This window comes from Nocardioides salsibiostraticola (assembly GCF_054783655.1).
The window spans coordinates 344,272-387,108 of sequence record NZ_BAAGQD010000027.1 but is presented as its reverse complement, the minus strand read 5'-3'; the positions used below and the strand labels follow the sequence as shown (position 1 = coordinate 387,108).

General features: G+C 68.4%; 40 protein-coding genes (1 of these 40 only partly in view). 14 read left to right on the top strand and 26 right to left on the bottom strand.

The window, feature by feature from the left end:
- Window positions 1-238: 238 nt before the first annotated feature.
- Both groL and groES read right to left on the bottom strand, forming a co-directional pair.
- Window positions 239-1,861, bottom strand: coding sequence for a chaperonin GroEL (groL, locus tag ACYVLV_RS19500; protein WP_460813080.1), 1,623 nt, complete (start codon window positions 1,859-1,861; stop codon window positions 239-241).
- A gap of 113 nt (window positions 1,862-1,974) precedes the next feature.
- Complete coding sequence (groES, locus tag ACYVLV_RS19495; protein ID WP_460813098.1) at window positions 1,975-2,271, bottom strand: co-chaperone GroES; 297 nt, start codon at window positions 2,269-2,271, stop codon at window positions 1,975-1,977.
- A gap of 213 nt (window positions 2,272-2,484) precedes the next feature.
- On the opposite strand from groES, the gene ACYVLV_RS19490 reads away from it, so the two are divergent.
- Window positions 2,485-3,648, top strand: coding sequence for a class I SAM-dependent methyltransferase (locus ACYVLV_RS19490; RefSeq protein ID WP_460813079.1), 1,164 nt, complete (start codon window positions 2,485-2,487; stop codon window positions 3,646-3,648).
- A 147-nt stretch (window positions 3,649-3,795) separates the two neighbouring features.
- Here ACYVLV_RS19490 and ACYVLV_RS19485 read toward each other — a convergent pair whose 3' ends face one another.
- On the bottom strand, window positions 3,796-4,410 hold the full coding sequence (locus ACYVLV_RS19485) for an MBL fold metallo-hydrolase (RefSeq protein ID WP_460813077.1): 615 nt from the start codon (window positions 4,408-4,410) through the stop codon (window positions 3,796-3,798).
- An 88-nt stretch (window positions 4,411-4,498) separates the two neighbouring features.
- Window positions 4,499-5,611, bottom strand: a complete 1,113-nt coding sequence (locus ACYVLV_RS19480) for an S-(hydroxymethyl)mycothiol dehydrogenase (protein ID WP_460813075.1) — start codon at window positions 5,609-5,611, stop codon at window positions 4,499-4,501.
- Window positions 5,612-5,801: 190 nt separating this feature from the next.
- Between ACYVLV_RS19480 and ACYVLV_RS19475 the strand changes: the two genes are divergently transcribed.
- Together ACYVLV_RS19475 and ACYVLV_RS19470 are read left to right on the top strand one after the other, a co-directional pair.
- A complete protein-coding gene (locus ACYVLV_RS19475) occupies window positions 5,802-6,854 on the top strand; it encodes a TolB-like translocation protein (RefSeq protein ID WP_460813073.1) in 1,053 nt (350 codons plus the stop codon).
- 39 nt (window positions 6,855-6,893) lie between these two features.
- Complete coding sequence (locus ACYVLV_RS19470; protein WP_460813071.1) at window positions 6,894-7,877, top strand: hypothetical protein; 984 nt, start codon at window positions 6,894-6,896, stop codon at window positions 7,875-7,877.
- Between the two features lie 71 nt (window positions 7,878-7,948).
- Here the strand turns inward: ACYVLV_RS19470 and ACYVLV_RS19465 are convergent, their stop codons facing one another.
- Window positions 7,949-9,499 carry an MXAN_6640 family putative metalloprotease gene (locus ACYVLV_RS19465; RefSeq protein WP_460813069.1) on the bottom strand — a complete coding sequence of 517 codons (1,551 nt, stop codon included), beginning with the start codon at window positions 9,497-9,499 and terminating at the stop codon, window positions 7,949-7,951.
- A gap of 230 nt (window positions 9,500-9,729) precedes the next feature.
- On the opposite strand from ACYVLV_RS19465, the gene ACYVLV_RS19460 reads away from it, so the two are divergent.
- On the top strand, window positions 9,730-10,314 hold the full coding sequence (locus tag ACYVLV_RS19460) for a SigE family RNA polymerase sigma factor (RefSeq protein WP_460813066.1): 585 nt from the start codon (window positions 9,730-9,732) through the stop codon (window positions 10,312-10,314).
- Window positions 10,311-11,525 (top strand): hypothetical protein, encoded by a 1,215-nt coding sequence (locus ACYVLV_RS19455; RefSeq protein WP_460813064.1) that lies wholly within the window; start codon window positions 10,311-10,313, stop codon window positions 11,523-11,525. Before ACYVLV_RS19460 ends, ACYVLV_RS19455 begins: the two co-directional genes overlap by 4 nt.
- A 35-nt stretch (window positions 11,526-11,560) precedes the next feature.
- Here the strand turns inward: ACYVLV_RS19455 and tsaD are convergent, their stop codons facing one another.
- Genes tsaD through ACYVLV_RS19420 form a run of 7 tightly spaced genes read right to left on the bottom strand, consistent with a single transcriptional unit; the run spans window position 11,561 to window position 18,876 of the window.
- Window positions 11,561-12,610, bottom strand: coding sequence for a tRNA (adenosine(37)-N6)-threonylcarbamoyltransferase complex transferase subunit TsaD (tsaD, locus tag ACYVLV_RS19450; protein WP_460813061.1), 1,050 nt, complete (start codon window positions 12,608-12,610; stop codon window positions 11,561-11,563).
- Entirely contained in the window at window positions 12,607-13,077 is a 471-nt protein-coding gene (locus tag ACYVLV_RS19445) for a GNAT family N-acetyltransferase (RefSeq protein ID WP_460813059.1), read from the bottom strand. The genes tsaD and ACYVLV_RS19445 overlap by 4 nt, the downstream gene beginning before the upstream one ends.
- The gene (gene tsaB / locus ACYVLV_RS19440) at window positions 13,074-13,718 is read right to left on the bottom strand and encodes a tRNA (adenosine(37)-N6)-threonylcarbamoyltransferase complex dimerization subunit type 1 TsaB (protein WP_460813056.1); all 645 of its coding nucleotides are present in this window, start codon (window positions 13,716-13,718) and stop codon (window positions 13,074-13,076) included. The genes ACYVLV_RS19445 and tsaB overlap by 4 nt, the downstream gene beginning before the upstream one ends.
- Window positions 13,719-13,777: 59 nt before the next feature.
- The gene (tsaE, locus tag ACYVLV_RS19435; protein WP_460813054.1) at window positions 13,778-15,187 is read right to left on the bottom strand and encodes a tRNA (adenosine(37)-N6)-threonylcarbamoyltransferase complex ATPase subunit type 1 TsaE; all 1,410 of its coding nucleotides are present in this window, start codon (window positions 15,185-15,187) and stop codon (window positions 13,778-13,780) included.
- Window positions 15,184-16,278, bottom strand: coding sequence for an alpha/beta fold hydrolase (locus tag ACYVLV_RS19430; RefSeq protein WP_460813051.1), 1,095 nt, complete (start codon window positions 16,276-16,278; stop codon window positions 15,184-15,186). Before ACYVLV_RS19430 ends, tsaE begins: the two co-directional genes overlap by 4 nt.
- Entirely contained in the window at window positions 16,275-17,420 is a 1,146-nt protein-coding gene (gene alr, locus ACYVLV_RS19425) for an alanine racemase (protein ID WP_460813049.1), read from the bottom strand. Before alr ends, ACYVLV_RS19430 begins: the two co-directional genes overlap by 4 nt.
- Before the next feature lie 40 nt (window positions 17,421-17,460).
- On the bottom strand, window positions 17,461-18,876 hold the full coding sequence (locus tag ACYVLV_RS19420) for an NAD(P)H-hydrate dehydratase (RefSeq protein WP_460813046.1): 1,416 nt from the start codon (window positions 18,874-18,876) through the stop codon (window positions 17,461-17,463).
- A 240-nt stretch (window positions 18,877-19,116) separates the two neighbouring features.
- On the opposite strand from ACYVLV_RS19420, the gene ACYVLV_RS19415 reads away from it, so the two are divergent.
- Window positions 19,117-20,043, top strand: coding sequence for a hypothetical protein (locus ACYVLV_RS19415; protein ID WP_460813044.1), 927 nt, complete (start codon window positions 19,117-19,119; stop codon window positions 20,041-20,043).
- Between the two features lie 139 nt (window positions 20,044-20,182).
- On the opposite strand, the gene ACYVLV_RS19410 is transcribed toward ACYVLV_RS19415, so the two are convergent.
- Complete coding sequence (locus ACYVLV_RS19410) at window positions 20,183-20,536, bottom strand: holo-ACP synthase (protein ID WP_460813041.1); 354 nt, start codon at window positions 20,534-20,536, stop codon at window positions 20,183-20,185.
- 7 nt (window positions 20,537-20,543) lie between these two features.
- A complete protein-coding gene (gene glmS, locus ACYVLV_RS19405; RefSeq protein ID WP_460813039.1) occupies window positions 20,544-22,388 on the bottom strand; it encodes a glutamine--fructose-6-phosphate transaminase (isomerizing) in 1,845 nt (614 codons plus the stop codon).
- A gap of 64 nt (window positions 22,389-22,452) precedes the next feature.
- Between glmS and coaA the strand changes: the two genes are divergently transcribed.
- Window positions 22,453-23,466, top strand: coding sequence for a type I pantothenate kinase (coaA, locus tag ACYVLV_RS19400; RefSeq protein ID WP_460813037.1), 1,014 nt, complete (start codon window positions 22,453-22,455; stop codon window positions 23,464-23,466).
- 16 nt (window positions 23,467-23,482) lie between these two features.
- Here coaA and ACYVLV_RS19395 read toward each other — a convergent pair whose 3' ends face one another.
- Genes ACYVLV_RS19395 through rplM form a run of 6 tightly spaced genes read right to left on the bottom strand, consistent with a single transcriptional unit; the run spans window position 23,483 to window position 28,100 of the window.
- Window positions 23,483-24,286, bottom strand: a complete 804-nt coding sequence (locus tag ACYVLV_RS19395; protein WP_460813034.1) for an ABC transporter permease — start codon at window positions 24,284-24,286, stop codon at window positions 23,483-23,485.
- The gene (locus ACYVLV_RS19390; RefSeq protein ID WP_460813032.1) at window positions 24,283-25,197 is read right to left on the bottom strand and encodes an ABC transporter ATP-binding protein; all 915 of its coding nucleotides are present in this window, start codon (window positions 25,195-25,197) and stop codon (window positions 24,283-24,285) included. Before ACYVLV_RS19390 ends, ACYVLV_RS19395 begins: the two co-directional genes overlap by 4 nt.
- A 10-nt stretch (window positions 25,198-25,207) precedes the next feature.
- Window positions 25,208-25,744, bottom strand: coding sequence for a hypothetical protein (locus ACYVLV_RS19385; RefSeq protein ID WP_460813029.1), 537 nt, complete (start codon window positions 25,742-25,744; stop codon window positions 25,208-25,210).
- On the bottom strand, window positions 25,741-27,090 hold the full coding sequence (gene glmM / locus ACYVLV_RS19380) for a phosphoglucosamine mutase (protein ID WP_460813026.1): 1,350 nt from the start codon (window positions 27,088-27,090) through the stop codon (window positions 25,741-25,743). Before glmM ends, ACYVLV_RS19385 begins: the two co-directional genes overlap by 4 nt.
- A gap of 17 nt (window positions 27,091-27,107) precedes the next feature.
- A complete protein-coding gene (gene rpsI / locus ACYVLV_RS19375; RefSeq protein WP_460813023.1) occupies window positions 27,108-27,608 on the bottom strand; it encodes a 30S ribosomal protein S9 in 501 nt (166 codons plus the stop codon).
- 48 nt (window positions 27,609-27,656) lie between these two features.
- Window positions 27,657-28,100: a 50S ribosomal protein L13 gene (gene rplM, locus ACYVLV_RS19370; protein ID WP_460813021.1), complete on the bottom strand. Its 444-nt coding sequence runs from the start codon at window positions 28,098-28,100 to the stop codon at window positions 27,657-27,659.
- 220 nt (window positions 28,101-28,320) lie between these two features.
- Between rplM and ACYVLV_RS19365 the strand changes: the two genes are divergently transcribed.
- Together ACYVLV_RS19365 and ACYVLV_RS19360 are read left to right on the top strand one after the other, a co-directional pair.
- Complete coding sequence (locus ACYVLV_RS19365; protein WP_460813019.1) at window positions 28,321-29,610, top strand: citrate synthase; 1,290 nt, start codon at window positions 28,321-28,323, stop codon at window positions 29,608-29,610.
- A gap of 112 nt (window positions 29,611-29,722) precedes the next feature.
- Window positions 29,723-30,337, top strand: coding sequence for an HAD family hydrolase (locus ACYVLV_RS19360; RefSeq protein WP_460813016.1), 615 nt, complete (start codon window positions 29,723-29,725; stop codon window positions 30,335-30,337).
- A 15-nt stretch (window positions 30,338-30,352) separates the two neighbouring features.
- On the opposite strand, the gene ACYVLV_RS19355 is transcribed toward ACYVLV_RS19360, so the two are convergent.
- Both ACYVLV_RS19355 and ACYVLV_RS19350 read right to left on the bottom strand, forming a co-directional pair.
- Window positions 30,353-30,796: an EVE domain-containing protein gene (locus ACYVLV_RS19355; protein ID WP_460813013.1), complete on the bottom strand. Its 444-nt coding sequence runs from the start codon at window positions 30,794-30,796 to the stop codon at window positions 30,353-30,355.
- A 114-nt stretch (window positions 30,797-30,910) separates the two neighbouring features.
- Window positions 30,911-32,479, bottom strand: coding sequence for a long-chain-fatty-acid--CoA ligase (locus tag ACYVLV_RS19350; RefSeq protein WP_460813011.1), 1,569 nt, complete (start codon window positions 32,477-32,479; stop codon window positions 30,911-30,913).
- Window positions 32,480-32,588: 109 nt separating this feature from the next.
- On the opposite strand from ACYVLV_RS19350, the gene ACYVLV_RS19345 reads away from it, so the two are divergent.
- On the top strand, window positions 32,589-33,989 hold the full coding sequence (locus ACYVLV_RS19345; protein WP_460813008.1) for a S1C family serine protease: 1,401 nt from the start codon (window positions 32,589-32,591) through the stop codon (window positions 33,987-33,989).
- A gap of 83 nt (window positions 33,990-34,072) precedes the next feature.
- Here the strand turns inward: ACYVLV_RS19345 and ACYVLV_RS19340 are convergent, their stop codons facing one another.
- The 3 genes from ACYVLV_RS19340 to ACYVLV_RS19330 all read right to left on the bottom strand — a co-directional run bounded on the left by ACYVLV_RS19340 (window position 34,073) and on the right by ACYVLV_RS19330 (window position 37,039).
- Entirely contained in the window at window positions 34,073-34,966 is an 894-nt protein-coding gene (locus tag ACYVLV_RS19340) for a hypothetical protein (RefSeq protein ID WP_460813006.1), read from the bottom strand.
- Window positions 34,963-35,166 carry a hypothetical protein gene (locus ACYVLV_RS19335; RefSeq protein WP_460813004.1) on the bottom strand — a complete coding sequence of 68 codons (204 nt, stop codon included), beginning with the start codon at window positions 35,164-35,166 and terminating at the stop codon, window positions 34,963-34,965. The genes ACYVLV_RS19340 and ACYVLV_RS19335 overlap by 4 nt, the downstream gene beginning before the upstream one ends.
- Window positions 35,167-35,344: 178 nt before the next feature.
- Window positions 35,345-37,039 carry an ABC-F family ATP-binding cassette domain-containing protein gene (locus tag ACYVLV_RS19330; protein ID WP_460813002.1) on the bottom strand — a complete coding sequence of 565 codons (1,695 nt, stop codon included), beginning with the start codon at window positions 37,037-37,039 and terminating at the stop codon, window positions 35,345-35,347.
- A gap of 104 nt (window positions 37,040-37,143) precedes the next feature.
- On the opposite strand from ACYVLV_RS19330, the gene ACYVLV_RS19325 reads away from it, so the two are divergent.
- The 4 genes from ACYVLV_RS19325 (at window position 37,144) to ACYVLV_RS19310 (ending at window position 41,793) form a co-directional block, all read left to right on the top strand.
- A complete protein-coding gene (locus ACYVLV_RS19325; RefSeq protein ID WP_460813000.1) occupies window positions 37,144-38,004 on the top strand; it encodes a DUF559 domain-containing protein in 861 nt (286 codons plus the stop codon).
- A 258-nt stretch (window positions 38,005-38,262) separates the two neighbouring features.
- Window positions 38,263-39,417, top strand: coding sequence for an acyl-CoA dehydrogenase family protein (locus ACYVLV_RS19320; protein ID WP_460812998.1), 1,155 nt, complete (start codon window positions 38,263-38,265; stop codon window positions 39,415-39,417).
- A 32-nt stretch (window positions 39,418-39,449) separates the two neighbouring features.
- On the top strand, window positions 39,450-40,595 hold the full coding sequence (locus ACYVLV_RS19315; protein WP_460812996.1) for an acyl-CoA dehydrogenase family protein: 1,146 nt from the start codon (window positions 39,450-39,452) through the stop codon (window positions 40,593-40,595).
- A 238-nt stretch (window positions 40,596-40,833) separates the two neighbouring features.
- Entirely contained in the window at window positions 40,834-41,793 is a 960-nt protein-coding gene (locus tag ACYVLV_RS19310) for a phosphatase PAP2 family protein (protein ID WP_460812993.1), read from the top strand.
- A gap of 26 nt (window positions 41,794-41,819) precedes the next feature.
- On the opposite strand, the gene ACYVLV_RS19305 is transcribed toward ACYVLV_RS19310, so the two are convergent.
- Window positions 41,820-42,837: the 3' portion of an efflux RND transporter periplasmic adaptor subunit gene (locus ACYVLV_RS19305; protein ID WP_460812990.1), read on the bottom strand. It continues 836 nt past the right edge of the window; only the last 1,018 of its 1,854 coding nucleotides appear in the window; the start codon falls outside the window, past its right edge; it ends in the stop codon at window positions 41,820-41,822.

The following is a 42,837-nucleotide window of genomic DNA, read 5'->3' as shown; positions in this document are numbered from 1 at the left end:
CGACGCCCTCATCGCCCTGATCATGCTCAGCCTCGGCGGCCACCGACCACACCTCCCCGGACGAACATGACCCACACATCAGTCACAAGAGCCCGAGTCGGCGCTACTTCGAAAACTCGCGCCGACTGGGCGGCGTACGAGCGTCAAGTTGCGCCGACTCGCCGAGAAAGACAGACCCGCCACCCCCAGGTTCGGGAGTGACGGGTCAGCAGTGGTTCAGGTGCTGCGGGTCAGACGATCAGTGCCCGTGACCGTGTCCGTGACCGCCACCGGCGGACTCGTCCTCGTCGGCGGGCTTCTCCACGATCAGCGTCTCGGTCGTGAGCAGCATGCCCGCGATCGAGGTGGCGTTGACCAACGCGGAGCGGGTGACCTTGACCGGGTCCAGCACGCCCTGGGCGACCAGGTCGCCGTAGGTGTCTTCCGCGGCGTTGTAGCCGTGGCCGACGCCGAGCTCGCGGACCTTGGTGGTGACGACGTAGCCGTTGACCCCACCGTTCTCGGCGATCCAGCGAAGGGGCTCATCGGCGGCCTTGCGTACGACGCGCACGCCGGTCGCCTCGTCGCCGGTCAGACCGAGGTCATCGGCCAGCACGGAGACGGCGTGGATGAGAGCCGAGCCACCGCCGGGGACGATGCCCTCTTCGATCGCGGCGCGCGTCGCGGAGACGGCGTCCTCGATGCGGTGCTTCTTCTCCTTCAGCTCCACCTCGGTGGCGGCGCCGACCTTGATCACGCAGACTCCGCCGGCCAGCTTGGCCAGGCGCTCCTGCAGCTTCTCGCGGTCCCAGTCCGAGTCGGTGTTCTCGATCTCGGCCTTGATCTGGTTGACGCGACCCTCGACCTCGGAAGCCTCACCGGCTCCGTCGATGATCGTGGTGTTGTCCTTGGTGATGACGACACGACGCGCGGAGCCGAGAACCTCGAGGCCGACCTGGTCGAGCTTGAGCCCGACCTCGGGGGCGATGACCTGGCCACCGGTGAGGGTGGCGATGTCCTGCATCATCGCCTTGCGGCGGTCACCGAAGGCCGGAGCCTTGACGGCGACGGCGTTGAACGTGCCGCGGATCTTGTTCACGACCAGGGTCGAGAGCGCCTCACCGTCGACGTCCTCGGAGAGGATGAACAGCGGCTTGCCGGCCTGGATGACCTTCTCCAGCAACGGGAGGATGTCGGCGACAGCCGAGATCTTTCCCTGGTGCAGCAGGATGTAGGGGTCCTCGAGGACCGCTTCCATGCGCTCCTGGTCGGTGACGAAGTACTGCGAGATGTAGCCCTTGTCGAACTGCATCCCCTCGGTGAACTCCAGCTCGGTGCCCATGGTGTTGGACTCCTCGACGGTGATCACGCCGTCCTTGCCGACCTTGTCGAAGGCCTGGCTCAGCAGGTTTCCGATCACGGCGTCGCGGCTGGAGATCGTGGCGACCGAGGCCATGTCCTCGACCGAGTCGACCTCGCGGGCGGCCTCGAGCAGAGCAGCACCGACGGCCTCGGTGGCCTTGTCCATACCGCGCTTGAGGCTCATCGGGTTGGCTCCGGCGGCCACGGCGCGCAGGCCCTCGTGGACCATCGCCTGGGCCAGCACGGTGGCCGTGGTGGTGCCGTCACCTGCGACGTCGTTGGTCTTGGTGGCCACCTCCTTGGTCAGCTGGGCGCCGAGGTTCTCGAACGGGTCGTCCAGCTCGATCTCACGGGCGACGGTGACACCGTCGTTGGTGATGGTGGGGGCGCCCCACTGCTTGTCCAGGACGACGTAACGGCCCTTGGGGCCGAGGGTCACCTTGACGGCGTTGGCGAGCGCGTCGACACCGCGCTCGAGGGCACGGCGAGCATTCTCGTCGAACTCCAGAATCTTGGGCATGACTCTCCTTTTTGAGGGTCTGAGAACTAAAAAGTGTGGGTGAAAGGACTTCGGGTCGTGTGCCTGAGCGCCACGCTCACGGCGGCGTCAGGCACACGACCCGAAGTTCGCGATCAGGAGACGATGGCGAGGCAGTCGCGCGCGGAGAGAATGAGGTATTCCGCTCCGGCGTACTTCACCTCGGTGCCGCCGTACTTGCTGTAGATGACCTTGTCGCCCACGGAGATGTCCATGGGGATGCGCTCGTCACCGTCTTCGTTGAAGCGACCGGGGCCGACGGCCACGACCTCGCCCTCTTGGGGCTTCTCCTTGGCGGTGTCCGGGATGACCAGGCCAGAAGCCGTGGTCTGCTCGGCGTCCAGGGGCTTAACGACGATCCGGTCCTCGAGAGGCTTGATGTTGACCGACACGATGTCGACCTCCATTTCCCTACTTGTCGTGACTGTGATGAGGGCGGTTGCCCTCCTACGTTGGGGCCTGCTTCAGGTACGCCGTCGCGGGGGTCGCACCTGGTCGCAAGCACTGGCACCCTCGTGGTGAGAGTGCCAACTCAGAAACTAGCACTCACCTAAGGCGAGTGCCAGCGTGGGTCCCGCCGAACCTGACCTGACAGGATCACCTGCGTGGATCTCGACGCATTCCGATGGCTGCTCACCGACGACGGGCAATGGCTGCTGGATCGAGCCACCGATCTCGCGGGCGGACCCGAGTTGGCCGTCCAGACCGAGTTGCGGCGCGCGGCGACCCCCACGCAGGTGGCCGCCGCCCTGACCCAGGTCGATCTGCGCCACCGCGGCGCCGCGAAGTTCGGTGAGTCCGCGGCCCGGATGTACTTCACACCCGACGGGCTCGAGCAGGCGACGCGTACGGCGGTCGCCACCCACCGTGCGGGCCGCCTGACGGCCTTCGACACCGCCACCTTCGTTGATCTGGGCTGTGGGATCGGCGGCGACCTGATCGCCGTTGCGCGGGCGGGGATCACCGCCGCAGGGGTCGATCTGGATCCCCTGCGCGTCGCGGTGGCCGAGGCCAACCTCGCCGCCCTCGGTCTCGATGGAGCGGTGATCGAGGCCGACGCCACTGCTCTGGACACCAGCGCCTTCGACGTGGCCTTCCTCGATCCGGCGCGCCGAGGCGCCCGGGGTCGGTCCACCTTCCGCATCGACGACTGGACCCCGCCCTGGTCGTTCGTGGAGACCCTGCTGCGCCGCGACGCCTGCGTGAAGGTGGCACCGGGCATCCCCCACGACCTGGTCCCGGACGGGGTCGAAGCGGAGTGGGTCAGCGACCGCGGCGAGGTCAAGGAGGCCGCACTGTGGTCGGGCGCGCTGGCGACCACAGCGCGACGGGCGACCGTGATCGGTCACGGAGGTCTGGCCACCGTGACCGAGGAGGACGACCCGGGGGCCGGCGTACGCCCGGTCGGTGCGTATCTCTACGAACCCGACGGAGCCGTCATCCGGGCCGGATTGGTGACCGCCGTGGCGGCCGAGGTCGGTGGCGGGCTGTTGGACGAACACATCGCCTACGTGACCGGCGACCAAGCCGTTCGTACGCCGCTGGCGCGCGGTTACCGCGTCCTCGAGGAGCTGCCGTACCGCGAGAAGCAGTTGCGCGCCGCGCTGCGAGCCCGCGGCATCGGACGGCTGACGATCAAGAAACGCGGCGTCGAGGTCGTGCCCGAACAACTACGCCAGCGACTCTCCCTCGCCGGCGACCACGAGGCCACCATCGTGATGACCCGGGTCGCCGGTGAGGGAACCGTCCTGCTGGTGGATCCGCTGTAGGAGCTCGGCCGCTGGTTGAGGTGTGACGAGCGCAGCGAGGAGCCTCGAAACCCGGCTCCGTCAACGCGAACCTCACCGAGCCGGGAACCAGGTTTCGAGGCTCGGGCCTAGCGGCCCTCACACCTCAACCAGCGTCAGCCGGAACTCTCAGGCGCCGAGTCCTTCCTTCTCCGCCCCGATGGTCGTGCTATCGCCGTGACCGGTGTGGACCACCGTGTTGTCCGGCAGCGCGAAGAGCGAGGACCGGATCGAGGCCTTGATCAGGTCCTCGTCGCTGAACGACCGACCCGTGGCACCGGGGCCACCCTGGAAGAGGGTGTCGCCGGTGAAGACCGCACCGAGGTCGTGGACGTAGAGGCAGACCGCGCCTGGTGCGTGGCCCGGGGTGTGCAGCACCTTGATGGAGGCGCCGGCGATCTTGATGCTCTGGCCGTCGCTGAGGTCGGCATCCCACAACTCGTCGGTGTGGGTGAGTTCCCAGACCGGCTTGTCGTCGGGGTGCATCAGAATCGGGGCCCCGGTCTTCTTTCGGAGCTCGGGCGCGACCCGGACGTGATCGTCGTGGGCGTGGGTGCAGATGATCGCCTTGACCTCGCGCCCAGCCACCACCCGCATGATGGCGGCCGCATCGTGCGGGGCGTCGATGACCACGCATTCGTCGTCGTTGCCGATCACCCAGATGTTGTTGTCCACCTCGTGGGTCTCGCCGTCGAGGCTGAAGGTTCCGGAGACCACCGCGTGGTCAGCTCGTAGGTTGCTCATCAGTTCTCCTCTCGATCGGCTCGCAGTTCGAGCGCTGAATCATGTTGGTCACAATGCTCTGCTGCGTTGCGCTCTCTCGCTTCGCCCATCAGAACACCACCACCGAACGCAGGACGTTGCCGTCGTGCATCTTCTCGAACGCGGCCTCGACCCCGTCGATTCCGATCTCCTCGGTCACGAACGCGTCGAGGTCGAGTCGGCCACTGGTGTAGAGGTCGACCAGCATCGGGAAGTCTCGCGAGGGCAGGCAGTCGCCGTACCAACTGGACTTGAGCGATCCCCCGCGACCGAAGACGTCGATCAGCGGGATCTCGGGAATCTGCATGTCGGGGGTCGGTACGCCGACCAACACGACCGTGCCGGCGAGGTCACGGGCGTAGAACGCCTGCTTCCACGTCTCCGGGCGACCGACCGCCTCGATGACGACGTCGGCACCCTCGGCGCCGGGGTAGGTCTCCGCGCAGATGCGCTTGATCTCCTCACCGGCGTCGACCTTCGAGGAGTCGACCGTGTGCGTGGCACCGAGCTTCTTGGCCGCCTCGAGCTTCTGCGGGTCGATGTCGACCGCGATGATCGGGCTCGCACCGGCCAGAGCGGCGCCGGCGATGGCGGCGACGCCGACCCCTCCGCAGCCGATGACTGCGGCGGACATGCCGCGGGTGAGCTTGCCGGTGTTGATGGCCGCGCCGAGTCCGGCCATCACGCCGCAACCCAGCAGACCCACCGCAGCTGGACGAGCGGACTCGTCGACTTTGGTGCACTGACCGGCCGCAACCAGGGTCTTCTCCGCGAAGGCACCGATGCCGAGGGCCGGGGAGAGCTCCGTGCCGGCTCCGTCTCCTTCAGCGAGGGTCATCTTCTGGGTGGCGTTGTGGGTGTCGAAGCAGTACTGCGGCTCGCCGCGGTTGCAGGCCCGGCAGTTGCCACAGACGGCACGCCAGTTGAGCACCACGAAGTCACCCGGAGCAACCGAGGTGACGTCGTCCCCGACGGCCTCGACGATGCCGGCGGCCTCATGGCCGAGCAGGAAGGGGAACTCGTCGTTGATCCCACCCTCGCGGTAGTGCAGGTCGGTGTGGCACACCCCGCACGCCTGGATCTTCACCAGCGCCTCGCCCGGACCGGGGTCGGGGACGTTGATGGTGGTGAGTTCGACCGGTGCGCCCTTGCTGCGGGCGATGACCGCCTTGACCTGCTGCATCGAATGATTCCTCTCGTCCTGCATGGATCGGCTCCTTAACCGTAGGCGCACCGTGGTCGGAGATCGGTTGGCGGTCCGATTGCAACCTCCGACGGCCCCGCGACGTCTACTGGGTATGCCCCGTTGCCAGCCCCAGCACACGCCCCGGTCTGCGTCGCGTCCTCCTGCCTACGCCCGGACCGCGCACCGCGTGGCCGGCACCCTGGCCGCCCTCGCGCTCGGGCTCACCGCCTGCGGCAGCGACACCCCAGATCCCACGGCGGAGCCGCCGACCGTCGAGCCCGCGATCTCCTCGAACCCACCCCCGGTCGACCCGATCGACCCGGTCGACCCGGTCGACCCGGTCGACCCCCCGCAGGTGGCGTACCTCCGAGGGAAAACCATCCACCTGCCCGGCGGCGACAGCTGGACGCTGCCGCAGCGCTACGACTCCGGGCGTCTCCTGGACGGAGTGTTCTTCGGTGTCTCCTACGACGACGAGAACGATCACGGCACGCTTCAGGGCATCCACCGCGACGGCACCATCGACGACCACGGCGCGATCACCTCACCGCTCGCGGCGAACCGGGCCGGCACCACCCTGGCGTGGATGGACGCCGACCACCGACTCCAGACACGCTGGACCGAGGACGGTGTCGACCTCGGCGTCCTGTCGTCCTACGCCGTTCCCCGACGGGTCATCGGCGGCCCGAACTGTCATGAGGATCAGGACGGGTGTGTGGTCTTCCACGACGAGCGCGGCCAGGCCCACACCGCCGACTCCCATGGCATCGACGACTCGTTCTTCCCCGAGGCGCTCAGCGTGGACGATGCGACCGAGGACCGGGTGGTCGCCGTACAGACCTCGGCGACCGACACGGGCTCCTGCAGTGCCGTCCTGGATCTGACCGTCGCGTTGAAGAAGCGGACCGTCGCGGAGACCTGTGACTACTCCCTGGGCCGATTCTCTCCCGACGGGGCTCACCTGTCGGCCTACGAGGCCTACCGGGACGGGATCGGGATGAGTTACGTCGCTCTCCTCGACGCCACGACGCTCGAGGAGATCACCCGCTTCTCCCCCGCCGGATTCATCGCTACGGCCGTCTGGGAGAACGACGGCCAGGTGCTGGTCAACACCTACGACTACGAGACGGGTCGCTGGAGTGTGGAGCGGCTCGGCCTGGACGGTTCGACCCAAACGGTGTTGGGCCCGATTCGGGGGGAGGACGTCCGACCGGTTTTCACGCTGATGGGCGACAGCTGAGTCGGACAACGCACCGCGGCCCCTGCGCGTGTAGGGACCATGAACCGACTCGTCCTGCCGTTCCTGGTCGCCTTCCTCGTCTCGGGATGTGGCCGACCGACACCGGAGCCATCACCCTCGCCACGGGCGCCCGACATCGTCGAGGAAGCCGCCGCCCCACCCACCGCTGAGGTCGAGCCCGCCGGGTCCACCCGTCTGCGTGCGTTGCCCCGAGGCGAGGCCCCGGCGATCCCCTACGTCCACGACTCGGTGATCCAGCACCCGAACGGCGGAACCGTCCGGATGCCCAGGCTGCCGAACGGGGCCGCTGCGGTCACGGTGACCCCGTACGCACGCGGCCTGATGATCACCGATGACCGGATCTTCGAGGGAACGAGAGGGCTGTATCTCCTCGAGTCGGGCAGGCTCCACCAGATCGACGGCTGCACCGCTGGGGGTGAGGTGAGCGACGACGGGCGGTACGTCGCCTGGGTGACCTCGGCGTGCCCGGAGAGCGGCCAGAGGGCACCCACCAAGGTCCACGTCCGCGGTCCCGACGGCACCCGCGGCCAGATCGTCACCGTGGAGCCCGCGACCCTGCTGAGCGTCTGGGGGTTCGACGGGACCGACGTGATCTTCGGACCGTTGTTCACCCCGACCGGACAGCGGCGGCGGCTGTGGTCGACTGATCTGTGCTCTCCGCCTGTGCGGGTCGCGGCAGACGCGGTTCCGACAGCGGACCGGACCTCCATCAGCCCCGACGGTCGGCACACCGTGGCCGTGGGCCGATGGCGCCGTGAGATCCGAATTCGTGCTGCGCAGACGGGCGACCTGATCACTCGCCTGACTCTCCCGGAGACGGTCCGCGCAGGTGAACTGCGGTGGGAGAGCAACACCACGATCCTGGCCCAGGCGTCGGCTGGCTTCAACGGGCGCACCGGCGCCCTCGTCCGGGGTGATCTACAGGGAGACCTCGAACGGGCGACGCCAGTCGTGCGCGGGGCGGGGTTCCCGCACGAGTTCGTCTTCGTCGGTCGCCGCTGAACCCGGCACGCGACAGCGCCCGCCCCCACAGGGGACGGGCGCTGAGGTGGTGCTGTTCTACGTCAGGAGGATCAGCGCTTGAGTACTGCCGAGAACTTCTCCTCGACGTTGTCGTCCTTCGGGTCACCGGCACAGCTGTACTCGGTGTCCTCGAAGCAGTTGAAGCGGTCGCTGGCGTTGACCAGGGTCAGTTCGACGTACTTGACCTTCGCCTTGCCGAACTTCGTGGCGTAGCGCCCGTTGCCCTGCTTGTTGAGCTTGACCATGTTCGTCTTGATCTTGCCCGACTTCAGCTTCGTCGAGACGATCGCCGCTGATCCACGGTTGGTCTCGTCCATGTCGATCGTCAGCTTGATGCGCGCCTTGTTGCGGGTGTTCTTGGGAATGAACCGCGTGGTCGCCGAACTGAGGTGATCGAGCCGGATCGACACCGGTCCGGTCCGCGTCTTGCGGTTGGAGAGCTTGAACTTCTTGGCGGGCTTGGCGGTGGGGTACTTGTTGGCCCGGCCCTCCTCGTAGTTCGTCTTCGGTGCCCGGTTGGCCGCGGCGAACTCGGCCAGGGTGCGGGGCAGGGTCCGGCCGCGGGACCGCAGCACGCCCTTGAGGGCCTGGAGCGAGTACTTGTCCGGACCACCCGCAGCGTCGTCGACCTTGGTGAAGACGTCGCGGACCAGGGTCGGCAGACCGGCCTGGGCGGTGGTGTGCCGCTCGGTCAGGAAGCGCCAGAAGATCCAGTTGCCGTACTGGAACTGGCTGTCACCGTAGGAGTCGAGCGGGGCCTTGGGCACGGTCAGCGCGCTGCTGCCGGGCAGGTAGTTGATGTTGTCGTCGACGCCGTCGTACATCTCGTCCTCCATCCAGGTCGCCGTGCTCTCGAGGAGCCAGCGGTCCTCGTAGAAGTCGTAGGCGTACTGGGTGGCGTGGAAGTACTCGTGGGCCGCGGTGACCTGGAGGTTCTCCAGCGGCGTGTTCGTCTTGAACTCGGCCTTCGAGTAGTCGTTGTCCAACACGCAGTAGGCCCACGTGTCGGAGGTCTTGCCCTTCGGGATCCCGGCGGTGTCGGTGGTGCAGTAGCCGTAGACGTCGGGACCGATGTTGTCGATGTAGATGTCGATCCGCGCGTCGCCACCGTTGGTGCCGTCGGGCAGGGGCGAGCGGTAGCCCGCGGCGATGTACGTGTCGTGCACGTGGGTCACCGTCGCCAGGGCGAAGTCGATGTAGTCCGGCACCTCGTTGGTGTTGGCGTCGGTGGGGTTCACCTGGGAGGGGTCGTAGTGCACGCAGATGAACTCGTTGCACGACTGCAACGGCTTGTTCGGTCGCGTCTCGAGTTTGCGGGCCGCGGCCTGGTCGGCCGGGCTCAGGTCCTCCCGGACGATCTGCAGGTCGCGGAGCACCATCGAGGCGTCACGACCCGAGGCGTCGTCGCTGTCGGCGTTACCCGAGAAGAGGTCTTCGGCCTCGGCGAGTACGGCGCGCGCGTTGGTCTGTCGCGCGGCGGCATCACCGTCGATGGTGTCGCTGGAAGCGGCCTGGACGCCGGGTGCGGCGGCCAGCGAGAGGAGGAGTCCGAGGCTGGCTGCGGGCGCAACCAGGCAGCGTCGGATCTGGCGTGGGGTCATGAATCAATCACTTTCGGTTGGCAAACAGAAGACGTGCGCGCGTTCGCCTACTCAACGGTTTCCCCCCGGTGATGCCAACCCGCCATACGTTTTACCACCACGCTCACCACGCCCGCCATACTTTTCTATCCTTGAAAGTTGCTCTACTGGAGTCCTGCGTCCGAAAGTCGTTGCAACCATCCGGGTGCCGAGTGCGTCTTGGTCGTGAATCACTTCGATCAGGGGTGAGGATGATCGCAGCACACCGCACCGGCAGCGCTGCCCGAGGACAAAGGGGTTGGACCGTGGGACGGACCGCCCGACGCGATACCCGCGACGAGGAGTTCACGGCGTACCTGCACGCGCGTCAACCCAGCCTGCTGCGTACGGCGTACCTCCTCACCGGGGATCGGCACCAGGCCGAGGACGTGCTGCAGAACTCGCTGGCGAAGCTCTATCTCGCCTGGGACAAGGTCCGCGACGCCAACTCCATGGATGCCTACGTGCGCCGGATCATGGTCAACGAGAACAACTCGCTGTGGCGTCGCGGCTGGAAGAAACGCGAGTTCACCCCCGAGCACCTCCCCGAGCCCAGCCCCCACCGCGACGAGTACGACGAGGGCAACAGTGCCGAGTTGTGGCGGGTCGTGCAGACCCTGCCGCCCAAGGCCCGTGCGGTCGTGGTGCTGCGCTACTACGAACAGTTGTCCGAGTCCGAGACCGCCGACGTGCTCGGTATCTCGGTGGGCACCGTGAAGTCTCAATGCAGCCGGGCCCTGAGCGCCCTTCGTGACCGAGTTCCAGCCGGCCTGAACCCCCGGGAGGAGGACCGATGAACGACGAACAGCCCAAGGATTGGGAGTGCGCGATGAGCAACGAGTTCGACCGACGCGTCCGTGATCTGAACGAGGCACCGCTGAGCTTCGAAGCGATCAAGGGGAAGGCCACGAGCATCCGCCGCAAGCGTCGGGCCGCCGTCGCCGGAAGCGTGCTGGCCGTAGCCGCCGTGATCGCACCGGTCGCCGTCCTCGCCCTCAACGACGACCAGCAGTCCCGGACCATCCAGCCCGCCGACCCGACACCGACGGTCGTCACCGATCCCACCCCGAGCCCCACCCCGACACCCGAACCCGCGCCCAGCCCGGCGAATCGGCTCGGGATCGACTACCTCGAGGGCAGGACCCTCGTTCGCGCCGACGGAACGATCATGGATCTACCGAACGACTACCAGGACGGCACCCGCGTCGGAGACGACATGTTCCTCGGCGTCGCCTACAGCGAGGAGGGGATCGTCATCGAGGAGGTGGACGAGAACGGCACATTCGTCGGCCTCGAGCCAGCGCTGTCCACCGTGACCAGCAACGACGACCGCACCGTCGCGGCCTACCTGAACCAGGACGGCTCGGTGGAACTGCGCAGCGCGACCGACCGGGCCACGATCCCCGCACTGTTCCAGGATGGGGCCACCCCGGTGACCGTGGTCGGGGATGCCGACTGCATCGCCACGGAGAGTTGCCTGGTGTTCGTGAACCCGGCGGGTGAGGAGCCCCCCAGCGTCGTGAGTCAGATCGGCTCGGTGGAGCCGTTCACGAACGGCATCGTGGCCATCAACGACTCCGAGACGCCCAGCGGGCCCACCGTGGGAGTGGTGTCCGTGCAGAACGAGGGCACCTGCAACTCCGCCTTCGGCGGAGCCCGCGGGGAGGCCTTGTTCGAGAACTGCGAGTTCCGGTACTTCGACTTCTCCCCCGACCAACGGTTCCTCAGCGGGGCACAGTCCTACGGCGACGGATTCGGCGACGCCTGGGCCGGGATCTACGACGCCACCGACGGTTCGGAGATCGCTCGGCTACAGTCCGACAACCAAGCAGTCGTGCAGTCCGCGTGGGCGCCCGACAACACCCTGATGGTCGTGACCTACGCCTTCGACGTCAGGGAGTGGAGAGTGGTCCGGTTGGCCCCGGACGGCACCCGGACGACCGTGCTCGGGCCGGTCACGGCGCCCACCGGAGACGAGTCACCGTTCCTGCTGATCGGCGGTCGCTGAGGACCCGAGCGCTGACGATCACCCCGCCAGCCGGGTCAGCCCGCCAGCACCTCGGTGACCGGAAGGCTCGAATCCGCCGGCAGATCCAGGGGTGAGGGTGTCCGTCCCCGGGAGACCATCTCGGAGCCCAACGCGGCGACCATGGCGCCGTTGTCGGTGCACAACCCCGGGCGTGGGACCCGCACCCGGATACCCAACGGTTCGGCTCGCGCCTCGGCCATGGCGCGCAGGCGCGAGTTGGCGGCCACACCGCCCCCGATCAGCAGGTCCTCGATGCCTTGGTCGGCGGCGGCGTCCAGGGCCTTGCGCACCAGCACGTCGCACACCGCCTCCTGGAAACTGGCGGCCACATCAGCCACCGGCACCGGCTCTCCGGCTCGCTCCTTGGCCTCGACCCAGCGGGCCACCGCGGTCTTCAACCCCGAGAAGGAGAAGTCGAAGCGGTGGCGTTCCAGATCGCGGCGCGCGGTCAGCCCGCGCGGGAAGTCGATGGCCACACTGTTGCCCTCCCGGGCGATCCGGTCGATGTGGGGTCCGCCGGGGAACGGCAGACCCAGCAACCGCGCGACCTTGTCGAACGCCTCGCCGGCGGCGTCGTCGATCGTGGCCCCCATCGGGTCCACGTCACCGGTGATGTCCAGGACCCGCAGCAGACTCGAGTGGCCCCCGCTGACCAGCAGCGCCAGACACGGCTCGGGCAGCGGACCGTGCTCGAGCTGGTCGACCGCGACGTGGGCGGCGAGGTGGTTGACGCCGTACAACGGTTTGCCCAGCCCGAGGGCCAAGGCCTTGGCCGAGGCGACCCCGACGAGCAGCGCACCGGCCAACCCGGGCCCGTGGGTCACCGAGATCGCGTCCATGTCGTGCAGGCGTACGCCGGCCTCCACACAGGCCCGCTCGATGGTCGGGACCATCGCCTCGAGGTGCGCGCGGCTGGCCACCTCGGGCACCACTCCCCCGAACCTCGCATGCTCCTCGACACTGCTCGCGACCGAGTCGGCCAGCAGGGTGCGCCCCCGCACGATCCCCACACCCGTCTCGTCGCAGGAGGTCTCGATCCCCAGGACCAACGGCTCATCACTCATGACGTTCCTCCACAGCTCGGGCCGAGTCCTCGGCGCATCACGATCGCGGTCGCTCCGTCGCGGTAGTACCGGGGTCGGCGGTCGATCTCCACGAATCCACGGGCGGCGTAGAACCCGAGCGCACCGGCGTTGTTCTCCCGGACCTCGAGCAGCAACCGGTCGGCCCGCTCGGCCCGGGCCCGGGTGATCACCTCGGCCAACAACCCTGACGCGTGACCACCTCGACGGGCCGATTCGCGTACGGCGATCCGCTGCAGTTCGGCGATGTCACCGGCTGCGCTGAGGACCGCGTGTCCGACGACCGCGTCCTCCTCCGTGTCACCGTCGACGGCCACCAGATACGTCACCGTCGGCAGTCCGGCCAGCCCCTCGCGGATCAGCCCGGGTGACCAGGCGTCCTGGCCGAGGCATTCGCTCTCCAGCGTTGCGATCTCGTCCAGATCCGCGGGCACCGCCTGTCGGATCACGAGACCTTCTTCGGGGGTCGAGCGGTCTCGGCGTCGGGTCGGCGCAGGTAGAGGGGCTCGGGTTCGAGCAGGTCGACCTGCTTCCCGACTAACGCCCTGGCGAGCCACCCCGCGCTGGGACGGACCGGGCCGAGCGCGTTCGGGAACGACTCGGGGTAGAGCACCGCGCCCTCCCCGACCACGGGCAGCTGGGTCGCCACCGTGTCGGGCTTGGCCACGACCGGTCCCGCCAGTCGCTTGCCCTGATCGTCGTAGGAGGCGAGGTAGACCTCCTTGCGGCGCGCATCGGTGGCGACGACGAACTCGCGTCCCTGCGCCGAACCGCTGGCCGCTTGCACAGCGAGGGCGTCGAGGCTGCACACGCCGTGGATGGGTAGGTCCAGGACGAAGGCGAGCGTGCGGGCGGTCACCAGTCCGACCCGGAGTCCGGTGAAGGGTCCGGGGCCGACACCGACTCCGATCGCGGTGAGGTCGTTGCGCGTCAGACCGGCCTCGATCAGGGCGGCAGTGATCAGCGGCGCGAGTTCCTCGCCGTGCTTCATCGGCCGGGTCGACTCCAGCTCGGCCAGCACCCGGTCGGTGTCGGTGTCGAAGAGCGCGACGCTCACCGTCGGTGACGCGGTGTCGAAGGTCAGCAGCACACGCTGAGGCTATCGGGCGCGGTATACGCCTCTCGCCCCCACGGCCCGTTCGAGTTCAGTCATCGACCCCGGAAACACAGTTCGGCCAGGTGCGCGTCGATCGGCGAGAGCCCCAGGGCCTCGATCGTCTGGTCGGGGTTCTCCGGATTCCACCAGCAGACCTCTCGAGCCGACCCCTTCGGTCGGGCGGGGAGGTCGAGTCGGTAGCAGGCGACGTACGTGATGGTCCGGGCGTGCCCGAGCTGCACGGTGGCGACGCCGATGCAGTCGAACTCCCCCGGCGGGTCACCCACCTCGGCGGTGTAGCAACGGATGGCCGCATCCCGGGGTTCGTCATCGCCTTCGAGCCGTCCGCCCGAGAGCTCCCACTCCCCGTTGCGCAGGTTGCGCACCAGCAGCACCTCGCCGTCGTACACCGGAGTGACGACCGCCAGCGTGATCCCGATCGAGGAATCGAGGTCGGGCCACTCGTCCTCCTGGCAGGCTCGGAAGTCGAGCATCAGGGTCTCGTTGACCTTCTCGGCCAGCGGAGCCCGCTCCTGGTCGGGTACGACGAGGTCATGCCACCGCGGACCGACCGGGGTCATCAACACCCGCCGGGGATCGAGGTCCCCGTGCTCGTCCTCGTGAGCCAGGGCGCGGATGATCCGCACCTCGAGCCGAGACTCGGCCAGCCCCTCGGCGACGCCCTCGCCCCACTCGACCACGGTGACCGCATCGTCCAGGGAGGTGTCGAGGTCGAGGTCGTCGAGCTCGTCGATCCCGCCGAGCCGATAGGCGTCCACGTGGACCAACGAAGGTCCTTCGTCGAGAGGCGGGTGCTCACGAGCGATCACGAAGGTGGGGGACGTGACCGGTCCCCGCACCCCGAGACCCTCCCCCAGACCCTGGGCGAAGGTGGTCTTGCCGGCACCGAGTTCGCCGGCCAGCACGATCAGGTCGCCCTGCGTCAACGCCCCGGCGAGGTCGGCGCCCAGCTCGCGCATGGCGTCGGCATCGGGGACGTCGAAGATGAAGGTGCGCAGCGGACGGCGCAGCTCCACGTTGGGGGAACTGCGGCGGATCTCGCGGAAACCCTGACGCTCCCAGAAGCGCACGGTGTTGGGCAGCTCCTCGCGGGCCACGACCGTGAGATCCTCGAAGTCCTGAGCCTCCTCGACGGCCGCGTCGATCAGGGCTCGAGCCACGCCGTGGCCCTGGTGGAGCGGAGAGACGCCGAAGCGTCGCAGGTACATCGTGGGTCCCACCGGGTCGAGGACCAGCGCCCCGACGTCCTCGCCCTCGAACGCGGCGATCAGTCCGCCGCCCTTCTCGAGGAGTGCGGCCATGTCGTCGACGGTCTCCGCGAGCGCCGCGGCTGGCGGATGCAGAGGCTGTCGTGCTTGGAACGCCGGGAGGATGACCGCCTGGACGACGGCCGCGTCCGAGGGACCGGCGCGGCGTACCTCGACTCGTGCGGGACGGGTCATCGGCGCTCCTGCATGGCGGCGGTGATGAGTTGGTCGAGCTCGGCGGTGACCAGATCGTGGCGTTCGAGGATCACCAGGTGCCCGGCACCCTCGCACTCGAGGAGCCGGGATCCGGCGATCTCCTGATGCAACTTCCGGGAGTGGCCGATCGAGGTGAGCCGGTCCGACGTACCGCACACGATGGCGACCGGGATCCGGCCCAGGACCCCGACGTGGTCGAACTTGTCGAGACCGCGGAAGCTGGGGAAGAAGTCGGCCACCACCTCGAAGGGGGTCTCGGAGAGCATGTCGTCGACGAAGTCGAGGTACGACGGTGGGACGTCCCCACCGAAGGCCCAGCGGTCGGTGGCGACCATGGCGATCATGTGGCCGGCGCGGCGGGCGATATCGACGAACCGATGCCCGCGAGAGAGGGTCGAGACGGCCCGGTCGGCGACGACTCCGGTGAGCCGGGGCGTCAACCGGGTGGGCAGCATCGGCAGGAGGACCTTGACGGGGTCGAGACCTCCGGCGGTGGTGGACACCAGTCCGACTCCGACGACCCGGTCTCCGATGAGTTCGGGGAACTGCTCGGCCAACGCGGCGATCGTCATACCGCCCATCGAGTGGCCGATGAGCACCACGGGACCGGTCGGCACCACGTGGTCGAGCACGGTCACCAGATCGCGAGCGAGTTGCTCGATGGTGGCGTTGCCCCGCTCGGATTGACCGGAGCGCCCGTGCGAACGCTGGTCGTAGTAGACGCTGCGCACCAGGCCGCGGTAGGCCGCACGCTGGAAGTGCCAGCAGTCCAGGGACAGGCAGAACCCGTGGACGAACACGACCGTGACATCGGGGACCTTTGCGCCCAGACCCCAGCGTCGCTTGGGGGACGAGTCGGCTTCGGCGAGTTCGTCGACCTCGACGTGGAGGGGTACGCCGTCCTCGGCCACCACGGTGATCGGCTCGCTGCGCAGCTCACCGAAGGGGATCTCCTCGCCCACCCGATGACTGATCTGCCGACGCTGGCGGGCGATGCTGACCGCGGTGCCCGCGGCCGCGAGACCGAAGACACCGGCAACGCTGGTCGCCACGCGGGATCGAGTGCTCACCGATCTGCTCCTGGTGTCTCGTTGACGTAGCGGCGGGTCAGGCGTCCGCCCACGCGGGTGACGATCTCGTAGTTGATCGTCCCGGCCGCCTCGGCCCAGTCCTGAGCAGTCGTGCGGCCCTCGCCCTCGGGTCCGAAGAGGATGACCTCGTCGCCCGCGGAGGCGTCTCGGCCCTCGAGGTCCACGAGGAACTGGTCCATGCAGATCCGGCCCCGGATCGGGGCCTGGTGGCCGACGACCGACACCGCCGCTTGGTCGCTGGCATGGCGCGGAACGCCGTCGGCGTACCCCAACGGGACCAGGCCGAGGGTGGTGTCGTGGGTCGCGGTCCAGAGATGGCCGTAGGAGACCGAGTCGCCGGCCGCGACGGGCTTGACCATGACGAGCGGGGCGGTCACGGTCATCGCGGGGCGTAGTCCGACGCGGGTGCCTTCCTGACCGGGGGCCGGGTCGAGGCCGTAGACCGCGATGCCGCAGCGGACCGCGTCGAAGCGGGCCGAGGGCCGCAGCAGGGTGGCCGCGGAGTTGGCGAGATGCCGGATCTCCGGTCGTAACCCCTCGGCCTCGGCGAGCGCGATCGCCTCGGTGAAGGTCTGCTCCTGGGCGTCGTTGGCAGGGTGGGTCGGATCGTCGGCGCAGGCGAAGTGCGACCACAGGCCCGTCACCGTCCAGTCGCCCGCTTCCTCACCCACGCGGGCCCGATCGATCAGTTCCTGCCACTGCGCGCGACCGGCCCCACCGCGGTTCAGTCCGGTGTCGACCTTGAGGTGGATGCGGGTCGGCGTACTCGTGCTGGCGACGGCACCGGCGATCTCGTCCAACTGGGCCACGGAGTAGGCGCTGAGGTCGAGGTCGGCCTCGATGGCGGCGGCGTACGGCGCCCCGGGGGTGGCCAACCAGCACAGGATGCGGCCGGAGTCGCCGCCGGCGCGCAACGCGAGGGCCTCGGTCAGGGTCGCCGTCGCGAGCCACTCGGCGCCCGCTTCACGCGCCGCCTTCGCGACGGGGAGCATGCCGTGGCCGTAGCCGTCGGCTTTCACCACGACGATCAGCGGCACCTGGGCCACTTGGCGCAGGACCCGCACGTTGTGCCGGATCGCGTCGAGATCGACGACGATCTCGGGCTTCCTGGCGGCAGTCATGTGACCTGATTGTTCCATCAACCGCCGGGAGGTTGTTCCCTCATCCCCCAGAGGGGAGTGCGCGGACGGCCTCCGGAAGGGCCCGCGCCACCGCCGAAGCGGTCATCGGGCCGCCGACCGAGGCGATCCTGGCCGCAGTGCCATGCAGCCAGGAGCCCACCGATGCGGCGTCGAAGGGAGTCAGACCAGCCGCCAACAGCGACCCGATCAGACCGCCCAGAACGTCACCCGCGCCGGCTGAGGCCAGCCACGCGGTCCCGGTGGTGGTTACCCGGGTCCGCCCGTCCGGGTCGGCGATCAGCGTGTGGCGACCCTTGAGCAGCACCGTGGCGTCGTACTCCAGGGCGGCCCGGCGGGCGTGCGCGAGTGGCGCTGCCTCGATCTCGGCCCGGTCGAGCGACATCATCGCCGCCAACTCACCGGCGTGGGGGGTGAGGACCGAAGGGATCCCCCACGGGCGGGGTACGGCGATCAGTGCGTCCGCGTCGATGAGGAGCGGAATCCCGTTCTCCTCCGCGTCGGCGCGAGCCGCCGCGAGATGGGCTTCGGCGTCGTTTCCGCTGCCGGAGCCGACCACCCAGGCCTGGACCCGTCCGTCGCCGACCACCTCGGGGTTCGCCTGGCGCACCCGATTGGCGACCGCCTGGTCCCCGACGTACCGCACCATGCCGCACAGTCCCGTGTTCGCTCCCGCCACGCTGAGTAGCGCCGCGCCGGGGTACGTCGCTGAGCCGGCCCGGATCCCGACGACACCGCGGGTGTACTTGTGGGCGTCGGACGCCGGGCGTGGGAGCAGCTTCGCGACGTCGTGGGGCTGCAGCGCCTCGAGGGCCGGTGTGGGCAGGTCCAGGTCGAGGTCGATCAGGTGGACTGCTCCGCAAGCGCTGGCCGCGGGGTCGATCAAGTGAGCGGCTTTGTATGTCCCGAAGGTCACGGTGAGGTCCGCGTGCACGTGGGGGCCGTCGACCTCACCGGTGTCGACGTTCACCCCCGAAGGGACGTCGACCGCCACGATCGGGATTCCGCGGACCTGCTCGAGCGCGGTGACCAGATCCTGACTCAACCCCGGCCGACCTCCGATGCCGAGGAGCCCGTCGACCACGAGATCGGGTCGTGTGCCTGAGAGCGACCGAGAGGTCGGGCTCGGACCCACGACCCGACCCCCCGCTCGTCGTAGCGCCTGCGCCCCGGCTTCGTGGATCCGTTCGCTCAATTGCCACGCCTCGACCCGGACTCCGCGCCGAGCGAGAACCGCGCCCGCGAACAGAGCGTCTCCCCCGTTGTCACCGGGTCCGACCAGCAGCAGCACCCGCTTCCCGTACGCCGTACCGAGGTAGTCCAGGACGGCGTACGCCAATCCGTGGGCCGCGCGCTGCATCAGGGCACCCTCCGGCACCTGCGCTAGCTTCTCCGCCTCCGCCGCGCGCACCTGCGCCACCGTGTGTGCTCGGATCATGACCCCAAGGTATGCCCCTCGTGTCCCTCACTTCCTGACTAGGGTTGTGTGCCTGAGACCCACCCATGAGTCGTTGACAGGCACACGACCCGCCTAGCCGGTGATACGACGGCGGCCCAGCCGGGGTTGTGTGCCTGAGACCCATCCATCGGTCGTTGACAGACACACGACCCGGTCCGGCGAGCGGGCCTGTGGAGAGACGGATGCAGCAATTCGTTCAAAGGGGCACGCTTTCTCGACATGAACTCGGTGCTTCAGCGGCTCGTCTCATCCCAGGACGGGATGGTGGCCAGGCGACAACTCACTGCTCATGGCGTGGGATGGGATCACGTGCACCACCAGGTGGTCGCCGACCGATGGGTGATTCGGAGTCCGCGCGTCATCAGCACCTTCACAGGTACGCCGACCACCAACCAACTGCGTTGGCTAGCGGTGCTGCACGCTGGCCCCAGAAGCATGCTCGGAGGATTGACCGCCGCAGCCCAGCACGGACTCGAGGGCTGGGAACGCGCCACGGTCACGGTGCTGGTGGACGACGAATTGAGTTTCGAGCCGGTTGAAGGAGTCCACTTCTTCCGTTCGAGGCGGCCCTTCGACCTCATGATCAGCCCAAAGGCGGGGATCCCACGGTGCCGGCTGGAGCCTGCGCTGCTTCTCTGGGCCGGGTACGACGCCGTGCCTCGCGCCGCTCATGGCGTCCTGGCGGCCTCGATCCAGCAACGGCTCACGACACCGGAGCGCATGGTCGACTGGGTCGATCGTCTACGGCCTCTTCGTCGGGCCAAACCCTTCAAAGCCACGCTGAGCGACATCGCCGGTGGCAGCCATTCCGGAGCCGAACTCGACATCGCCCGCATGTGTCGCCGATTCCGGATGCCTCAACCGTCCCGTCAGGTGGCACGCACAGACCGGCTGGGCCGTCGTCGTTGGACCGATGCGGAATGGGATCTCCCGGATGGGTCCGTGCTGGTGCTCGAGGTGGATGGGTCTTTCCACACCGAGGTTCTCCAGTGGCACGACGACTTACGGCGTACGCGACAGTTGGTCACCCCGCGCCGCCTCGTGGTGCGCTGCAGTGCCTACGAGATACGACACGAAACCGTGCAGGTCGCACTGGACCTCATGCACCTCGGCGTCCCGGGTCGTGTGCCTGGGACCGCCGCATAGGTCGTTCTTAGGCACACGACCCGTCGGGACCCGATCGCTGGCACCGCCGGCGCATGGGTCGTGTGCCTCACATCGGCGCCCAGGGAGTCCTCAGGCACACGACCCAACACGCGAAACTCTGAGACACACGAGAGCCCGACTAGGACTCAGCCACCACGATCGCGGTGGCGATCCCGGCGTCGTGGGACAGCGAGACGTGCACCGAGGCCACTCCGAGCGCTTCGGCACGCGCGGCCACGGTGCCGGTGAGGATGAGTCGGGGTTGGCCGGACTCCTCACACACCACCTCGGCGTCGTGCCACGACAGGCCACCGGGTGCCCCGAGGGCCTTGGCCACCGCCTCCTTGGCCGCGAATCGTGCGGCCAGCGAGTGCATCGGCAGGATCGCCTCGGCCGGAGTGAAGAGCCTCCGACTGAGTTCGGGGGTGCGTTCCAAGGACTCGGCAAACCGGACGATGCCCACGACGTCGACGCCGACGCCGATCAACGCCACAGCGAGATCACTCCACCGTGACGGACTTGGCGAGGTTGCGCGGCTGGTCGACGTCGTGACCCATCGCCGTGGCCAACTCGCAGGCGAACAACTGCAACGGAACCGTGGCGACCAGCGGCTGGAGGAGCACCGGCACCTGGGGCAGACGGATCAGCGTGTCGGCGTACGGCGTGATGGTCTCGTCGCCCTCCTCGGCCAAGCAGATCGTGACCGCGCCGCGGGCCCGCACCTCCTGGATGCCGCTGAGCATCTTCTCGTGCAGTTGGTCGCGTCCGCGGGGTGGCACCACGCACATCACCGGGAGGCCCGGCTCGATCAGTGCGATCGGGCCGTGCTTCAACTCTCCGGCGGCGAAGCCCTCGGCGTGGATGTAGGCGAGCTCCTTGAGCTTGAGGGCTCCCTCCATCGCGACCGGGTACCCCGCATGGCGTCCCAAGAACAGCACCGACCTGGTCTCGACGTGCGCGTGCGCCAAGGCATAGATCTCCTCGGCCCGCCCGAGCAGGGTCTCGATGTGCGCCGGGATCTCCTCCAGCTGCTCCATGACCTCGTCGATCTCGTCGCCGAAGCGGGTCCCCTTGACCTGTGCGAAGTAGAGCGCGAGCAGGTAGCAGGCGATCAACTGGGTCAAGAACCCCTTGGTCGAGGCCACCCCGATCTCGGGGCCCGCGTGGGTGTAGATCACCGCGTCGGACTCACGGGGGATCGTGGAGCCGTTGGTGTTGCAGATCGCGAGGACCTTGGACTGCTGGGTCTTCGCGTGCCGGATCGCCTGGAGGGTGTCGGCGGTCTCCCCGGACTGGCTGATCGCGACGACCAGGGTGTCCTGGTTCAGGATCGGATCGCGGTAGCGGAACTCCGAGGCGAGCTCGACCTCGCACGGGATGCGCGTCCAGTGCTCGATGGCGTACTTCGCCACCATGCCGGCGTAGAACGAGGTCCCGCAGGCGATGATGATGACCTTGCTGATGTCGCGGATCTCCTCGCTCGACAGACGCATCTCGTCGAGCTGCAACTTGCCCTCGGGAGTACGCCGACCCAGCAGCGAGTCCGCGACGGCCTTCGGCTGCTCGAAGATCTCCTTGCGCATGAACCAGTCGTGACCGTCCTTCTCGGCGGCCGAGAGATCCCAGTCGACGTAGTAGGGCTTGCCCTCGGCCGGAGTCCCGTCGAAGCCCATGATGCTCACGGCGTCCCGGGTGATCGTGACGACCTGGTCCTGCCCGAGCTCCACGGCGTTGCGGGTGTGCTCGATGAACGCGGCGACGTCGGAGCCGAGGAAGTTCTCGCCCTCGCCGACGCCAACGACCAGCGGGGAGTTCCGGCGCGCGGCCACGACCCGGTCGGGGTCCTGACCGTCGATGGCCACCAGGGTGAACGCCCCTTCCAAACGGTTGGCCGCCCGACGCATCGCCTCGGTCAGACCGCAGCCGGAGGCCAGTTCGATCTCGACGAGGTGGGAGGCCACCTCGGTGTCGGTCTCGGAGAGCAGGGTGTGTCCTGCCTCCTCGAGTTCGGCGCGCAGAACGGCGAAGTTCTCGATGATGCCGTTGTGCACCAACGCGACCCGCTGTTCGCGACCGAGGTGCGGGTGCGCGTTGGCGTCCGTCGGCGGTCCGTGGGTCGCCCAACGGGTGTGCCCGATGCCCACCGGCGACTCGGGCAGGGGCCGCTCCGCGAGTGACTTCTCGAGGTTGGCCAACTTGCCGGCGCGCTTGTCTGAGGCGATCTTCCCCTCATCGATCAGCGCGACCCCGGCGGAGTCGTATCCGCGATACTCCAGGCGCCGCAACCCCTCGATCACCACGTGTTGCGCCTGCTGATGACCGACATAACCCACGATTCCACACATGGGGACACCATAACGGTGGGACGGCCTACCTCCACGTCAGCGCGGTGCTGCCACAATCGTCGGCATGTCTGCCGACGTGGGTCGCGTGCCCCAGGGATCCATCGGATCCAACGGGTCCGCGGAACCCCTGGACAACGGTCGGGAGTCCTCTCCCTACATCGAGCTCGATCGCTCCGCCTGGGCCGCTCTGGCCACGGAAACAGAGATCCCGTTGGCCACCGAGGAGATCGACAACCTCCGCGGGCTGGGCGACTCCCTCGATCTCGATGAGGTCGAGCAGGTCTACCTGCCGCTGTCCCGACTGCTCAGCCTGTACGTCGAGTCCGCCGGCCGCATGCACCGCAAGCAGGAGTCCTTCCTGCACCGCCGCACCCCGCCGCGCACCCCCTTCGTGATCGGTCTGGCCGGATCGGTCGCGGTCGGCAAGTCCACCACCGCCCGGGTGCTGCAGCAGATGTTGGCGCATTGGCCCGAACACCCCAACGTCGCGCTGATCACGACCGACGGCTTCCTCTACCCCAACGCCGAACTCGAGCGCCGCGGGATCCTGCACCGCAAGGGTTTCCCGGAGTCCTACGACCGGCGAGCCCTCCTGCGCTTCGTGGTGGACATCAAGTCCGGCAAGGAGGAGGTCGAGGCGCCGACGTACTCCCACCTCGTCTATGACGTGGTGCCCGGCGAGAAAGTGACCATCCGCAGTCCCGACATCGTCATCATCGAGGGCCTCAACGTCCTTCAACCCGCACGGGTCCACGAGGACGGGCGCGCCGGTCTGACCCTGAGCGACTTCTTCGACTTCTCCGTGTTCGTCGACGCCGGCACCACCCACATCCGCAAGTGGTACGTCGAACGTTTCCTGCACCTGCGGGAGACCGCGTTCCGTGACCCGGAGTCCTACTTCGCGAAGTACGCCACGCTGTCGCACGAGGAGGCGGTGGCCGAGGCGCAACGCATCTGGGACGAGATCAACGGACCCAACCTGACCCAGAACGTCCTGCCCACCCGGTCGCGAGCGACCCTGGTGCTGCGCAAGGACGCCGACCACTCGGTGCGTTACGTGCGGCTGCGCAAGCTCTAGTTGAGTCCCGGTCGGTTCAGGTGATGTCGCGCCGCAGGGTGGTGACCCGCCCGATGGTCGCGAACACCACGACGTAGCCCAGCAACACCGCTGCCCCGCCGCCCCTGGACAGCAGATCGGTGGCTCCCATGGAGGAGAAGAAGCTCGCTCCGATGACCGCGTCGGCGGCGGCGCCGGGGAGGAAGGCGGACACGCCGGAGAGCCCGTCCACGGCGGCCAGGCCGATCCGGGCGATGGGTTCGACGAACTGGGTGAAGGCCAGGATGATCACGATGGCCGCCACCTGATTGGTCACCATCGAACCGAAGGCCGCCCCGATGACCGCCCAGATCGCGATCACGAGGACCCCGAGGCCCAGGAGGGTCAGGATCTCGCCGTTGCCCAGGAAGGCTCCGTCGCCCTGGATGGCCAGGATCGGCGCACCCCCGAGGACCACGGCCAGGACCGCGACGACGCCGTACACCAGCCCGATGGGCACGGTGGCGATGAGTTTCGCTGTGAGCAGCACGCCTCGTCGTGGTTCGACCAGCAGGGACTGCGTGATGGTCTGGTGTCGGAACTCGGTCGTGACCGCGAGGCTGCCGATCACCAACGGGAACACGTAGCCGATCGAGTTCACCAGGGAGAACACCGCCGTCGCGGCGTCCACCCCGCGCGCCGGCTCGATTCCCGCACCGAAGCCGGTGTCGGTTGTGGCGGTCACGGAGAAGGCGATGACGGCGGCGATGAACGCCAAATAGGCCGCCATCACCACCAGCAGGATCCACCACAACCGGGTGGTGATGAGCTTGCGGTACTCCGCCACCAGGGCCGACCTCATCGCTCCCCCTTCGTCGCCTGGGAGATCAGTCTCAAGAAGACCTCCTCCAGGTCGGTCCCGCGGGGGCTGAGTTGGTGCAGTTCCAGCCCCACGTCGTACGCCGCTGCGCCGGCCTGGGCAGCGCTCACGCCAGCGATCACGGTCCCGTGGCCCTCTGGACTCCCCCGCCAACCCCGGGCGGTCAGGAGACGGTCCAGGCCCTCGTGGTCGGGGCTCTCGAGATAGGCGCCGGGTTCGGCGAGCGCCGCGAGACCCTCCAGTGCCGAGGCATGCACCAGTCGGCCACCGGCGATGATCACCACGTCGTCGACGGTGCTCTGCACCTCGCCCAGGACGTGGCTGGAGACCAGAACGGTGCGGCCCTCGGCGGCGAAGCGGCGCAGAAGGCCCCGCAGCCACACGATGCCCTCGGGGTCCAGTCCGTTCGCCGGCTCGTCGAGCACCAGAATCGGCGGATCGGCCAACAGAGCGGTGGCCAGACCCAGACGCTGCCGCATGCCCATGGAGTAGGTCCCGACCCGACGAACACCGAACTCCGTGAGGCCCACCAGGTCCAACACCTCGCGGCAGCGCGCTCGGTCGACGCCGATCTGGGGTGCGAAGACCTCCAGATGGGCCAGGCCGCTGCGGCCGGGGTGGAAGCTCGAGGCCTCCAGAGCGGAGCCCACCACTCGACCGGGCCGGGGGTGGTCGGCGTACGGCCGGTCACCGACCAGCGCGCGCCCCGAGGTGGGCGCGGTGAGCCCCAGCAGCATCCGCAACGTCGTGGTCTTACCCGACCCGTTGGGTCCCAGGAAACCGGTGACCGCGCCGCGGCGTACCGTGAAACTGAGGTCGTCGACGGCCCGCACCGGACCGAACTGCTTGCTCAACCCCTCGATGGTGATCGCGGGATGAGCGGTGCCGGTCATGCTAGCCAGCCTACGAAACGTAGTCCGTGGCCATCGAGCGGGCCGCACTCTCCAGTTCGGTCAGGTCGACCTGGGCGACCACTCCACCCCTGTCGTTGGCGTCCACGATCAGGCGGCGGCCGTCGACATTGACCACGACGCGTGCGTGACGGGTGTTGGCGATCGTCCCGGTCAACAACCAAGCCGGCGAGCCGGGGGCCAGGTTGATACGAGTGCGGGTCAGGCCCGGGTAGTCCGAACGCCGCCCGGTCTGGGCGAAAGAATCGACATCGGAGGTGAAGCCCCACTCGATGATCATGCCGAGCTCGTCGAAGGCCGTTTGGCAGTCCGTCAGCGATCCCTGGATCACGGCCGGGCCCAGTTCCTGCGGGCGACCGGTCCACGCGGTGAGTTCCGCGGCGGTCACCTCTTCGCACAGGGTGCCCTCGACGTCGGTCGTACCGGCACCATCCTGCACGGTGACGGTGCGTGGCGAGGTGTCTGCGGCGCAGCCGCTGAGCAGCAGGACCCCGAGGAGGCCAGCGACGCCCGCTGATCGCGCGTTCAACGCAGCGCGAGCCGTTCGCGTACGACGACCGCGAGCCGTTCGGCCACGTCACCGGCCAACTCCGCGGTCGGAGCCTCGACCATCACCCGGACCAGCGGTTCGGTGCCCGAGGGGCGCAGCAGGATCCGGCCGGTGCCGGCCAGGCCCGCTTCCTCCTCCGCCAGGGTGGCGGCCAGGACCGGGTCCTCGTCGGCCCGGGACTTGTCCACGTTGGGCACGTTGACCAGGACCTGGGGCAGACGGGTGACGACGGAGGCGAGTTCGGCCAGGGTCGAGCCGGTCTGAGCCATCCGGTCCAGGACGTGCAGGGAGGTGAGTACGCCGTCCCCGGTGGTCGCGTGCTCGCTCATGATCACGTGACCGGACTGCTCACCACCGAGGCTGTAGCCGGAGTGCCGCATCGCTTCCAGGACGTAACGGTCACCGACCTTGGTCTGGCGCACCCCGAGGCCGGCCTTCTGCATGGCCTGCACGAAACCGAGGTTGCTCATCACCGTCACCACGACCGTGTCCTTGGCGAGGGTGCCCGCCTGCGCCATGGAGATCGCCAGGATGGCGAGGATCTGGTCGCCGTCCACGATCTCGCCGGCCGCGTCCACGGCCAGGCACCGGTCGGCGTCGCCGTCCAAGGCGAAACCGGCGTCAGCCTGGTGCTCGAGCACGGCCTGCCGCAGCGAGGTGAGGTCGGTGGAGCCACAGCGCTCGTTGATGTTCAGCCCGTCGGGCTGGTCGTGGATGGCGATCACGTCGGCCCCGGCCTGCCGCAGAGCGGCCGGTCCTGCCATAGCGGCGGCACCCTCGGCGCAGTCGACGACGACCTTGAGGCCCACCAGGGGTCGGCTCACGGTGAGGGCCAGGTGGTCGGCGTACCGCACCACGGCGTCGTCGTAGGTGCTGACCCGCCCGACGGCGCCGCCGGTGGGTGGGGTCCAGTCCTCGTGGAGACGTCCCTCGATCTCGATCTCGAGTTCGTCGTTCAGCTTCACGCCGCCGCGGGCCAGGAACTTGATGCCGTTGTCGGGCATCGCGTTGTGCGAGGCCGACAGCATCACGCCGAGGTCGGCGCCCAGGACGTCGGTGAGGTAGGCGACTCCGGGGGTGGGCAGAACCCCCAGGAGCATGACGTCGACACCGGCCGAGGCCAGACCTGCGACGACAGCGGCCTCGAGGAACTGACCCGAGATGCGGGTGTCCCGGCCAACGACCGCGAGGGGTCGGTGGCCGGTGAACTCACCGTGTTCGGCGAGGACCCTGGCGGCGGCAACAGAAAGGTCCAGGGCCAGCGAAGCGGTGAGATCACCGTTCGCGAGTCCCCGGACCCCGTCTGTGCCGAAGAGGCGAGCCACAGGTGGCTACCTTCGACCTATCGCTTGCTGAACTGAGGCGCCTTGCGGGCCTTCTTGAGACCAGCCTTCTTGCGCTCGATGACGCGGGCGTCACGCGTGAGCAGACCGGCCTTCTTGAGCGTGGCGCGGTTGGCGTCGAGGTCGATCTCGTTGAGGCAGCGGGCCACGCCGAGACGCAGGGCGCCGGCCTGACCGGTGATGCCGCCACCGTGGATGCGGGCGATGACGTCGAAGCGACCCTCGAGCTGCAGGGCGCTGAACGGCTCGTTCACGACCTGCTGGTGCAGCTTGTTCGGGAAGTAGGAGTCCAGGGCGCGGCCGTTGACGGTCCACACTCCGGTGCCGGGGACGATGCGAACACGGGCCACGGCCTCCTTGCGACGTCCGGTCGCGGCGGCCGGGGCGATGGTCGCCGGACGCTCGGGGGCGTCAGCCGACGCCGCGGACTCCGAGCTGTAGGCAACGCCCTGCTCGTCGGTCTGGTAGGTCTCCTCGACCTCGGTGCTGCTCTCCGACACGGTGATCCTTAACTCTGGTGCTCTGGAATGGTCTGAACGGTGGGGGTACTACTGAGAGATCTGGGTGATCTCGTACGGCTTGGCCTGCTGCGCCTCGTGCGGGTGCGTCGGGCCGGAGTACACCTTGAGCTTGCTCAGCTGGGCGCGGCTCAACTTGTTCTTGGGGAGCATGCCCCACACCGCGTTCTCGACGGCCTTGCGGGCGTCCTTCTCGAGGATCTCGCCGATCGGGGTGGCGGTCAGACCGCCGGGGAAACCGGAGTGGCGGTAGGTCATCTTCGTCGTGCGCTTGGTGCCGGACAGGGCCACCTTCTCCGCGTTGACGACGACGACGAAGTCACCCATGTCCATGTGCGGGGCGTAGGTGGCCTTGTGCTTGCCACGCAGGAGCTTGGCAACCTGGACGGCGAGGTGGCCGAGGACGATGTCTTCGGCGTCGATGACATGCCACTCACGCTTGATGTCAGCGGGCTTCGGGCTAAACGTGCGCACGGTAGAGGCCTTACGTCGGTCGGGGCATGGATGAGAATGGTGCTGCTTGATCGTGTTGTCGGCCGCGCTCACAGGGCATCCGGCCGGAGTGGAACTTGGCGCGGACGACCGGGGCAGGTCGCGACCGCACGAGTTTAGGTCGCTGCGGACGGCTGGGTCAAAACGACCAGTCAAGCGGGCCAACTTCCCCCACTCTAGGTGATCGGACTAAGTTGGGCCCGTGACTGATTCCCTCACCGTTCGCGACAACCGTACCGGGTCCGAATACGACCTGCCCATCACAGACGGTGCCATCAAGGGCGCCGACCTGGGGAAGATCAAGACTTCCGAGGACGAACCGGGTCTGGCGGTCTACGACCCTGGCTTCGTCAACACCGCCTCGTGCCGCAGCGCGGTGACGTTCATCGACGGCGAGAAGGGGATCTTGGAGTACCGCGGGTACCCCATCGAGCAGTTGGCGGAGAAGTCCAACTTCCTCGAGGTGGCCTACCTGTTGGTGCACGGCGACCTGCCCACCAAGGAGCAGTACGACACCTGGTCCCACGAGATCACCTACCACACGTTCGTCCACGAGAACGTCAAGTCGTTCATGGAGGGCTTCCGCTACGACGCCCACCCGATGGGCATGTTGATGGCCTCGGTCGGGGCGCTCTCTACGTTCTACCCCGACGCCAGCCAGATCCAGGACGCCGACAACCGGCACATGCAGATCGTCCGGATGATCGCCAAGATGCCGACCCTGGGTGCCTGGTCCTTCCGTCACGCGCAGGGCAAGCCGTTCATCTACCCCGACAACGATCTGAGCTACACCGCCAACTTCCTGTCGATGCTGTTCAAGATGAGCGAGCGCCGCTACGACGCCGACCCGCGTCTGGTCAAGGCCCTCGACATCCTGTTCATCCTGCACGCCGACCACGAGCAGAACTGCTCGACCAACGCGGTCCGCTCGGTGGGTTCCTCGCAGGTCGACCCCTACTCCGCGGTCTCCGCCGGAGTCGGAGCCCTTTACGGCCCGCTGCACGGTGGCGCCAACGAGGCGGTGCTGCGGATGCTGCGCCGCATCGGTTCGGTGGAGAACATCCCCGCCTTCATCAAGGGCGTCAAGGACGGCAACGAACGACTGATGGGCTTCGGTCACCGGGTCTACAAGAACCACGACCCGCGCGCCACCATCATCAAGAAGGCCTGCGACGACGTCTTCGAGGTCACCGGGGTCAACCCGCTCCTGGCCATCGCCAAGGAACTGGAGAAGATCGCGCTGGAGGATGACTACTTCATCTCCCGCAAGCTCTACCCCAACGTCGACTTCTACTCCGGCCTCATCTACGAGGCCTTCCAGTTCCCGCCCGAGATGTTCACCGTTCTGTTCGCCATCGGCCGGACGCCCGGCTGGCTGGCCCAGTGGGATGAGCTCGTGCAGGACAAGGAGCAGCGCATCGCTCGCCCCAAGCAGGTCTACACCGGTGAGCGTCAGCTGACCTTCGTGCCCGCCTCCGAGCGTTGGGCCTGACGCGCCAGTTTCACCGGCCGGCCGGTGAAACTCATGCTTGGACGATGAAACTTTCTCGTCCAAGCATGAGTTTCGTCGTCCAAGGTTGGCCCGTATTCCAAGGTTGGCCCGTATGACGCCCCCGCGCGGGATCGTGTGGGATCTGGGCAACGTCCTCATCGACTGGCAGCCGCACGCCGCGATCGCGGCGGGGGTGGGCGCCGAGGAGGCCAACCGCTTCCTGGGCGCCGAGGACTTCGACTTCATGGGCTACAACCACGGCCCCGACGGGGGTATGACGTGGGCCGAGGCGGAAGCCGCCGTGGCGGACAGCCATCCCCACTGGCTATCCCACGCGCGCGCCTACCGCGAGCACTTCCCCCGGTCGCTGGTCGGCGAGGTCCCAGGATCGGTCGACATACTCCGGGCCCTGCACGCCGCCGACGTCCCCATGTGGGGTCTGACGAACTGGTCCCACGAGCTCTACCCGAACGCCCCCGCGATGTTCGACTTCCTGGGGCTCCTCCAGGGTGTGGTCGTCTCCGGCACCGAAGGCATCGCCAAGCCGGATCCCCGGATCTTCGAACTCACCGCAGCTCGAGCCGGCCACTCCCCCGAGTACCTCATCTTCATCGACGACCGGGCCGACAACGTCGTGGCTTCCTGCGCGGTCGGGATGGACGGGATCCGCTTCACCGACGCCGCCCAGTTGCGGCGGGATCTCCGCGACCGCGGGCTCCCCGCCTGACCCCCTCCAGTCCGCCTACTCCACGACAGCGTCCCGCATCGCTCCCGCGACGACCCCGAAGTCACCGGACACCACCTCGAAGAGCCCGCGCCGGAACGGGAACCCCCAGCGCTTCTCGTCGGTGATGAAACCCAGCGCCCCCAACAACGGGCGGATCGGCGCGCGGCCAACCTCCTCGAACACCACCCGCCGTCGCCACGGGTGGAAGTCAGGTCCCATCTCCACCTGGTAGGCCTCGTCGTCATCGATCGTCCCCAACGCGGTGAAGCACTGGAGCGGGCGACCGGCCGCCAGCGACAGACGCGGGGAGTAGAAGGCGATCGCGTCACCACGGGACAGCCGGGACAGGCGGGTGCTGCGACCGTGGTCGGCCTGGGTGAACCCACCCTCCACTCCGGTCAGGACGTGATCGAGGCTGACCGTGTTGATCCAGTAGCGGGGTGCGCCGTCGTCGTTCATGCGACCAACCTCGCACCACCCACCGACACCCCAACCGAGCGCGAGTCGGCGCTACTTGTAAAAGAGGCGCCGAGTGCCCGTTCGAGCGTCAACTTGCGCCGACTCACGGAGAGATCAGTTGACCGAGCGGTCCCGACCCTCCCAGTACGGCGCCCGCAGGTCCCGCTTGAGGATCTTCCCGGTCGGGTTGCGAGGCAGCGGGCCCATGATGGCCACGGACTTGGGGCACTTGAAGGCGGCGAGGTGCTCGCGGCAGTAGGCGATGATCTCGGCCTCGGTGGCCGACTGGCCCTCGTTGAGGGAGACCACCGCCTTGACCGTCTCGCCCCAGGTGTCGTCGGGGATCCCGATGACGGCGCACTCCATGACGGCGGGGTGTTCGGCCAGGACGCGTTCGACCTCGGGTGAGTAGATGTTCTCCCCACCGGAGATGATCATGTCCTTGATCCGGTCCTCGACGAACACGAAGCCGTCGGCGTCGACCTTGCCCATGTCGCCGGTGCGGAACCACCCGTCTTCGGTGATGACCTCCGCGGTCGCCTCGGGCTTGTTGAGGAAGCCCTTCATCAACTGCTTGGTCTTCAACCAGATCTCGCCGTGCTCCCCCACCGGCATCTCCGCCAGCGTCTCAGGGTCCATGATCCGCACCTCGGTGCCCGGGATCGGGGTCCCCGCCGAGACCAGGCGTTCGGGGTGCGCGGCGTCGCGGTGCGCCTCGGGCATCAGGTGCGTCACGACACCGGCGACCTCGGTGAGCCCGTAGACCTGGATGAAGTCGGTGTCGGGCCAGGCCTCCATCGCGGCGCGCAGCAGCGGCGGCGGCATCGGGGCCGCGCCGTAGGTGTAGGTCTTCAGAGCAGCGAAGAGCTTCACCGCCTCGGGACCGGCCTGCAGCACCTGAGCGAGTACGGCGGGCACCAGGAACGTGCGGTTGGCACCGTTGAGGATCGCCCCGGCCAGGGAGGCGCCGTCGGGCTCACGCGTCATCACGCTCGGGACCCCGTCGTGGATCCCGAACAGGACGTAGGAGGACCCGCCCACATGGAACAGCGGCATCGCGACCATCGACTTGTCCCCGGGCTCGAAACTCCAGCCCTCGTGGGCATTCAGCGTGTGCTCGATCATGTTGGTGTGCGTGAGCATGACGCCCTTGGGTCGCCCGGTGGTGCCGGAGGAGTACAGCACCAGGCAGACGTCCTCGGGGTCGACGTCGTCGGGCCGGCTGATGGGCGTCTGCTCGGCCAGCCAGGACTCATAGGCGTCGTTCTCCCCGTCCGGGGTGACCTCGATGATGCGCTCGACGCTGGTCAGACGGTCCTTCAGCTTCTCGATCGTCGGCATCAGTTCGGTGCCGACGAACAGCACCCTCGCGCCAGAGTCGTTGACGGCGTAATCCACCTCGTCCCCGGCCAACCGCCAGTTGATGACCGCGTTGGCCGCACCCAGCGAGGCCGCGCCGAGGCTCGTCTCGACGCACGCCGGGTGGTTCTTGTCGAGGAAGGCCACCACGTCACCCCGACCGATGCCGTGGGCCTGGAGCCCGCCGGCGTTGCGGCGTACCCGTTCATCCCACTGCGCCCAGGTGAAGGTGCGCGGGCCGTAGGTGATCGCCTCTGCCTCGGGGGTCTGCTGGGCCCAGTGGGCGATCAGGTCATCGACGAATTGCGGTGTGGGTGCACTCATGGGGGCATCCTGCCGGACCGGGGGTGACCTGGGCCACAGGGTGGGCATTCTTTGGGGACACCAAGTGGAGTCTCAGGTTAGTCACAGACTGACCCGACACAGTGGGGCTATGAACAACGACAGCACCTTCCCCCCCGCCGAGGGCGACCCGCAGGACCGCCCGTTCGACGGACCGACAGGCGGATCGACCGGGGGGCCCTTCGACAGCACCCAGGCGCTGCCTGGTCTGCCTGCTGACGCCGTCGAGGAGACGCGGTCCTTCGACCGCGACCAGATGGCCCCGCCTCCGCCGTACGCCGGTGGATTCGGCAGCCCCCTCGGCCCTCCCCCGGCTGCCCCACCGGTCTCCCCGGCGGCTCAGGGGTACCCGGACCCCAAGCCCGCCGGCCGCGGTCGGGTCGGCTTCGCCGCCGCGGTGATCGCGGCCTCCCTGTTCGTGGGTGGTGGTGCGGGGATCGGTGGCGCCGCGGCGTACTCCGCACTGAACGACGACAACGCCTCGAGCGGCAGCAACTCCTCGGTCAGTACGTCGCAGGTCACCTCGACCTCCGCCGAACCGCTGGTCGACGGCAGCGTCGCCTCGGTGGCCTCCGCTGTGCTGCCCTCCGTGGTGAAGCTCGACGTCTCCGGTCAGGGCGAGCAGGGCTCCGGCTCGGGCATCATCCTGTCCTCGGACGGGGAGATCCTGACCAACAACCACGTCGCCGAGGTCGCCGAGAACGGCGGCACGATCACGGTCTCGTTCAACGACGGCACCAAGGCCGCCGCAGAGATCATCGGGCTCGACCCGCTCACCGACACCGCGCTGATCAAGGCCCAGGGCGTCAGTGGGCTCACGCCCATCGGACTCGGTGAGTCCAAGTCCCTCAACGTCGGGCAGAACGTGGTGGCCATCGGCTCCCCGTTCGGCCTCGACGCCACCGTCACCAGCGGCATCGTCAGCGCTTTGAACCGGCCCGTCGACGTCGGCAGCGACGGGAACGGCAACTCCACGACGTACCCCGCGATCCAGACCGACGCGGCGATCAACCCGGGCAACAGCGGCGGACCGCTGGTTGACCTGAACGGCAACCTGGTCGGCATCAACTCCTCCATCCGCAGCACCAGCAGCGGTCTGAGCGCGGAGTCGGGCTCCATCGGACTGGGCTTCGCCATCCCGATCGACGAGGTCCTTCCGATCGTCGAGCAGATGCGGTCCGGCGAGACCCCCACCCACGCCCGGTTGGGAATCTCGGTCGGCAACGTCGACAACCCGACCGGCGCCGAGGTGACCGAGGGTGCGCTGGTGCGGGAGATCACCGCCGGCTCGGCCGCCGCCGACGCCGGCCTCGAAGCCGACGACGTGGTCACCGGGATCGACGATCTTCCGATCACCAGCTCGAGCTCTCTGGTCGCCACCATCCGGGCCTACCGGCCCGGCGACGAGGTGACCGTGACCTACGAACGCAACGGCGAGTCGCAGAGCACCACGCTCACGCTGGGCAGCGACGCGGACAGCACGACTTCCTGATCCGGTCCTGCTGAACGCCCGACCGATGGCCCCGTCTCTCACGCAGAGGCGGGGCCCTGGTCGTGTATGGCGCGGTTGGTTGCCTACTGGTTGGTGGCGGAGAGTGATGCCAGGACCGACTCGAGCCCGGGGCTGTCCTGCAGCAGGGGCAGCATCGCCTCGACGTCCCGGGGAGACGCCACCTCGACGGCCACGTTGATCAGGCGCGGCGGCACCGCACCGGCCAGGCCGGCCACGGCGACGTACTCCCCGCGGGCGAACAGTTCTCGGACGGCGCCCGACACCGCCTCGTCCGAGAGGCCCTCGAGGATCGGCTGCAGGGGCTGGAGGTCCATCGCGATCGCCAGATCGGCCAGTTGTGCCGCGCTGAGACCAGCGACGAGGCCGTCGACCTTCTCGGGAGAGAGTCGCGGAAGAACCTCATCCAGGGCCGGCCCCCACTCGAGCAGGGGCAACACCTCGACGAGGTCGGCCGAGCTGGCCTGGTCCAACACCGCGAGCAGGGCGTCCGGGGTGACGGCGCGGGCGAACTCTGCCATCGCTTCGTACTCGCCCCGGTCGAACAGGACCCTGGCCACCTCCCCGATGCGCTCGGCCGGGATCTCGTGGATGACCGGGCGGGCCCCCACCGGATCCAGGGCGATAGCGAGGTCGGCCAGATAGTCCAACGAGATCCGCGAGACCAGGTCGCGCGCCTTGGCGGAAGGCAACTGCTCGGCCACTCGCGCGCCGAGGAACGGGGGCAGGAACTTCTCGGCCAGCTTGGCGGCCAAGGGCGAGGGCATGGTCCGGGTCAGGTTGGCCACGCGTGCGTAGGCCTGCTTCCCCTGCCCGTAGAGCGCGTGGTTGACCTGGTCGTAGAGCGCGCGCAGGTCGGCGTCGGGGACGTCGTCGAGCCCGACGAGCTCACTGACGTCGACCTCCAGGGCGCGGGCCAGTCGGCTCAGCGCGGGCCGGCATCGCACGGTGCTGGTCATCCGCGGATCGCCTTGCGTACGACGCCCCGCACCGGCAGCGGAACGCCCTTGAGCGCCTTGTCCACCGCGACCCCGGTCCGCTCGATCTGACGTCGACGCGCGTCCCGGATCTGCTCGGCCAAGCGGTCCTGTACGTCGACCGGTAGCGCCGCGACGCTGGGGGGCGGCGTACTTCTGAGGACCTTCTCCAGCGAGGACATGGGAGCCTTTCGTCACGGACCTGGGGCGAGGAGGATCGTGACACCTGCGACACGGTGACACAAGTACTTTCGCGAATGTCGTGGCCCGGACCCGATCGGGTCGTGTGCCTGAGAACAGGCTACTGAGCGGTCGGGAACCCACGACCCGGATCACCGACCGGACGCAGTCCCAGCTCGCTCAGCGCGCCCGCTGCACGCGCCCCTCGTCCCAGACGGCTCCGTCGGATTCGTAGACCTCACCGCTCGCGCCGTACACCAGGAACCGGTCGAAGCCGCGGGCGAACCAGCGGTCGTGGGTGACGGCCAGGACGGTGCCGTCGAAGGACTCCAACCCCTGCTCGAGCGCCTCGGCGGACTGGACGTCCAAGTTGTCGGTGGGCTCGTCGAGCAACAGCAGGGTGGCCCCGGACAGTTCCAGCAGCAGGATCTGGAACCGCGCCTGTTGACCACCGCTGAGGCTCTCGAACTTCTGCTCCGAGGCGTAGGCCAACTCATAGCGGTCCAGCACCCGGGCCGCGGCCTCGCGGCCCATTCCGCCACGGCCACCATCCCGGCCGTCGCCCCGGTGCAGGATCTCGGTGAGGGTGCGACCCATCAGCTCGGGGTGCTCGTGGGTCTGGACGAACCATCCTGGGCGCACCCGGGCACCGAGCTTCGCGCGACCGGTGTGATCGACCGGATCGACCGGGTGGTCGTCGACGGGCCGGTGTTCGACGTCGGGGTCGGATCCGCCGGCGGCGAGCAGCCGCAGGAAGTGGGACTTGCCCGAGCCGTTGGAACCCAGGACGGCCACGCGTTCGCCGTACCAGACCTCGAGGTCGAAGGGCTTCATCAGACCGCGCAGTTCGAGGTCGGTGCAGACCACGGCGCGCTTGCCGGTGCGACCGCCCGTGAGGCGCATGGTGACCTGCTGCTCGCGGGGCTGCTCGGTCGGCGGGCCGATCTCGAGGAACTTCCGCAACCGGGTCTGGGCCGCGCGGTACTGACTGGCCATCCCGTCGTTGAACTCCGACTTGATCTTGTAGTGCAGGACCAGCTTCTTGAGCTTCTCGTGCTCCTCGTCCCAGCGCTTGCGCAGCTCCTCGAAGCGGGCGAAGCGATCCGCGCGGGCCTGGTGGTAGCTGGTGAATCCCCCCACGTGGGTCCACGCGGAGTTGCCGGCGGCGCTCAGCTCCACGGTCACCACGCGCGTCGCGGTGTTGTCGAGTAGTTCGCGGTCGTGGCTGATGAACAGGATGGTCTTGTCGGAGGCGGAGATCTTCTGCTCGAGCCAGATCTTGCCCGGTACGTCGAGGAAGTTGTCCGGTTCGTCGAGCAGAAGGACCTCGTCGGGTCCGGCGAGGAGGTACTCCAGCACCAGGCGTTTCTGCTCGCCGCCGGAGAGCGTGGACAGCGCGCGGTACTTCGCCTTGTCGTAGGGCAAGGCGAGCGCGGCGGTGCAGCAGACGTCCCAGGTGACCTCGACGTCGTACCCGCCCGCGTCAGCGAACTCGCTCAGCGCGGTGGCGTAGGCCATCTGGGTCTTCTCGTCGTCGGACTCCATCAGCGCGAGCTCGAGTCGGTCGACCTCGGCCTGAGCGCTTCTGACCCGTGGGGGCGCAACGGTGAGGAGGAGATCGGCGACCGTCGGGGCCTCACCGAGTCCGGCGCCGACCATCTGGCGCATGATGCCCAGTCCCCCGGTGCGGGTGACCGCTCCGGCGTGCGGGATGAGCTCGCCGGTGATGATCCGCAGCAGCGTGGTCTTGCCCGCGCCGTTGGCCCCGACCAACGCGACCTTGGCGCCCTCCCCCACCCGGAAGGAGACCTCGTCGAGGAGCACCCGCCCGTCGGGTAGCTCGTAACGCACCGCACTGACTTCGACATGTCCCACGTGGGGTGATTGTGCGGCATCGGGTGGGGTCCGCGCATCCGGGTTTGGTTGCAGCCTGTGGATAGCCGGATGCGCTGACCTCGTCGCCGGGGCATCCTCGGCCCATGGAGGCAGCGGAGGCTCTCCGCCGACTGGGTGGACTCGGGACGACCGGTCAGGTCACGGGGCTGACGTCGAAGGCGAAGCTGCGGGCCGGCGTACGACGTGGCGCCGTACGGCGGTTGGCTCGCGGTCGCTACGGCCTGACCGACGCCGATCGACACCGCCAAGCGGCATCCGAGATCACGGGCGTGCTGTCCCACCTCAGTGCGGCGCAGCATTGGGGCTGGCCTGTGGCGTGGCCACCGGACCGGGCCTGGGTGATCGTGCCGCGCAACCGGAAGGTCGCGACAACCCTGCGCTTGCGCGTCGCCGTCAGCCACGCCGACCTCAGCGAGGACGAGATCCTCGACGGGGTGACCACTCCCCTGCGGACGGTCCTCGACTGCGCCCGGAAGTTGCCCTTCGGTGAGGCCCTGGCGGTGGCGGACTCCGCGCTGCGGTGCGGAGCGATTAGCACCGAGGGGTTAAGGGCAGCGGCAGCCGCCTCGCGGGGCCCCGGGTCCGAGCAGGTACGTCGGGTCGCCGCGGCTGCGGACGGGCGCTCCGCCAATCCGTTCGAGTCGATGCTGCGGGCGCTCGCGCTCGACGTACCCGGCTTATGCGTGGAGCCTCAGCTCCCGGTCCGCACCGGGCACGGGCTTTTCCACCCGGATCTCGTCGACGCCGACCGTCGGATCATCATCGAGGCGGACTCCTGGACCTGGCACACCGACCAACAGGCCCACGGCCGCGACTGCGTCCGCTATTCGGCGATGGCCATCGCAGGCTGGCTGGTCCTGCGATTCAACTGGGAGCAGGTCATGCTTTCGCCGGCCCACGTGCTGCGGACCTTGCGGGCCGCCGCCAAGAGCCGGGTGGCATGACCGTCAAACGTGCAATGGACGTGATCGGCAGTCGGAAACAGTGGAACCACGTCGCGGGGACCGCCCATTGCACGTTTGACGGGTCCTTCTCTACCCCTGCCTGGCGTTCGTTCCTGCTGCAGGCCCCTTCCGAGGCTTCGAGGTTCCTCACTGCGCTGGTCACACCTCCACCACCTCAGTGGCGCTGCTCACCAGCCACAGGACATGATGGTGACAGCGACACTGACACGATCCGGCCCGACCGAGAGGCTCACCAGCATGCAACTCGCCCTGTCCCCCGAAGACGAGAAGTTCCGCGAAGAGATGCGGACGTTCTTCACCACCGAGGTCCCCCAGGAGATCCGCGACGACGTGATTGCCGGACGTGAGCTCTCCAAGGAGCAGATCGTCCAGAGCATGCGCATCCTCAACGACGCCGGTCTCGCTGTCCCGCACTGGCCCGAGGAGTACGGCGGCCGCAACTGGTCTGAGCTCCAGCGTCACCTGTGGAACGAAGAGATGCAGATGGCCGGCGTGCCCCTGCCGCTCGCCTTCAACGCCTCCATGATCGGACCGGTCATCGCCGAGTTCGGAACCAAGGAGCAGAAGGACAAGTTCCTCCCCAAGACCGCGAGCCTCGAGATCTGGTGGAGCCAGGGCTTCTCCGAGCCCGACGCCGGATCCGACCTGGCCAGCCTGCGCTGCAGCGCGGTCAAGGACGGCGAGGAGTGGGTGGTCAACGGACAGAAGACCTGGACCACCCTGGGCCAGTACGGCGACTGGATCTTCAACCTGGTCCGCACCGACCCCGACGTGAAGAAGCAGGCCGGCATCTCGATGCTCCTCATCGACATGAAGAGCCCCGGTCTGGAGGTCCGCCCGATCCAGCTCGTCGACGGTTCCTACGAGGTCAACGAGGTCTGGTTCGACGACGTCCGCGTTCCCGCCGAGAACCTGGTCGGCGAGCTCAACGGTGGCTGGACGATCGCGAAGTTCCTGCTCGGCAACGAGCGCGTCGGCGTGGCGCCGGTCGGCACCATCAAGCGCAACCTGGCCCAGGCCAAGGAGCTCGCGGGCGACCAACTCGCCAACGACCCGCTTCTGCGGGCCCGCATCGTCGAGCTCGAGAACGAACTGCTCGCCCTCGAGCTCACCGCGTTGCGCGTGGTCGCCCACTCCGACGGTGGCGAGCCGCACCCGGCCTCGTCGGTGCTGAAGGTCAAGGGCACCGAAATTCAGCAGGCCGTCAGCGAGTTGATGGTCGACATCGCTGGGCCGGCCGCGGCCGCCTCCGGCGCCGGGGACGACTCGGAGCTCTCCGAGTGGGCCCGCCTGTCGACTCCCAACTACCTGAACCTGCGCAAGGCCTCCATCTACGGCGGCTCCAACGAGATCCAGCGGCAGATCATCTCCCGCGCGATCCTCGGCCTCTGACGCACCCGACCAGAACAAGAACGGACACTGAGATGGACTTCAGCTACGACGACGAGCAGGACGCACTGCGCGAGGCTGTGCGCGGCCTGGTCGGCAAGACCTACAGCGACTTCGAGACCCGTCGGCAGACCGCCAACGAGGACCCCGGCTTCGACGAGAAGATGTGGACCCGGATGGCTGAGATGGGCCTGCTCGGGCTCCCCTTCGCCGAGGAGGACGGCGGTGTCGGTGCCGGCCCCGTCGAGATCGGCATCGTGTGCCAGGAACTCGGCCGCGTCATCGCCCCCGAGCCCTTCCTGACCTCCGTGGTCCTGGCCGGCGGCCTGGTCTCCGCGGTCGGTACGCCGGAGCAGCGGGCCGACGTCCTCGGCGCGCTGTCGGAGGGGCAGAGCGTGCTCGCCTTCGCCCATGACGAGCCTGGCAGCCGGTGGAGCCCCAGCGCCACCGGGGTCACCGCCGCGCAGGACGGCGACGCCTGGACCCTGTCCGGGACCAAGGAGCCGGTCGCCCACGGCGCCCGCGCCAACCACCTGGTGGTCTCCGCGGCCCTGCCCGACGGGGGCACCGGCCTGTTCCTCGTGGCCGGGGATGCCGACGGCGTGACCCGCACCGGCTACCCCACCATCGACGGCGGCCGGGCGGCCAAGATCGTCCTGGACGGGGCCACCGCGACCCCGCTGGGCGAGTCCGCCGCCGACGTCACGACCTCCATCGCCTCGGTCATGGACATCACCCGCGTGATGGCCGGCAACCAGGCCCTCGGCGCGATGCAGACCCTGCTCGCCGCGACGGTGGACTACCTCAAGAGCCGCAAGCAGTTCGGCGTCACCCTCAACACCTTCCAGGCGTTGAACTTCCGGGCCGCCGACATGTACACCTCCCAGGAGCTCACCCAGAGCATCGTCGACTGGGCCACCATGGTGGTGGCCGGCGGTGACGCCGAGCGCCTGACCGAGGCCGCCTCACGGGTCGCCCTGCAGGTCAGCCGCGGCGGACGCCACGTGGGCCAGGAGGCCATCCAGTTGCACGGCGGGATCGCCATCACGATGGAGTACAACGTCGGCATGTTCGTCGCGCACCTGACGGTGCTCGACCACCTCCTCGGTGACGGCAACCACGCCGTGCGCCACCTCTCCGAGGGCGTCGCTGCACACGGGGCGCTGGATCCACTGAAGTAGAGCCACCCACGCTGGTTGCGAGGCCCGCTATCGGCCTGAGCCATCCGCTGGTTGAGGTGCGAAGGCCGTCAAGGCCTGAGCCTCGAAACCAAGGAACCGATCTCGGGAACCTCTCCGAGATCGGTTCCTTGGTTTCGAGGCTCGCTGCGCTCGCACCTCAACCCGCGTACAGGCCGCCCTGCGCTCGCACCTCAACCGGCGTACGGCGTCGGAGCGCAGCGCGCCTAGACTCCGGTCCATGGCGGCCGTGACGAACGAGGCGCAAACCGCCCCCGTCCGTCCCCCGTTGGCGCCGGCCAACCGTCCGTTGCGATTCGTCGCGATGGCGACGTACGCCGTGCTCCTGGTGCTGTGGAGCAAGTTCCTCGGTCTGCCCAACGACACCGTCCAGATCTTCATCTGGTTGTGGTTCGCGACCATCGCCTGGAACGTCCACGCACCGTGGCGCTACCACCTGGCCTTCCTGCGCGACTGGTGGTTGCCGGTCGCCGGGTTGGTCGTCTACTTCTTCTCACGCGGACTGACCGACGAACTCGGCGTACCCGTCTCGTTCCAGTTGCCCATCGACCTCGACCGGTGGCTCGGTGGTGGGATCATCCCGACCGAGCGACTCCAGGAACTCTGGTGCGGCGATCCGTGCCTGAAGAGCAGCGAACCGCGGTGGTACGACGTCCTGTTCACCACCGTCTACTCCACCCACTTCATGACCGGGCTGACCATCGCCGCCGTACTCTGGCTGCGCAACCGCGCCGAGTGGGTCATGTGGATGCGCCGCTACCTGGCCATCAACCTCTCCGCGCTGGTCGTCTTCCTCGTCTACCCCATGGCACCGCCGTGGTTGGCGGCCAAGGAGGGATTCCTGCCCGACGACGTCGTGCGCATCACCAGCCGCGGTTGGGCCGACATCGGTCTGGGCCGCTTCGACCTCGTCCTCCAAGGGGTCGGCAACCCGGTCGCGGCGATGCCGTCGCTGCACACCGGCACCGCGGTCCTGATCGCGATCTACGGCATCGCCCGTCTGCGCACTCCGTGGCGTTGGCTGCTGGTGATCTACCCGACCCTAATGTGCATCACGCTGGTCTACTACGGCGAGCACTACGTGGTGGACCTGGTTGCCGGAGGCCTCTTGGCGCTGGGCGTGCACCTCGCCAGCAACCGCTGGGAGCGTCGGTCGACTCCGGCTCCCACGCGCGTCTGACGCTGACGCCAAGGACGAGGCCGGGATCAGTTCCGACCCCCCGGACGCACTCCCCTACCGCCGGTTCCGGCACCGCCTGGACGCTCGCCCAGTCCCCCGGGCCCGGTGGTCGTCTCCGTGTCGGCGCCGGGCAGCGGCGCGTCCAGATCAGCGAGCACGACCTGTTGTCCGACCTCGACTCCCTCGGTGATCGAAGTCCTGCTCGGACCCACCACGCCCACCGTGACCGGCACGGTCGAGGGCACTCCCTCCTCAAGCACCGTCACCGAGGTTCGGCCGGTGTTCGCCACCGCCGAGGACGGCACCGTCAAGGCGTCCTCCACGGTGCTGGTGACGATCTCGACACTCGCTCCGACACCCTCCGGAGCGGCGATGTCGTCGGCCAGATCGACCGTCACGGGGTAGGCGACGGTGTCGGTCGTCGACGGCAGGATGCCGATCTGAGTGACCGTTCCGTCGACGGGTTCGTTGGAGCCGGCCGGGGTCACATGAACAGACTGACCCTGGGCGACCCGGCCGACCTGGGCCACCGTCACCGTCGTGGTCACGGTCGAGCCGCCGTCTCCGACGATCACCACGGTCACGTCCTCGGCCGATACGTCGTCGCCGGCTGCGAATCCGACGTCGAGCACGGTCCCGGCGAACGGGGCGGTCATCGTGGCCGCGTTGCGCGCCAACTCTGCCTCGGTCACCTCGGCCTCAGCCGTGTCGATGGCCGCTTGATCGCTGGCGATGCTCCCGGCGGGTGCTTCGTCGGAGCGTTCACTGGCCGACGGAGCGGAGTCGCTCGCGGACGGGGCCGTCGACTCTGACTTCTCGCTCTCCCGGTCCCCGTTCTCCTGGTTCTCGCTCTCCCGGTCCCCGTTCTCCTGGTTCTCGCTCTCCCGGTCCCCGCTCTCGGCGGCCCCACTGCCCTGGCCGGCGTTTCCCTGAGGCGTCACGGATGGCGGGTTCTCCCCGGTCCCCTCGTCCGGCGCTGGTGCCGACTCGGGTTCCGCTTCCGCCAAGATCGTGATGGCCTCGGTCAACGTGTCGTTCAAAGCG

Coding starts and splice junctions, on each gene's coding strand:
- coaA (WP_460813037.1), top strand. CDS start 22,453: ATGTCTGCCGACGTGGGTCGCGTGCCCCAGGGATCCATCGGATCCAAC.
- ACYVLV_RS19340 (WP_460813006.1), bottom strand. CDS start 34,966: ATGACCAGCACCGTGCGATGCCGGCCCGCGCTGAGCCGACTGGCCCGC.
- ACYVLV_RS19485 (WP_460813077.1), bottom strand. CDS start 4,410: ATGAGCAACCTACGAGCTGACCACGCGGTGGTCTCCGGAACCTTCAGC.
- ACYVLV_RS19465 (WP_460813069.1), bottom strand. CDS start 9,499: ATGACCCCACGCCAGATCCGACGCTGCCTGGTTGCGCCCGCAGCCAGC.
- ACYVLV_RS19395 (WP_460813034.1), bottom strand. CDS start 24,286: ATGAGGTCGGCCCTGGTGGCGGAGTACCGCAAGCTCATCACCACCCGG.
- ACYVLV_RS19320 (WP_460812998.1), top strand. CDS start 38,263: ATGCAACTCGCCCTGTCCCCCGAAGACGAGAAGTTCCGCGAAGAGATG.
- ACYVLV_RS19335 (WP_460813004.1), bottom strand. CDS start 35,166: ATGTCCTCGCTGGAGAAGGTCCTCAGAAGTACGCCGCCCCCCAGCGTC.
- ACYVLV_RS19390 (WP_460813032.1), bottom strand. CDS start 25,197: ATGACCGGCACCGCTCATCCCGCGATCACCATCGAGGGGTTGAGCAAG.
- ACYVLV_RS19350 (WP_460813011.1), bottom strand. CDS start 32,479: ATGAGTGCACCCACACCGCAATTCGTCGATGACCTGATCGCCCACTGG.
- ACYVLV_RS19355 (WP_460813013.1), bottom strand. CDS start 30,796: ATGAACGACGACGGCGCACCCCGCTACTGGATCAACACGGTCAGCCTC.
- ACYVLV_RS19415 (WP_460813044.1), top strand. CDS start 19,117: ATGAACTCGGTGCTTCAGCGGCTCGTCTCATCCCAGGACGGGATGGTG.
- groL (WP_460813080.1), bottom strand. CDS start 1,861: ATGCCCAAGATTCTGGAGTTCGACGAGAATGCTCGCCGTGCCCTCGAG.
- tsaD (WP_460813061.1), bottom strand. CDS start 12,610: ATGAGTGATGAGCCGTTGGTCCTGGGGATCGAGACCTCCTGCGACGAG.
- ACYVLV_RS19360 (WP_460813016.1), top strand. CDS start 29,723: ATGACGCCCCCGCGCGGGATCGTGTGGGATCTGGGCAACGTCCTCATC.
- ACYVLV_RS19420 (WP_460813046.1), bottom strand. CDS start 18,876: ATGATCCGAGCACACACGGTGGCGCAGGTGCGCGCGGCGGAGGCGGAG.
- ACYVLV_RS19470 (WP_460813071.1), top strand. CDS start 6,894: ATGAACCGACTCGTCCTGCCGTTCCTGGTCGCCTTCCTCGTCTCGGGA.
- ACYVLV_RS19325 (WP_460813000.1), top strand. CDS start 37,144: ATGGAGGCAGCGGAGGCTCTCCGCCGACTGGGTGGACTCGGGACGACC.
- tsaE (WP_460813054.1), bottom strand. CDS start 15,187: ATGACCCGTCCCGCACGAGTCGAGGTACGCCGCGCCGGTCCCTCGGAC.
- alr (WP_460813049.1), bottom strand. CDS start 17,420: ATGACTGCCGCCAGGAAGCCCGAGATCGTCGTCGATCTCGACGCGATC.
- ACYVLV_RS19315 (WP_460812996.1), top strand. CDS start 39,450: ATGGACTTCAGCTACGACGACGAGCAGGACGCACTGCGCGAGGCTGTG.
- ACYVLV_RS19310 (WP_460812993.1), top strand. CDS start 40,834: ATGGCGGCCGTGACGAACGAGGCGCAAACCGCCCCCGTCCGTCCCCCG.
- ACYVLV_RS19455 (WP_460813064.1), top strand. CDS start 10,311: ATGAACGACGAACAGCCCAAGGATTGGGAGTGCGCGATGAGCAACGAG.
- glmS (WP_460813039.1), bottom strand. CDS start 22,388: ATGTGTGGAATCGTGGGTTATGTCGGTCATCAGCAGGCGCAACACGTG.
- ACYVLV_RS19480 (WP_460813075.1), bottom strand. CDS start 5,611: ATGCAGCAGGTCAAGGCGGTCATCGCCCGCAGCAAGGGCGCACCGGTC.
- ACYVLV_RS19460 (WP_460813066.1), top strand. CDS start 9,730: ATGATCGCAGCACACCGCACCGGCAGCGCTGCCCGAGGACAAAGGGGT.
- ACYVLV_RS19345 (WP_460813008.1), top strand. CDS start 32,589: ATGAACAACGACAGCACCTTCCCCCCCGCCGAGGGCGACCCGCAGGAC.